The organism is Dyella sp., assembly GCF_036568765.1.
Lineage (GTDB): Bacteria > Pseudomonadota > Gammaproteobacteria > Xanthomonadales > Rhodanobacteraceae > GSA-30.
In genome coordinates this window covers 1-42,065 of the sequence record NZ_DATCRY010000049.1, presented here as the reverse complement: position 1 = coordinate 42,065, position 42,065 = coordinate 1, and the positions used below count along the sequence as shown (strand labels likewise).

The 42,065-nt window shown below is 62.7% G+C and carries 32 protein-coding genes and 1 pseudogene; 14 read left to right on the top strand and 19 right to left on the bottom strand.

What is annotated here, in order from left to right; all coding sequences use genetic code 11:
• From VIM98_RS04095 to VIM98_RS04065, 7 genes and pseudogenes are all read right to left on the bottom strand, one after another.
• Window positions 1-425: pseudogene (locus VIM98_RS04095) on the bottom strand (DNA ligase B); the annotation flags it as partial.
• Between the two features lie 82 nt (window positions 426-507).
• A complete protein-coding gene (locus tag VIM98_RS04090) occupies window positions 508-1,269 on the bottom strand; it encodes an NRDE family protein (protein WP_331991821.1) in 762 nt (253 codons plus the stop codon).
• Between the two features lie 4 nt (window positions 1,270-1,273).
• Window positions 1,274-2,149, bottom strand: coding sequence for a methylglyoxal synthase (locus tag VIM98_RS04085; protein ID WP_331991820.1), 876 nt, complete (start codon window positions 2,147-2,149; stop codon window positions 1,274-1,276).
• A gap of 198 nt (window positions 2,150-2,347) precedes the next feature.
• Window positions 2,348-3,760, bottom strand: a complete 1,413-nt coding sequence (locus tag VIM98_RS04080; protein ID WP_331991819.1) for an FAD-dependent oxidoreductase — start codon at window positions 3,758-3,760, stop codon at window positions 2,348-2,350.
• A 127-nt stretch (window positions 3,761-3,887) separates the two neighbouring features.
• A complete protein-coding gene (gene gltB, locus VIM98_RS04075; RefSeq protein ID WP_331991818.1) occupies window positions 3,888-8,330 on the bottom strand; it encodes a glutamate synthase large subunit in 4,443 nt (1,480 codons plus the stop codon).
• 345 nt (window positions 8,331-8,675) lie between these two features.
• Window positions 8,676-11,477 carry a TonB-dependent receptor gene (locus VIM98_RS04070; protein ID WP_331991817.1) on the bottom strand — a complete coding sequence of 934 codons (2,802 nt, stop codon included), beginning with the start codon at window positions 11,475-11,477 and terminating at the stop codon, window positions 8,676-8,678.
• A gap of 487 nt (window positions 11,478-11,964) precedes the next feature.
• On the bottom strand, window positions 11,965-14,103 hold the full coding sequence (locus VIM98_RS04065; RefSeq protein WP_331991816.1) for a TonB-dependent receptor: 2,139 nt from the start codon (window positions 14,101-14,103) through the stop codon (window positions 11,965-11,967).
• Window positions 14,104-14,199: 96 nt separating this feature from the next.
• Between VIM98_RS04065 and VIM98_RS04060 the strand changes: the two genes are divergently transcribed.
• Entirely contained in the window at window positions 14,200-15,393 is a 1,194-nt protein-coding gene (locus tag VIM98_RS04060) for a murein hydrolase activator EnvC family protein (protein WP_331991815.1), read from the top strand.
• 106 nt (window positions 15,394-15,499) lie between these two features.
• Entirely contained in the window at window positions 15,500-16,855 is a 1,356-nt protein-coding gene (locus VIM98_RS04055) for a S41 family peptidase (protein ID WP_331991814.1), read from the top strand.
• A gap of 168 nt (window positions 16,856-17,023) precedes the next feature.
• On the opposite strand, the gene tatC is transcribed toward VIM98_RS04055, so the two are convergent.
• The 4 genes from tatC to VIM98_RS04035 form a co-directional block, all read right to left on the bottom strand.
• Window positions 17,024-17,794, bottom strand: coding sequence for a twin-arginine translocase subunit TatC (gene tatC / locus VIM98_RS04050; protein ID WP_331991813.1), 771 nt, complete (start codon window positions 17,792-17,794; stop codon window positions 17,024-17,026).
• Window positions 17,781-18,152, bottom strand: coding sequence for a Sec-independent protein translocase protein TatB (gene tatB, locus VIM98_RS04045; RefSeq protein WP_331991812.1), 372 nt, complete (start codon window positions 18,150-18,152; stop codon window positions 17,781-17,783). Before tatB ends, tatC begins: the two co-directional genes overlap by 14 nt.
• A gap of 21 nt (window positions 18,153-18,173) precedes the next feature.
• Complete coding sequence (tatA, locus tag VIM98_RS04040; RefSeq protein ID WP_331991811.1) at window positions 18,174-18,407, bottom strand: Sec-independent protein translocase subunit TatA; 234 nt, start codon at window positions 18,405-18,407, stop codon at window positions 18,174-18,176.
• A gap of 88 nt (window positions 18,408-18,495) precedes the next feature.
• Window positions 18,496-19,182, bottom strand: coding sequence for a lipid-binding SYLF domain-containing protein (locus tag VIM98_RS04035; protein ID WP_331991810.1), 687 nt, complete (start codon window positions 19,180-19,182; stop codon window positions 18,496-18,498).
• A 130-nt stretch (window positions 19,183-19,312) separates the two neighbouring features.
• Here VIM98_RS04035 and hemH point away from each other — a divergent pair, with 130 nt between their 5' ends.
• Together hemH and VIM98_RS04025 are read left to right on the top strand one after the other, a co-directional pair.
• The gene (gene hemH, locus VIM98_RS04030; protein WP_331991809.1) at window positions 19,313-20,428 is read left to right on the top strand and encodes a ferrochelatase; all 1,116 of its coding nucleotides are present in this window, start codon (window positions 19,313-19,315) and stop codon (window positions 20,426-20,428) included.
• Window positions 20,412-21,284 carry an alpha/beta hydrolase gene (locus VIM98_RS04025; RefSeq protein ID WP_331991808.1) on the top strand — a complete coding sequence of 291 codons (873 nt, stop codon included), beginning with the start codon at window positions 20,412-20,414 and terminating at the stop codon, window positions 21,282-21,284. Before hemH ends, VIM98_RS04025 begins: the two co-directional genes overlap by 17 nt.
• Before the next feature lie 71 nt (window positions 21,285-21,355).
• On the opposite strand, the gene VIM98_RS04020 is transcribed toward VIM98_RS04025, so the two are convergent.
• From VIM98_RS04020 to VIM98_RS03995, 6 genes are all read right to left on the bottom strand, one after another.
• The gene (locus tag VIM98_RS04020; RefSeq protein WP_331991807.1) at window positions 21,356-23,062 is read right to left on the bottom strand and encodes a dipeptidyl-peptidase 3 family protein; all 1,707 of its coding nucleotides are present in this window, start codon (window positions 23,060-23,062) and stop codon (window positions 21,356-21,358) included.
• 292 nt (window positions 23,063-23,354) lie between these two features.
• Complete coding sequence (locus tag VIM98_RS04015) at window positions 23,355-24,560, bottom strand: ABC transporter permease (RefSeq protein ID WP_331991806.1); 1,206 nt, start codon at window positions 24,558-24,560, stop codon at window positions 23,355-23,357.
• Window positions 24,557-25,291: an ATP-binding cassette domain-containing protein gene (locus tag VIM98_RS04010; protein WP_331991805.1), complete on the bottom strand. Its 735-nt coding sequence runs from the start codon at window positions 25,289-25,291 to the stop codon at window positions 24,557-24,559. The genes VIM98_RS04015 and VIM98_RS04010 overlap by 4 nt, the downstream gene beginning before the upstream one ends.
• Window positions 25,288-26,874, bottom strand: coding sequence for an alpha/beta hydrolase (locus VIM98_RS04005; RefSeq protein WP_331991804.1), 1,587 nt, complete (start codon window positions 26,872-26,874; stop codon window positions 25,288-25,290). Before VIM98_RS04005 ends, VIM98_RS04010 begins: the two co-directional genes overlap by 4 nt.
• Window positions 26,875-26,881: 7 nt before the next feature.
• On the bottom strand, window positions 26,882-27,079 hold the full coding sequence (locus tag VIM98_RS04000; protein WP_331991803.1) for a helix-turn-helix transcriptional regulator: 198 nt from the start codon (window positions 27,077-27,079) through the stop codon (window positions 26,882-26,884).
• A gap of 10 nt (window positions 27,080-27,089) precedes the next feature.
• On the bottom strand, window positions 27,090-27,722 hold the full coding sequence (locus tag VIM98_RS03995; RefSeq protein WP_331991802.1) for a hypothetical protein: 633 nt from the start codon (window positions 27,720-27,722) through the stop codon (window positions 27,090-27,092).
• A gap of 323 nt (window positions 27,723-28,045) precedes the next feature.
• Between VIM98_RS03995 and VIM98_RS03990 the strand changes: the two genes are divergently transcribed.
• From VIM98_RS03990 to VIM98_RS03975, 4 genes are all read left to right on the top strand, one after another.
• Window positions 28,046-28,582, top strand: a complete 537-nt coding sequence (locus VIM98_RS03990) for a fimbrial protein (protein ID WP_331991801.1) — start codon at window positions 28,046-28,048, stop codon at window positions 28,580-28,582.
• A gap of 80 nt (window positions 28,583-28,662) precedes the next feature.
• Window positions 28,663-29,403 carry a molecular chaperone gene (locus VIM98_RS03985; protein ID WP_331991800.1) on the top strand — a complete coding sequence of 247 codons (741 nt, stop codon included), beginning with the start codon at window positions 28,663-28,665 and terminating at the stop codon, window positions 29,401-29,403.
• Window positions 29,400-32,159, top strand: coding sequence for a fimbria/pilus outer membrane usher protein (locus VIM98_RS03980; RefSeq protein ID WP_331991799.1), 2,760 nt, complete (start codon window positions 29,400-29,402; stop codon window positions 32,157-32,159). Before VIM98_RS03985 ends, VIM98_RS03980 begins: the two co-directional genes overlap by 4 nt.
• Window positions 32,156-33,103 carry a fimbrial protein gene (locus tag VIM98_RS03975; protein ID WP_331991798.1) on the top strand — a complete coding sequence of 316 codons (948 nt, stop codon included), beginning with the start codon at window positions 32,156-32,158 and terminating at the stop codon, window positions 33,101-33,103. Before VIM98_RS03980 ends, VIM98_RS03975 begins: the two co-directional genes overlap by 4 nt.
• Before the next feature lie 4 nt (window positions 33,104-33,107).
• On the opposite strand, the gene VIM98_RS03970 is transcribed toward VIM98_RS03975, so the two are convergent.
• Together VIM98_RS03970 and VIM98_RS03965 are read right to left on the bottom strand one after the other, a co-directional pair.
• Window positions 33,108-33,443, bottom strand: coding sequence for a hypothetical protein (locus VIM98_RS03970; RefSeq protein ID WP_331991797.1), 336 nt, complete (start codon window positions 33,441-33,443; stop codon window positions 33,108-33,110).
• 287 nt (window positions 33,444-33,730) lie between these two features.
• Entirely contained in the window at window positions 33,731-34,480 is a 750-nt protein-coding gene (locus tag VIM98_RS03965; protein ID WP_331991796.1) for an FAD-binding oxidoreductase, read from the bottom strand.
• 88 nt (window positions 34,481-34,568) lie between these two features.
• Between VIM98_RS03965 and VIM98_RS03960 the strand changes: the two genes are divergently transcribed.
• The 6 genes from VIM98_RS03960 to VIM98_RS03935 form a co-directional block, all read left to right on the top strand.
• On the top strand, window positions 34,569-35,522 hold the full coding sequence (locus tag VIM98_RS03960) for an ABC transporter ATP-binding protein (RefSeq protein WP_331991795.1): 954 nt from the start codon (window positions 34,569-34,571) through the stop codon (window positions 35,520-35,522).
• Window positions 35,519-36,292 carry an ABC transporter permease gene (locus VIM98_RS03955; protein ID WP_331991794.1) on the top strand — a complete coding sequence of 258 codons (774 nt, stop codon included), beginning with the start codon at window positions 35,519-35,521 and terminating at the stop codon, window positions 36,290-36,292. The genes VIM98_RS03960 and VIM98_RS03955 overlap by 4 nt, the downstream gene beginning before the upstream one ends.
• A 5-nt stretch (window positions 36,293-36,297) precedes the next feature.
• Entirely contained in the window at window positions 36,298-37,017 is a 720-nt protein-coding gene (rluF, locus tag VIM98_RS03950; protein ID WP_331991793.1) for a 23S rRNA pseudouridine(2604) synthase RluF, read from the top strand.
• Between the two features lie 76 nt (window positions 37,018-37,093).
• Entirely contained in the window at window positions 37,094-38,470 is a 1,377-nt protein-coding gene (gene dbpA / locus VIM98_RS03945) for an ATP-dependent RNA helicase DbpA (RefSeq protein ID WP_331991792.1), read from the top strand.
• Window positions 38,471-38,961: 491 nt separating this feature from the next.
• The gene (locus VIM98_RS03940; RefSeq protein ID WP_331991791.1) at window positions 38,962-40,272 is read left to right on the top strand and encodes a carbohydrate porin; all 1,311 of its coding nucleotides are present in this window, start codon (window positions 38,962-38,964) and stop codon (window positions 40,270-40,272) included.
• Window positions 40,273-40,694: 422 nt separating this feature from the next.
• On the top strand, window positions 40,695-42,065 hold a 1,371-nt coding region (locus VIM98_RS03935; protein WP_331991790.1), incomplete at its 3' end, for a M28 family metallopeptidase.

Genomic DNA, 42,065 nt, shown 5'->3' with positions numbered 1-42,065 from the left:
GCCGAATGCAGTACGCCATCGCGATAAAGCAAGGTCACCGCCACACCATCGGCCTTGGGCTGAACCCAGAGATCGTCGGCGTCGCGCGCGGCTATCCAGGTCGCCACCGCATCGCCATGGGGTAATTTGCCCAAGCCCGTTTGCACAGCGGGAGAACGCACCGGGCCGGCGCGTCCCGATTCGGTGGTTGTACCGTTGCCGGGGAAGCAGTCACGCCAGGACGCGTAGCGCTGCAGCGCGGCATCGTAGATGCCATCGTCCACTGGGGATACGCCGCGCTCGCGATAGGCTTCGTTCCAGGCGTCGAGTTGTTTGCGCCACCCGTCCAGTTGCGCGCGAGCCTGTGCCGAGGTCCAATCCGGACAGGCCGCATGCGTCATGCTCGCCGCAAGGCCGAACGTCATCGCCATCCCTATGCTGCGCATCCCCGCTCCCTCCATCATGCTTCGTAGAGCATGTGCAGGCGACGCTCGGGGGGAAAGCGGCAAAAATCTCGACGGGATGTCGTCAGGCACCGAAGCGCAAAGAAGTCTCGCCATCAAGACGCCCGTTCGGACCGAAGCGACGCTCGACGACGATGCCGGCCCCATCGTGCGCGACGGCCACAATCGTGCTGGCGCGTGTGCCATAGCGCTCGCCACGGATAAAGGCCGAAGAAAGCAAACGCTCTCGCTCCAGACCGATGCCTGTATCGGGCAGAGCGCCATCCGGCGCAACCCGCTCATCGGCCAATGCATCGAACAATGCGGCGAAGTTCTCCCCGTGGTCCGCTTGCAGCCAGTGCGTCAGGCGATCCATGAGGGCGCGCGTTTTAGGCCATGGCGTGTTGAAATCCGCATTGGATAAGCCATGAATACCGGGATCGACCGACTGCATGCGCGGCGATGGGCGATTGCCCAGATAGAAAGCATGCTGCCGATCGAACGTAAGCAGATTGAACGGACGATAGCCGGCGGCGGTGTCGAGCAGTTGCCGCGCATGCTCGGTGGCATCCGCTGTACCGGCCAGATAATCCAGCGCGAGAAAGCCGCGCGACCGGCCGAGCTGCGGATCGCGCGAGTCGCGTACATTCGTAACGACACTGCACCGTCCCGCGTCCGTAACGCCGAGCCATGTTCCGCCGGCTTCCAGGTCACGACCGCCGACGATGGCCGGATCGTCCCAGCGCGCCAATGCTGCGCTCGGACGGACATGGAATTCGTCGCGGTTGCCGGCGAGCAGCAAACGCCAGCGCGGATGGGCTTGCCAGGCGAAGGCGATCAGGCACATGGATTCAGCCCCTGGCGGCGCGCTTGCGCACCGCTTCGGCCCAGCGCACGGCCACGCGCGGCGAAGTCATGCAAACGGCATCGTCGGTCAGCGTGGTGACCGCGCGCTCGAGCAATTGGATATCCGCTTCGTGCTGACGCGCTACGTGCGGATCTTCGAAGAAGATCGCCCGCTGGCAACGACGCTCCAGCACCAGATCGGCGATCTGTGCATCGCCGCCCAACGGCCCGCTCTGGTAGCGCCGCACCCAAGGTGTGTCGCGCGGCCACCCCAGACTCCACGCCATCTCGTTGAGGCGATGGCCGGTGGTTCCGGTCGCGACCCTTTGTGCAAAGCGCGACAGCACATCGAAGTGAGCCGCGGCATAAGCCAGCATTTGCTCTTTCATCGCATCGTGCGCGATCAATGCCAGCGTGTGCCGTTCCAGGCCATGCAGGTCGTCGGCACCCGGGTCGGGCGGAAGGCTCGCATGGATGCGCTCGACCTCGACCCAGTCGCGTGCGGAGGCCACCGTGGAGATGAACGGCTTGTGGTTGATCACGCACTGCCGTTTCAGGGCTACGGCTTCGGGGAAAATCGACGACGGATCGACTGGATCGATCAGATAGATCGCGCCGTCGAGCAAACGTCCCTCGTCCGGCAAGCCGACGATTTCGGCGACCAGTTTCATCAGGCCGCCCTGGCGTCCGTAGGGATAGCGGATCAGCTTGTCATAGCCATCCAGCGCATGGTGCGCGGCGATGGCGGCGTGCGTACGGCCGACCGCGCACAATACGATGCCCAGTTCGCGGACGCCGCGCTCGCTGGCCTGCAACCAACGGAACAGCGCTGCATCGGCGTGGCTATGATGCAACTGGTTGGCGGCTAGACCGATGCGCATGACGACCCCTGAGTCATTGGAAGGGTCGAGTTTAACGCGAGGCCGGTGTTGTCATGACGATGTATGTGCAGCTCGGGGTATCGGGTGCGGTTTTCGCTTCGAGGGATTCCCTTTCCCTCTCTCCCGGCCAAGCCAGGGGAGAGAAGGCAGGAGGAGGCAACGCCTCGGTCTCACTTACGCTTCAAACATCAGGCCTGATTACGCCAGAACCATGCGCGCAATCGAAGCAGCCGCTTCGCGTCCGTCGTATACGGCACGCACTACCAGGTCGGCGCCACGCACATTGTCGCCGCCGGCGAAGATGCGCTCGTGACTTGTCTGGTGCGGCAACGCGCCGTTGATGCCGGTGGCGATGCGCCCCGAAGCTTCCAGCGCAACACCATGGGAGCGCAACCAATCGGGCGGACTCGGCAGAAAACCGAACGCCTGGATCACCACGTCTGCTTCAATCTCGTGTTCGCTGCCCTCGACGTTCTGCGGCCGCAAGCGGCCGTTGCCCGCATCGACCAGCGCGGTTTCCACGACGCGCACCGCGCGCACCCTGCCGTCGGCGTCGCCGAGAATCGCCAACGGCTGGCGCTGGAACAGGAATTCCACACCCTCTTCGCGGCTGTAGCCCACCTCGCGCGCCGAACCGGGCATATTGGCCTCATCGCGACGGTACACGCAGGTGACCGAGCGCGCACCGAGGCGAATCGCCGTGCGATTGCAGTCCATGCCGGTATCGCCGCCGCCGAGCACTACTACACGCTTGCCGTGGAAGTCGAATGCATGGGCTGGCGGGTCGTTGCGCAGCAGGCGCTCGGTGTTGCCGATCAGGAACGGCAAGGCATCGTGCACACCGTGCAGTTCACGGCCGGGCAATTGCGCATCGACGTAGGTGTAGGCGCCGGTGCCGACGAAGACCGCGTCGTAGTCGTCGAGCAACTGCCCGAACTCGATATCGCGGCCGACTTCATGGCCGAGCAGGAAGCGTACGCCCATCCCTTCGAGTACGTCGCGGCGCATGCGCACCACGCCCTTGTCCAGCTTGAAGGGCGGGATGCCGAAGGTCAGCAGGCCGCCGATATCGCTCTGGCGATCGTAGACGTCGGCGGCAATGCCGGCCCGACGCAGCCGATCGGCGCACGCCAATCCCGCCGGCCCTGCCCCGACGATCGCTACGCGTTTGCCGGTTTCGTGCACGCGCGATAGATCCGGCCGCCAGCCCTGACGCAAGGCTTCGTCGGTCACCCAACGCTCGATGCTGCCGATGGTGACCGAGCCAAACGCAGTCTGCTCAAGAGTGCAGGCGCCTTCGCAAAGACGATCCTGCGGGCAGACGCGACCGCAGATTTCCGGCAACGGGTTGGTCTCGTGCATCAATGCGGCAGCTTCCAGGATGCGGCCGTCCTGCACCAGCTTCAGCCAGTTCGGAATGTAGTTGTGTACCGGGCAGGCGTGTTCGCAATACGGATTGCCGCAATCGATGCAACGCCCGGCCTGGCCCGATGCATGAGGCATGGCGAAGTCGCCGGCGATCTCGCCATAACCGAGCACGCGGATCTGCACGGGAACCGTGCGTGGCGTCTGCCGGGGGAGATCGAGAAATTGAAATGTCTTATCGGTCATGGATGTCACAGGGACGAGGGACGAGTAGCGAGGGCGTAACCTCGGAAATTGCCGCAAACCAACGAAGAGCCCGGTTTTCGCGCCCTCGCTACTCGTCCCTCTCCACTCGTCCCCAGGCATGCATGCGTCATGCTGCGCTCCTCAATTCTTCCGCGAGCGCCGCCAAACTGGCCGCCTTCGGCTTGACCAGCCAGAATTTGTATTGCAAACCACGGAAGTCACGCAGGATCTGCTCGCCCCATTGGCTGCCAGTCAGTTCGACATGACGCGCAACCAGGCGCCGCAGGTGCTGCATGTAGTGCTCCATGCCCTCCGGCGAAATGCGCAGGATGTCGACCAGCTCATGGTTGTAGCAATCGACAAAATCGCGCTCCAGGTCGAGCACATAGGCGAAACCGCCGGTCATGCCCGCACCGAAGTTGAGACCGACCTTGCCCAGCACCGCAACGACGCCGCCGGTCATGTACTCGCAGCAATGATCGCCCGCGCCTTCGACGACCGCGAGCGCGCCCGAGTTGCGCACGGCGAAGCGTTCGCCTGCGCGGCCGGCTGCGAATAGCTCGCCGTCCGTCGCGCCGTAGAGGCAAGTGTTGCCGATGATGCTGGCATCCTGGCTGGCGAAGGGCGAATCGAGCGGCGGGCGTACCACGATACGGCCGCCAGCCATGCCCTTGCCGACGCCATCGTTGGCCTCGCCGGTCAGATCGATATGCAAGCCACCGGCGTTCCAAGCGCCCAGGCTCTGGCCTGCGGCACCGTTGAGCCTGAGCAGGATGGGCGATGCATCCATACCGTGGTCGCCATGTGCGCGGGCGATCGCTCCGGACAGGCGTGCACCGATAGCGCGGTCGGTATTGGCGATCTCGTACGCGAACTCGCCGCCCGTACCGGCGGCTACCGCAGCCTGCGCGTCGCGCTCGATCCGCGTGGCCAGCGCCGCTTCGTCGCGCATCGGATTGCGTGCCAGCGTGCAGGCGAAATCGACGCTGTTGCCAAGCGTAGCGCCGTCGATCAAGGGGCTCAGGTCCAATCGATGCTGCACGGGCGTAGCGCCCTCGACCTGTTCGAGCAGATCGGCGCGACCGATGATCTCATCCAGGCTGCGCACACCCAGCCGCGCCAGATGTGCGCGCACATCCTCGGCGATGAAGCGGAAATAGTTCATCACCATTTCCGGCAGGCCAATGAAATGCTCCTTGCGCAGCACCGCATGCTGGGTCGCCACGCCGGTGGCGCAGTTATTCAGATGGCAGATGCGCAGGTATTTGCAACCTAGCGCCACCATAGGCCCGGTGCCGAAACCGAAGCTTTCCGCACCGAGCATGGCCGCCTTGATCACGTCCAAACCGGTCTTGAGGCCGCCGTCGGTCTGCAGCCGCACGCGGCCGCGCAGGTCGTTACGGCGCAGGGTCTGCTGGGTTTCGGCCAGGCCCAGCTCCCATGGCGTGCCGGCGTACTTGATCGAGGTCAGCGGACTGGCGCCGGTGCCGCCATCGTGACCGCTCACGGTAATCAGATCGGCACCCGCCTTGACCACGCCTGCCGCAACGGTACCGACGCCGGCGTGACTGACGAGCTTGACCGAGACTAGCGCCTGCGGATTGACCTCCTTGAGATCGTGGATCAACTGGGCGAGGTCTTCGATGGAATAAATATCGTGATGCGGCGGCGGCGAGATCAGGCCGATGCCCGGCTTGGCATAACGCAGCCGCGCAATAGTCGCGTCCACCTTGTGGCCTGGCAGTTGCCCGCCCTCGCCAGGCTTGGCACCCTGCGCGATCTTGATTTGCAGTACTTCGGCATTGACCAGATATGCCGGCGTCACACCGAAGCGACCGGAGGCGACCTGTTTGATCTTGGACATTTTCTCGGTGCCGTAGCGCACCGGGTCTTCGCCGCCCTCGCCGGAGTTGCTGCGCGCGCCGAGTCGATTCATCGCAATCGCCAGCGCTTCGTGCGCCTCCGGCGATAGCGCGCCCAGCGACATGCCCGCCGAGTCGAAGCGCCGCAGAATGGCTGAAGCCGGCTCGACATCATCCAGCGGCAACGCGGCGGACGCGGCTCGCGGATGCAACAAGTCGCGCAGCGCCGATGGCGGCCGACGATCGACGACATCGGCATAGACGCGATAATCGGCAGCGAGCCCCGTACGCACGGCCTTTTGCAGGCTGGCGATCACGTCCGGGTTGTACATGTGGTACTCGCCGCCGTGCACGTATTTGTACAAGCCGCCGGCACGCAGCTGCAGGGCTTCGTTCCAGGCTTCGGCTGCGAGCAGGCGTTGGTCGTGCTCCAGTTCGGCAAAGCCGGCACCGCCGATGCGCGAGGGTGTACCGGGAAAACACAGATCGACCACCTCGCGGCTCAGGCCGACGATTTCAAACAGCTGTGCACCGCGATAACCGGCGACCGTAGAGATGCCCATCTTCGACAGGATCTTCAACAGGCCCTTGCGCACTCCGCGGCGATAGCTGCGGCCAATCTCCATGCGATCGTCGGCCAGATGGCCTTCGCGGCCCAGTTCGAACAAGCTCTGGTAGGCCAGCCAGGGATAGATCGCCGTGGCGCCGAAACCGATCAGGCAGGCGAACTGGTGCGGATCGCGCGGCGTCGCCGTTTCCACGATCAGGTTGCACTGGCAGCGCAATCCCTGGTCGATCAGATGCGCATGCACCGCGCCGACCGCCAGCAGGGAATGAATCGGCAGCAATCCGCGCTCGGGATAGCGATCGCTCAGGAAGACCAGGGCGCAACCGCTACGGACGGCCTCGGCAACGTCATCGCACAACTTGCGCAAGGCCGCTTCCAGACCGAGTTCGGGCGCATACATCAAATCGAAGCGTGGCGTGCCTTCGAACTGCGGCAGTGCCAGGAGCTGACGCAGCTTGCGCTGCGAGAGGATCGGAGAGTTGATCAGGATCTGCCGTGCGTTCTCCGCGCGAAGCTCGAAAACATTGCCTTCCGCGCCGATCTGCGTCACCAGCGACATCACCAGCTTTTCGCGCAGGGGGTCGATCGGCGGATTGGTGACTTGGGCGAACGCCTGACGGAAGCGATCGAACAGCGGGCGAACCTGGCGCGACATCGCCGCGACCGGCGTGTCATCGCCCATCGAGCCGGTCGCCTCCATTTCCAGTTCCACCATGGCCTTCAGGACCGTCTCGCGCTCTTCGCGCGATAGACCGTAAAGCTTCTGGTAGCAGCGCAATTGATCGGCCGGCAGCGGCTCGGCCGCCAGCGAAGGATCGATCAGGTCCGACTCGAGGTAGCTGACGCCTGCCCGCAGCCAGTCGCGGAAAGGTGCACGCGAACGATTGATCGCGTCGATATCGGCATCGCGCAGCAGGCGCTTGTTGGCGAAGTCCACGGCGATCATTTCGCCCGGGGCGAGACGGCCCTTGGCGACAATGCGCGAAGAAGGCACATCCCACAGGCCCGCCTCGGAAGCGACGATCAAATGGTTATCGTCGGATAAAGCCCAGCGCGCCGGACGCAGACCGTTGCGATCGAGGGTGCAGGCTGCGTAGCGGCCATCGCACATCACCAGCCCGGCCGGGCCGTCCCACGGCTCGCTATGCAGTGCGTAATACTCGTAGAAGCCGGCCAGATCCTCGTCGATGCCTTCGCGCGCGGCAAATGCCGGAGGCACCAGCATGCGCATGGCGCTCAACATGTCCATGCCGCCGGCCAGCAGCACCTCAAGCGCATTGTCCAGGCTTTCCGAATCGGATCCGGCCTGGCGCACAAGGGGCCCCAGATCGCTCAGATCGACCAGCGGCGAGCGCAGCACCGTCTCACGCGCCTGCATCCAGCGTCGATTCGCGCGAATCGTATTGATTTCACCGTTGTGCGCCAGCATGCGGAACGGCTGTGCCAGACGCCACTGCGGCATGGTGTTGGTGGAGAAACGCTGATGAAACACGACCGCATCGGCTTCCAGCGCCGGATGCGAAAGATCGGCGAATACGTCGCGCAAACGCCCCGGTGCCGCCATGGCTTTGTAGCCGATCACTTGCGCCGATAGCGTGACGACATAAAAGTGCGGATCGTCGTGTAGTGCAGTCTCGGCCCTGCGACGCGCGCGAAACAGGGCGCGTTCGAAAGCGGCATCGTCGCTACCTGGCGCTGCATGCACGAAGATCTGGCGTACACGTGGGCGAGCCGATGCGGCCAGGGGGCCGCATGCCGATGGGTCGACCGCAACATCGCGCCAGCCAGCGACGCGCAGACCTTCTTCGCGTATACGCGCTTCGAGCGTTTGCGCGGCCGCATCGCCACTGGCCGGGTCGAGGAATACCAATCCCGCTGCAAACACGTCTTCCAGCACGATGCCCGCATCGTGGGCCAGCGCGCTCAGCCAGCCTTGCGGACGATGAATCAGCACGCCGCAACCGTCGCCGCTGACGCCATCGGCATTCACACCGCCGCGGTGCGAAAGTTTGGCAAGTGCGACAAACGCTGTATCGACGAGGTTTTTGCTGGCACGCCCGTCGATCTGAGCGACCAAACCAAAACCGCAGCTATCGTGTTCGAAAGCTGCGTCGTACAACGTGTTGCCTGGCTTTGCCATCTACAGCCTCCCGGCCGGTGTGTCTGCTGGGCGCAAAAGAGCCCGGTGCGCGAAGCCCCGAGATCCCATGCGATATGGTCCGACTACACCACACTTGCTGCGTCGCGTCAAAGGCTGGGCGTCTAGGTCTCTGGACGTCTAAACGGAAAAAGAATGCCTTCGCACGTAAGCCTGCAGAAGGCATCGGCTCATTCGTACGTAAGACCCAAGAAAAAGAGCAGCTTGGCACAGCTAACCGTGCCACTAGGCAACCGTATGCGGCACAAAAAAAAGCGCGCCGGTTACCCGACGCGCCTTTAGTTTCACTTGAGACCATTGCCGGGCGAACCCGACATTGGGTAACGCTTACAGCTTGACCTTCACACCGACGTTGTAGAAACGGCCGATGACGCCAGCCAGATCGTAGGTCGGGTTGTAGTTGTTCGCCGCGTAGTTGGCCGGATCGATCGGGGCCTTGCGATCGAACAGGTTCTGCACCGAACCGGTGATCGAGATGTGGTCGTTGATGTCGTAGCTGCCGGTCAGATCCCAATAGGTGAACGAACCGATATGGCAGCTGGTCGGGACATCGCTCAGGCACTCGAAACCGCTCTGGTCCTGCGCGTAGTTGGCCAGGCCGCTGGTGTAGTACATGGTCGCAGTCATGGTCAGCTTGTCCCAGACCACCGTATTGGCGAAGGACAGGCGGGTACGCGGCGTGCCGGCGCCCGACGACAGAGCATAAGGGCCGTGGGTGCCGACGAACTGCTGGCGGGTACCATCCGGCAAGGTCAACGCCCAGTTGAAGATCTGGGTGCCGCTCAACTCACTCACGTAATGCCAGTTGTTGTTGAAGTCGAAATGCGCCTGGATATCGACGTCGATACCGGTGGTCTTCAGCGAGTTGGCGTTGATGTACTCGCCGATCACTTCCACCGGGCGGGCCAGCGCCGTCGGGTTCGTCGGATCCGGACGATCGGCGATCACCGTGACGCCCGGAACGGTCAGGCCTTCGTAGTAGGCTGCCAACGCCGCGCCCACGTCAGGCGAGGTGATGACATTCTTCTTCTCGATGTTGTAGTAGTCGACCGAGGCATTCAGCCAGCTGGTCGGCTGCAGCACGATACCGAGCGTGAAGTTGGTTGCCTTCTCCGGCTTGATGTTCGGGTTGGCATTGGTCTGCAGCGCCAGCGCGTAAGGCGTGGTGACGTAAGCGCTGCCGTTATGCGCATTCCTGAACGAATCCGGCAGAGCCGAGTCACCGTAAGTAGTGAAGCCCTGGCTGGAGCTCGAGCCGTTCTCAGCGAACGACGGTGCACGCAAGCCCTTCGAGTAGGTGCCGCGCAGTGCGAACCAATCCACGGGCTTCCACTTCAGGCCGACCTTCGGCGTGAAACCGTTGCCGATATCGGTGTAGTGGTCGTAGCGACCCGAGACGTCCACTTCCAGCGACTGGAACAGCGGAGCATCGAACTCGACATAGGCGCCAGTGACATTACGGCTACCCTGCGTACGCGCATTGCCCAGACCCAGGAACTCGAAGTTCGGGTTCAGCGTCGGGTCGTTCTGCGCTTCGTGGCGAGCCTGCAGACCTGCGGCGAAACCGATCGGACCGCCGTCGAGCTGACCGAAGGTACGGTTGGCCGAGATATCCAACGAGTCGAGGTCGGACGTCGAAGTCTTCTGGTAGCCCGGAGCGATCGATTGACGTACCGCTGCCGAATTGGACGACGGGTTGATGAAGTTGTAGCTGCCCGTGTTGATCGCGTTCAGCAGGCCCTGGTAGTTGATCAGGCCGAACTGGTCGGTATCCAACCACGTATGGTTGATCACCGTGGTGACGTCGTAACCCCAATCGCCCAGCGAACCATTGACGTTGCCGACGAGGCGGGCGTTGTGGTTGTCGTAGCTGTTACCGGCCGGAATATCGCCGAACGCATAGTTGATCAGCGCGTACTGACCAGCGGCCGCGAACGGGTTGTTCGGGTTGAGGGTGGTCACGCCGTTGTTGGTGATCGTCGGCGGCAATGCAATATTGTTGGTGTTGTTCGGCGTGCTGTTGTTGATCTGCGACGGCTGACCGAACGTGTTGGTCTTGGTCTCGAAGTAACTGGCCGAGAGGTAGGCACGAGTGGTGTCGTTGAGCTTGACGGTAAAGCGGCTGTAAATGCCGCCTTGTTCCATCGCGAACGTGGCCTGGCCGAACTGGTTGGCCTGGTCCTGCGCGCACCATGCGCCGATCGTCGGATCGCTTACCGGCGTGGTACCGCCAACGCAAGCGCCCAGCGGTTGCGCCAACGCACCCGGATTGGCCACGCCCGAGGTCAGATCGCCCGGTGTCCCGAGCGTGCCCGGCGTCACCGAGCCGACGGTCGAACCGGAGAAGTTGGCCGGATTGCCGTTGCGCGAATCCGCACCGCCAATGCGGCTCAGATCCGAGGTGTTGTACGGAAAACCGCGATCGCGCAGATAGATCGGGTTGTCCTTCTGGTACTGGATGGACACGTAAGCATTGTGGCCGTCCTTCTCCAGGTCGCCGCCACCGAACAGCAGCGTGGCCTTGCGGGTCAGACCGCCACCGTGCTGCGACGTACCGACGTCGAAGGTGCCTTCAGCGCCCTTGTAGCTGGGCTTGAGGATGACGTTCACCACACCGGCGATCGCATCGGCACCGTACAGCGACGAGGCGCCGTCCTTCAGCACTTCGATGCGCTCGACAGCGGCGAGCGGAATGGTGTTCAGGTCGACGAAGCTGCGCTGGCCATCGTCCGACGCCGCATAGCTGGCGTTACGGTGACCATCGATTAGCACCAGGGTCGAGTTCACGGTCAGGCCGCGCAGTGCGACGCCCGACGAACCGGCGGCAAAGCCGGCGCCGAACGCGTTCGGGATCGAGCCGCTGTTATCGGCGGAGATCGAGCGGACGACATCGGCCAGCGTGGTCAGGCCGCTACGTTCGATCTGCTGGGCAGTCAGCACGGTCACCGGCGAGGGCGTTTCCACGTCGATGCGCGGAACGGCAGAGCCGGTCACGGTGATGGTCTGCAGCTGTTTGGCACTCTGCTGGTCAGCGTCGTTGGAGCTCTGGGCGGACTGTGCAAATGCCGTGCTGGCCACCGGGGCCAGTAACAGGCCGGCCAGCGCCAAGGCAAGCTTGTTGCGCTTCATGGAAGTTTCCTCTCTCTTATTTGTAGAGCGATGTTGCTCGCCCCTGGGGGCTTGCCCGGCTCTTAATGGGGATTAAGAACAGCTAAACGCCGGACAAGTGCAGCCTGAGTCTTTCACTTTAATGCTCAGCTCACAAGTCCATTACTTCCAGCACAAACGGCGAATTGTCGTAATTGCATTCGAATTGCGGCGGGCTTGACGTAATATTTTCTGCATCGACTCGTGCAACCTTGCGCCATCCCGTGGCTTTCCGGCGGCGGATTGTAGAAATAATCACGTGGCAACAATCCACTGGATCGGTTCAACAAATACATCGTTATGTGACAAGCGACACGATCATCGCTCCCAACAGTTCGAAAATAATTACGAATAACATTCGAATGTTGCATTGCAACATGCTGAACAGTTCGTTAGGAGCGCAGCGGAACTTTGCAGAGCGACCCGCGGATAGGCCACTTTCGCTTAACAATTAGTCGGCATTTGCCGCTCAAAGCTCAAGCTGCGCGCCCAACATGAACCCACGACTCGGGCCCGGTTCATAGAACCGCCCGTTGCTCTCGTTGACGATTACCGAGCCGGCATATCGGCGATCGAGCAGGTTATCGATGCGCGCACTCAAGTGCAGCTTCGATGTTCCCACCGGCAATCCATAACCGACATCCGCGCCGAGCAGCATGTAGCCCGGCGCCCGGCCGCTGTTGATGTCATCGACCGTCACCGTACCTACGCCGGTTACCTCAGCGCCGTAGCGCCAGCCCAGTTCGCCACCGCGCTCGATGCGCAACGAGCCGTAGTTCGCGGGTACGCCAGGAATGCGCGCACCGGCACGCACTGGTGTATTGGGTATGGTGCAACCGCTCGTCACACAGGTAAGGAATGGCGTGCGGAACGTCGCCTGCACATGCGTGACCCCCAGCATCATCCGCCACCCCGCGCCCAGATCGCCATGCAGCGACAATTCTTCGCCCTGGCGTCGGCTGCGACCGATGTTCTGGTAACTGGAGCGACCTCCGACATTACGTACAACAGCCAGCTCGTTGCGCGAATCGGCGCGGAATACCGCAGCCTCCAGACCGAAGCGCTCCGCGGCCTGCCACTTGACCCCCAGTTCGCTGTTACGGCTCTTCGACGGCTGCAGATTGAACGCCAGGCCCGCGCCGCCGTCGGCGCGGTAACCCAGCTCATTGAATGTCGGCGTTTCGAAGCCCCGACCGAAGCTGGCATAGACGCGCCATTGCTCGGAAGGACGGTACTCCAGTCCGCCCACGGGCGTGGTGGCGGTATAGCGCGCACTACCGCTGTCATCCGGATTGCTGGCAGTGATGAAATTGTCGGCGGACGTGAAACGCACCACGCTGTGACGCAGCCCCAGCAGCAATGACCACTGCTCGGCGACATGCCAATAGATCTGGGCGTATTGATCGAGGTTCCAGACCTTGTCGTCCTCGTCGCGGCGCAAGGCACCGGTGACGCCAAGCGCATTGCCGACGTAATTGTTGAAGCCCTGGCGATGCTGATCCTGCGCGTCGTAGTTGAAACCGACGACGAACTCCAGAGGTCGGCCGGCCAGTTCGCCGCGATGCGTCCAACGCGCATCGACACCGCCGTAATGCCCGGCAAGGTCGACCACCCCGCCGGCGCTGAGCGGATTGATCTGGGCAGACACCGGAATCGACAGCACCTGCTGCACGTCGCGGCTGCCGTAATAGCCCATCAGGCGTAATTGATCGTTCTCGCCCAAAGGTTGTTCGTAAATCAGACCGCCCTGCATCTGATGCACGCTCTTGCGCGTATCGAATTGGTAGGCGGCAGGGATCGACTGGCGCGGATCGGTTTCGAATTGCGCCTTGGTCAAGCCCAGGGGATCCTGTGCGGTCGGCAACGACACCGTATTGATCACTGCCGTGAGCTTGCGCCCGTTGCCCAGGTCGAACCCGAGCTTGGCATTGCCCGATTCCCGCTCGGCTTTGCTGTGCTCGCGGTAGCCGTTGGTCTGGAAGTGCGACACGGCAATGTTGTAGTTCATCGCGCCTTCCACACCGCGGGTGGACGCACCGGCGCGATAAGTCGCATTGCTGCCGCCGAACAGTCCCAGCCGGGTCTGCGCCGGTTCGGTGCCGTCGGCGCTCCATAGCTGGATCACGCCACCGGACGAATTGCCGTATAAGGCGGAGAATGGCCCTCGCAGTACCTCGACCCGATCGGCCGCGTCCAGGCTGAAATGGGAAACCTGGCCTTGACCGTCAGGCATGGTGCCGGGAATACCATCCGAATAGACCCTGACACCGCGCACTCCGAAAGTCGAACGCGCGCCGAAGCCGCGAATCGAAATCTGTTCGTCCTGCGCGTAGTTCTGACGATCGCGAGCAAGTACGCCCGGTACGCCGACCAGCGTCTCGGACAAATTAACGCCCGGTTTGCCCGCGCTGCCAGGGGCGACATCGATCTCGCTGATCGAAGCCGGTACATCGAACGGCGGGACACCCAGGCGAATCGCGTTGACCTGGACCCCTGGCAAGGTGGTCGATGTGGACGGCGACTGATCGTCCGCCTGCACAGTGCCACACAGGGCAACCATGCCGGCGGCGACCCACCGTGACATCCGCAAACCGAAGCGTCGGTCCATCGGGCGACTTCCCCAGAGCAATCGGATCACGCGATGGTACGCTCCGCGCTCATCCGCGTCTCCCCGCAAGCGCACAGCTTTAGCGATAATCGCCACATGCACGCACTTGTCCGCACGAACCTTCGACATCTTCTGCTCAGCCTTGCCCTGGGGCTGACCTGCCTTGCACCTGTGGGCGTCGCTGCGCAGGAGAAAGCCAAGAACGAGCAGGCCGACGCGCAGAAAAAACTTGCGGACATCCGCGCCAAGATGGAGGCGCTGGCCAAGGACCAGGCCGATACGGCAGCCAAGCGCGATAGTGCCAACGCCGAATTGGCCAAACGCGCCAATGCAGTAGCCAGTGCGGCTAAATCCCTGCGCGAGGCCGATCAGGCTCTGGCCGAGAAACAAAAGCAGCTCGATGCGCTTCAGCAACAGCGCTCGGAGCTGAAAAAGAACCTGGATGGACAAAAGGCCGCGATCGCCGACCTTCTTCGCGCCGCCTACACATTGGGCCGTGGCTCGGATCTGCGCCTGCTGCTCGGCGACGAGGACATTGCGCGCATCGCCCAGGCACTCACTTACTCGCAATATTTCCAGCAGGATCGTGTCCGCCGCGTCGAGCAACTGATGGGCGACCTGGCGCGGCTACAGGATCTGGAAGCATCGATCCAGACCGAGCAGCAAGCGCTCAAGGACACCCGCGCCCAGCGCGAAGAACAATCCAGGCAGTTGCAGCGGCAACGCGCCGAACAGCAAAAGCTGGTGGCGCAAACCGACGCGCAATACAAGGATCAGGCGCAACGGCTGGCGGCACTCAAGCAAAACGAACAGTCGCTCAACGACCTGGTAGCCAAACTGCAAAAGGCCATCGAGGAAGCCGAACGCGAAGCCGAGCGGGCCGCGCGCGCCAACCCGGCCGGCCCCACCCCGTCACCCGGCAAGGGCCTGGCCAATATCCGCGGCAACCTGCCCTGGCCGGCCAACGGCACGGTCAATACCTATGGCAATGGCGTGCTGATCAAGGCTGCCGGGGGCAGCGACGTGCGCGCCGTAGCGCGCGGGCGCGTCGTCTACGCCGCCTTCCTGCGCGGATACGGCATGCTGGTGATCCTCAACCATGGCGGCGGCTTGCTCAGCATGTACGGCAACAACGAAACCCTGCTGCGCGGAGTCGGCGACCAGGTCGAGGCCGGCCAGCCGGTGGGTACCGCGGCGGCACCGACCGGGGTCAATACCGGCGTGTACTTCGAACTGCGTCAGAACAACAAGCCGGTCGATCCGCGCAACTGGCTCGCCAGGCAGCGCTGATACACTCGATCGGGCAGTGAATTTCGGCGCCCTGGCGCGGTCTTTCCTCCCAGTCGGGCGTATGCTCAGGTCCGGCACCCCACTTAAAAGGTATCTGGAGTTGTCCATGCGGTTCCCCTCCCATAGCCTGCTCGCCCTGCTCCTCGCGGCTCCCGTGCTGCAGGCGCAGACCGCCCCGGCCGACAACGTTCCGGCCGATAGCAGTGGCCCGGCCAAGGCAGCCAGCACCGCGAGCGCACCCGACCGTATCGACGTGGACGATGTGCGCATGTTCAGTCGCGTCTACGAGATCGTGCGACAGGCTTATGTGGAAAAGGTCGACAACAAGACCCTGATGAAGACCGCGATCAGCGGCATGCTGACCGGCCTGGATCCGCACAGCGAATACCTGGACAAGGATGGTCTGGCCGAGCTGAGCGAAGACACCACCGGCCAATACAGTGGCCTGGGTATCGAGGTACTGCAAGTCGACGGCACACTGCGCATCATCGCGCCGATCGACGATACGCCCGCGGCGCGCGCCGGTATCAAGCCCGGCGACATCATCGTCAAGATCGACGGCAAGGTGGTCGATTCGGAGAACATCGACGACATGTTCAAGCGGTTGCGCGGCGAACCTGGCAGCAAGATCGTGTTGACCGTCCTGCACGAGAAAACGGACAAGCCGATCGATGTTCCGCTGGTGCGCGAGAAGATCTCCGTCGCGAGCGTCAAAGTGCGCGAGCTGGAGCCCGGATATGCCTACGTGCGCATCAGCCAGTTCCAGGAAGACACCGCGCCAGACCTTGAAAAGAAGCTCGGCGAACTGATCAAGAAGAACGGCGCGCAGAAAGGTGCCGTACTCGACCTGCGTTCCAACCCAGGCGGCCTGCTGACCGCGGCGGTCGGCGTTAGCGACGACTTTCTCGACAGCGGCACCATCGTGACCACGCGCGGCCGCCTGCAAGATTCCAATCTCAACTTCACCGCACATCCGGGCGACCTGATCGGTGGCGCACCGATGGTGGTATTGGTCGACAACGGCACGGCCTCGGCCGCCGAGATTGTTTCCGGCGCGCTCAAGGACAACCATCGTGCGCTGATCGTCGGCCGGCGCACCTTCGGCAAGGGCGTGGTGCAGACGGTATTGCCGCTGGATGCCGAGCACGCGGTGAAGATCACCACGGCGCGCTACTACACGCCGAGCGGCACATCGATCCAGGCCGAGGGTATCAAACCGGATATCGCGCTGGCCGATCTGTCCGTCAACAAGGCCGACACGCCAGCGACGTTGATCGGTTCGGAGGCCGACCTGCACAACCACCTTGCCAACGAGAACGGCGACGCCAGCAAGGACATCGACAACGATGGCAGCGCGGAGAATGCCAAGCTGGCGACCGAGGACTATGCCTTGTCGCAGGCGTTGAACGTGCTCAAGGGATTGGCGCTGCACAATGGGCCGGGGGCGGCGACGAAGCACTGAAGCACCTGACTTCGAGAGACCTGCGCTAACGTTGCGTGTTGGGTTGCTCGCTTGCCCTGACCCTCCGACCCTCCGGCAAAAAAAGGGGGGTTGATTTGAGCGGAAACGCCATTCGAGCCGTCAAAGCCGGCATAGGTGACGCTGAATGCCTATCGAAGCTCTGCAGCTCTACCCCGTGGAAACGACCTCGCCTTTCTCCGGCACCAGCCAGCGCACCGCCAGAATCCCCAGCTCATAGAGCAGGCACATCGGCACCGCCAGCATGATCATCGAAGCGATGTCCGGCGGTGTGATGAAGGCAGCGATCGCAAACGCGCCGACAATCGCGTACCGACGCGACCCTTTGAGCTGACGGATATTTACCAGGCCGATTGCGGCAAGGATCACCACCGCCACCGGCACTTCGAAGCAAAGGCCGAAGGCAAAGAACATCAGCATGACGAAATCGAGGTAGTGGGTGATGTCCGTCATCATCTCCACGCCTGCCGGGGTCACCGCGGTCAAAAAGCGAAAAGCGGCCGGCAGCACCAGGAAATAAGCAAACGCACAGCCCAGGTAGAACAACACCAGCGCCGCCACCAGCAGTGGGCGTGCCAAGCGCTTCTCATGCTTGTACAACCCCGGGCTGACGAACGCCCAGAGCTGGTACAGAATCATCGGCATGCAGATAAACAGCGACGTATAGAAGGCCAGCTTGAGCGGCGTCACAAACGGACTGGCCACTTCGGTGGCAATCAGATGCGCGCCTTGCGGCAGGCGGGCGACCAACGGGGCGGCCAGTTCCGAATACAAATGATTGGCGAATGGCACCAGCGCCAGCAGCACCAGCAGCACAGTCACCACCGCCTTGAGCAGGCGCGAACGCAACTCGATCAGATGCGAGAACAGGCCTTCCTGCAGCAGGTCTTCGTGCTCGGACGGTTGTTCAGGCGGCGCCATGAGGAGGTTCCTTGTCCGGGCCCGGGATCTGCGCCGGCTCAGCAGATGTATGTGCAGCGGGCGCTTCCACGGGAGCCTTCGGCGGGATATCGGCGGCGACGTCTCGCACCTTCTTCAGCGCGGCATCGAGTTCGGCTTGCGCCGCTTCGGCCTTCGCCGCCGCCTCGCGCGCCTGACGCTTGATTTCCTCGACCTGCAACTCGCGCTCGACTTCGGCGCGCACACTTTCCCAACCGGCACGTACCCGGCGCAACAACGTGCCAGCGGTGCGCGCCGCATGCGGCAGTTTTTCCGGGCCGAGCACGATCAGCGCGACGAGCGCGAGCAGCACCAGCTTGCCGAAGCTGATCTCGATCATGGGCTTAGGGCGGACGACCGCTTACTTGGTTTCGGAAGTATCGCGTTCGCGCTGCACCTGACTCGCGTCGGCGGGCGGATCGGCCTTCAGCTTCTGTTCGTCGCCGCGGGGCTTGCTGGCATCGTCGCCGCCATCCAGTCCTTTCTTGAAATCGCGCACGGCGCCGCCGAGATCCGAACCGATGTTGCGCAGTTTGCTGGTGCCGAACAGCAGCACGACCACGACCAGAAGGATAATGAGATGCCAGATACTCATGAAAATAACCTTAGAAGCTCAAAGCAGCCTGGACAGAGGGTACCGTCCCCGTGCCGTAGCTGACGGGGACGATACATCATTTACCGGCTCAGCGCTGTGTGTATTCCTCGAGCCGATCGCGGAAATCGACCACCGGGCCAGGAACATTGCTGACACCGCCTTCGAAGATCCGGCGAGGGGTCACCCCCGAGCCGTAGATCGCCGCGTTGGCGTCATAGTCGATCCGGAGCGCCGAACCGTCCAGCGCCACGCCGGCGAACAGGCCGCGCGAGCGCGAATAGGAGTAAATCTCGGCCTTGAGCTGGCTGTCGGTCGCGGCGGTAGCGGTACGGCCGACCGGACCGGCCGCGGCCGACGCGTCCGCACCGAGCGTGAATTTTCCGTTGACGATCGAATCGACGCCCCGCTGGGTGCGGAACACCAGGATGACGTCGGTGGACGAAACACCGGCCTGGAAGCCAATGCTGCCGCCGGTCAGGGTGACGAAGCTGGGGTTGGACCAGGTGCCGTCCGGGCTCTTGACCGAAATCAGGCCTTCGCCGCGGCGGCCGCCGAAGATCAGACCTGCTTTCACCATATCCGGGATCACCGCGATGGCATGCGCTTCCTTGAGCAGATCCACCGGAATGGACTTGTCCGGCGCCTCCATGATCTCGCGCAGCACTCGCACCGAGTTCTCGGCGCGCTTCAGCGGCGGGTCCTCGGCGTGGACGGCGAGTGCGGGCAGCAACAGCAGCAAAGTAAACAAGCAACGACGCATCGACGTGAACGACATGGGGCACTCCTGTACATAAAAACGGGTAGGCAGCCGCAGCGCCGCGCACCAGTTGCTTACAAAACGGCGCGGCGGACCGGCTGGCTTGTGGCAGACTCTTCGCCTCGGAAGAACGCTTCGTCGGCGACGCATGCCAAACGTTAACCACTATACCGGCTTGGCCGGCTATTCCCATGACCGGCCGGTTAAGGCTGGCGTACTGCTCGTGAACCTTGGCACACCCGAGGCGCCGACCGCCCGCGCGGTGCGCCCCTACCTGGCCGAATTCCTTGGCGACCCGCGCGTGATCGAATATCCGCGCTGGCTGTGGCAGCTGATCCTGCACGGGGTAATCCTGCGTATCCGTCCGGCGCGCTCGGCACACGCCTATGGACGGATATGGACCCCGCAAGGCTCCCCGCTGCGAGTGGGCAGCGAAGCGGTTGCCAGGGCCTTGCAGCAGACCCTCGCCGGCCGGCGTCCCGGGCCGATCCAGGTCGCCCTGGCCATGCGCTACGGTCAGCCTTCGGTCACCGACCAAATCGAACAGATGCAACGCGACGGCGTGCGCCGTCTGCTTATCCTGCCGATGTACCCGCAATACTCCGCCACGTCGAGCGGATCGGTGCTCGATGCCGTCGCCGACAGCATCAAGCGACTGCGATGGCCGCCGGAATTGCGCTTCGTCAACGATTACCACGACGAGCCGAAGCACATCGAGGCTCTGGCGCAAAGCATCGAGCGATGGTGGGCGACACATGGCCGCGGCGACAAGTTGCTGCTGTCTTTTCACGGCATTCCCGAGCGCTATGTACACGCGGGGGATCCTTACTACTGTCAGTGTCAGACTACCGCGCGCTTGTTACGCGAACGCCTGAAGCTCGATGAGAGCCAGTTGCTGGTGAGCTTCCAGTCCCGTGTCGGTCGCGAGCGCTGGCTGCATCCCTATACGGATGCCACCGTGCGCGAATTGGCCGCACAGGGCATCAAACGACTCGACGTCGCTTGCCCCGGTTTCGCCGTCGACTGCCTGGAAACGCTGGAGGAGATCGCCATGCAGAATCGCGATTTCTTTATCGCTGCCGGCGGCGAGGCGCTGCGCTACATCCCATGCCTCAATGACAGCGCCGAGCAAATCGATAGCCTCGCCGACTTAGTACTGCGCCACACACAAGGATGGGAAGAGTTCGCGCCCGACTACGATGCTCGAGCCGCACAGGCACGCCAGCGGACCGCACGCGACCGCGCCCATGCACGCACCCGTTGAGCTGGATGTACCGCTCGCGCATTTAACGTTGCGCGCGCTGCGCTGGGGCCGTGCCAGCGCGCCGCCCTTGCTCGCCCTGCACGGCTGGCTGGATAACGCGGCAAGCTTCGCCGCACTGGCTCCCTTGCTCGCCGATCGCTGGCAAGTCATCGCACTGGATCTACCCGGGCATGGCCATGCCGATCATCTGCCCCTTGGCGTGTCCTATCACTTTGTCGACTACGTGCGTACGGCGCTGGCCGCTGTGGAAGCACTTGGGTTGTCACGCTTCACTCTGCTCGGCCATTCCATGGGCGCAGGCATCGCCTCGCTGGTGGCCGCCGCCGCACCCGCAGCGATCGAACGCCTCGCCCTGATCGAAGGCCTGGGCCCCGTCGCCGACGACGGCTCGCATACCTTGCAGCGTTTTCGCGATGCGCTGATCGAACCGTCGGGCAAGGCCAGCCGTGGGTTGCGTGTCTTCCGCGACATCGACCAGGCGGCCAGTGCGCGCGCCATCGCCAGCGGTTTGCGCGCCGATCTGGCAAGGCCGATCGTGGAGCGAGCATTGCTGGAAATTACCGACGGCTGGCACTGGCGCAGCGACCCGCGCCTCAATCGCGCCACACCGCTGCGCATGGCCGAGAGTCAGGTCCGCGCCTTGCTCGCTGGCATCCGTGCACCGACAGCGCTGCTACTGGCGACACCGCATGCTCCTTATCTGCCGCCGACGCTCATGGCGGAGCGCACGCGCTGCGTGGCCGACATCGCCGTGACCCACCTGCAGGGCGGGCATCACTTGCATGTGGAGCGGCCTGAAGCCGTCGCTGAGTGGCTGATGACCGCTTCACAAGACAGGAGCCATGCTCTCCCCTAAGCAATGCCAGGAGAGAGAGGCCAGGTTGCGCGAATATCGGTGCCGATGTTCGGTTTATCCGGCACTACGGCTCAGGGACTGGATAACCCCAGCACATCCAAGCCCTGCTCGAAACTCACGTCCACCGGGATTTTTGCGCTATCGAGCCGCTTCAGATCGCCCGCCAGTTCGGCGTCCACGTTGCCCATCGTGTCCGTCAACTGCTTGGCCGCGGCATAGTCTCCATCGCCCTGGATGGTCAGCAGCTTGGCCGACAGCGCGTTCATTGCCGCCGTCATCTTGTCGAAGTCGACACGATAGCGGCCGGTGGCAGCGTCACGACTGAAAGCGCCTTGCTGCTTGAAGAAATTGAAACGCACCATGTTTGCCTTGGCATGCGCATCGCTCGCTCCGAACCGCACCGAGCGCAGGATGCCGGCGAGGAAGGTGACGTAATTGTCCATCAGCTTGGATTTGTCCAGTTCGCCCTTGTCGGCCAGCTTGCTCACCATGTACAGACCCAGGATATCGGCCTTGCCTTCTTCGAAGCTGGATGCCTGATCTTTCAGCGCGGTGCGCACCAAACCGTTGCCATTGACGGTCTGCTTGATGCCCAGGCCGTGCGCGACTTCGTGGAACATGGTGTTCTCGAAGAAGGCCTCGAAGGTCAGATGCGACTGTTGGTCGTCGGCAATCAGTTCCTTGGCGATCGGCAGCATGATCGTGTCGAACTTCGCACGCATCACGTTTTCCAGCTGCAGGCGACGCGTCCCTTTTTTAAGCTGCACTTCCTCGTCATTGGGAAGATTGATGGCAATGGTCTTGGCGCCGACGTTGGCATCGCCGGCATAGTAAACGGCGAAGTACGCATTCAGGTCGGCATCGGTACCGGGCTTCTCCTGCTTGTACTTCGCATCGACCGGTAATTCGGTCTGCAATCCCGGCAGGTATTTGGCGAAACGGGCTAGCTTGGCGCTCCAGGCCTGGTCTTTGATCAAGACGTAGCTTTCGTAGCTGGCCTTGTAGCCGAACAGCTGATCCTCGTACGTTTCGATCGGACCGATAACGATGTCGACCGGATTGTTCTTCATCGACATCCAGGCGAAATCGCTGGGGCGGTAATCGTCACTGAGCAGGGCGTCGGCGCGAAGCTTGAGGTAGCGCGCGAAGTCCTTGTCGTCGGAAAGCTCCGCCGCCTTGCGCAAGAGGTCGGCGGCTTTCTGCAGATCGACCTGGTAAGCCTGGCGATAAGGTACCGACACCAGTTGGTGTTGCGTGTCGTAGCGCAGGATCGTGTAGAGCGAGGCCTTGTCTTTCAGCGGCGATTGTTCGAACGCCTCCTTGCTCATGTCGGCCGGATAAAATTGCGCGCCCGCGGGACGCGGACCGATACCGGCAACGAAAGGCTGGTCGTTATTCAGGCGATCCCACGGCCCGTAGTTGATTTCGGCATATTGCTTCACCACGGGATCGGCGATGCGCTGCATGAGTGCCTGCTTGTCGCCCCAACCCTGCTGCCAATAAATGTCATTGGTGACGTCGGCAGCCTGGATCAGCAACCCGATCATCTGCTTCTGCTTATCGTCGAAGCCGGAGAGGTCGGCGGTGAGCTTGACGCGGGCGTAGCCGGCCAAGCCCTTCTTCGCCAAGTCGGCGTCGGTGGACGCGTCCGGCGTGGCCGGTGCCGTGCTGGCTGGCGCAGGTGTCGTCGTCGCGGGCGCGGGTGCCTGGGCTTGTTCGTGCGAACTGCAGGCGGCAAGCGTAGCGAGCAGAGAAAGGGTCAGTAAGCGACGACGCATGGCAGGCATCCTTGGATGAATTCGAGGATGCGATGGTACAGGGACGCTCTACCGCTCGCTGACGCATCGCGAGCTTGCCCCCTCATCCCACCCCTCTCCCGGCGTGCAGGAGGAGGCTGGAGGGGTGAACTCTCGCGGGAGCCCTGAAAACTGAGGCAAGTACTTACCCACGCCGACCATCCCCTGTAAACCAGGGAGGGAGCAAGTTACGCAAGTGCGAAACACCGAGATTCGCCGCAATCGGCTCCCTCTCCCCCGGCTTGCCGGGGGAGAGGGTTAGGGTGGGGGGCTCTTAGCCCGAAATCGCCAACCGCTCCGACCGATACAACTGCGCCGTCGCCAGCACCGCGACCAACGCCGCCAGTGCGCTGCCGCCGAGGCAGAACAGCATCTGGTGCATGGTCACGCCATCGCCGCGCAGCACCTGCATCACGCCCAGATGCTGACCGAGCAGCGGCACGGCATACATCCAATCCTGCGGCTTGACCGGCATGGCCATCAGCAACACGCTGGGCAGGGCCGGGACCAACAAAAGCAGCGAGAGATACGTCTGTGCTTCACGATAACTCTTGGCGAAAGCCGCCACCATCGACTGCAGCGCAGCCAGCAGCACGATCAACGGTATCGCCATGACCAACACCGTCAACGCGAACCGCACGCCGAGTTCCAGTTCCATGCCCAGCTTCTCGATCGGCAGCATGCGGCCGACAATCGAGAACGCGATCAAACTGATCAGCAAGCTGGTGGCCGAGAACGTGCAGATTGCAGCAAGCTTGCCGGCGAAAATTTTCCAGCGCGCAACCGGATTGGCAAACAACGGCTCCAACGATTGCCGCTCGCGCTCTCCGGCGGTCAGGTCGATCGCCAGGTACATACCACCCATGAACATGGTGATGACGAAGAAATACGGCAGCAGCCCGAAGATCAGCACACCACGCGCCTGCGCCGTGGCCTGATCGCGCCGTGCTACGGTTACCGGCCATGCGGTGCTTGGCGACAAACCGCGCGACACCAGGCGCATTGCGCCCTGTTGACGTGCATAGGACTCGATCAGCCCATTGATGCGCTCGACGGTGGTATTGGCATCGCGCTGGGAAGAGTCGTAGATCACTTCGACCTGCACCGGCTCGCCCTTGCGCCACGCATTCGGATAATCCGGCGCGATGCGGATAACGGCATCGGCCTCCTGCTTACGCACCGCCTGCTCCGGATCGGCGATAGCCGGGCCAGCGAGCACACCGCCAGCGCGCAGCGATTCAAATAGATTGGGAGCGTACTCCTTGCCGATCACCGGCACCGTCAGCGTTTTCTCCGCCTTGTCCAGCTCACGGCTCAAGCCGATATTGAGCATCATGACGAAAAGCAACGGCGCCAACAGCGGACCGGTAATGAGAGCGGTCATGATGGTGCGGCGGTCGCGCAGGTTTTCCCGCACTTCCTTGAGGTAGACCGTGAAAAACGCACGAGTCTTGTTGGCCGAGGTGACGAGACTGTTCATGCGGCCAATCCTTCTTCGCTGCCAATGATCTTGACGAAAGCGTCCTCCAGGTTCGTCGCCCCGGTCTGCTCACGCAGCGCCTGCGGCGACTCGTCGGCCACCACTCGCCCATGCGCGATCACCACGATGCGATCGCACAGGGCTGCCACTTCCTGCATGATGTGACTGGAGAACAATACGCAGCGCCCCTCGTCCTTGAGCTGGCGCATGAACTGGCGCAAGGCGCGCGTCGCCATGACATCGAGGCCGTTAGTCGGTTCGTCGAGGATCACGTTGCGCGGGTCGTGTACCAAGGCTCGCGCGATCGCGGTCTTGACGCGCTGTCCCTGCGAAAAACCCTCGGTGCGTCGCTCGGCGATGTCCTGCATCTCCAGCGTGCGAATCAAATCATCGCGGCGCGAGGCCAGCACATCGGCGGATAAGCCATGCAGGCGGCCAAAATAGTCGATGTTCTCGCGCGCGGTCAGGCGCTTGTATAGACCCCGCGCATCGGGCAATACGCCCAATGCGCGACGCACCGCCAGCGGGTCGGCGGCCGCATCGGTGCCGTCGACGAGCACCTGGCCGCGGTCCGGTTTCATGAGCGTGTACAGCATGCGCAGCGTGGTGGTCTTGCCGGCGCCGTTGGGTCCGAGCAATCCGGTGATTTCGCCATCGCGCGCGGTGAAGCTGACACCATCGACCGCTTTCACGTCGCCGAACGCTTTATGCAGATCCTTGACCTCGATCATGGGGTGGCTCCGTTGAAGTCGATGAACATCGGCGTGGCTTGCAGTCGGTCCAGGCAGCGGACATCGAGCGCCTTGGGATTCAGATCTTCGATGAAACGCTTGAGCAACCGTGGCGCGCAGCCGACACCGATCACGTTGTGGCCTTGACCCTTCAGTACCAAGTGACGTGCGTTCGTCAGGCCGCCCAGTACATCCTCACCATAGCGGGGTGGCGTGACCGGGTCGTATTCGCCCGAGAGCAGCAATGTCGGCTTGTCGGATTTGAATGGCTGATGGAAACCGGCAGGCCGCGTGCCTTTGGGCCAGATCGAACAAACCGCCTGCAGGGCGTCGATCATGCGCGTGCCCAAAATGGTCTGCGCGTCTTGCGGGCGCGGTGTCAACAGATCGGCGTCTTCGCTGCAGATCACCGAGGATTGCATACCACCGTTCATCGTGTCGGCCAGGTCGCCCGAGAGTAACTTGGCCTGGCCCAGCAACGGTCCGACATCGCCATGCGCGGCCGCATCGATCGACAACGGCAACAGCGCAGCCGTCAGCGGCGTATAGGCGAACATGCGTACCACGCTGGCCAACGAGTATTCGTCCAGCGTGCGCTTGACCGTCTGGTACGACTGAGGATCGCGGAAGCTGACCTCATGCGGATTGGCGCGCAATGCGTCGCGCAATTGATAAAGCGTCTGATAGGGATCGCCAAAACGCTGCTTGCAAGCCGGCTCGGCGGCGCAACGCGCGAACTGTGCCTTCAGGGCGGCATCGAGGTTAGTGGCGAAATCTTCGCCGAGGACCAGGCCGTTGGGCACGACACCGTCGAGCACGATGCTGCGCACCGCCTGCGGATAGCGCGTCGCATATTGCTGCGCCATCCGGGTGCCATAAGAGACGCCGACAAGATCGAAGCTCGGTGTGCCCAACGCCACACGCACGTCTTCCAGGTCCTGTGCCGCAACGGTGGTGGTATAAAAGCGCGGATCGGCCTTGGCCTGGATCTGCTTCAGGCATTGCGCGACTTCCTCGCGCAATTTCGCCGGATCGAATCCATCATCCTGATGCTGCGTATCGCTCCCCGTCGGAGGCTTGCAGTCGAGCGGATTGGAACCGCCGGTGCCGCGTTGGTCCAGTAGCAGCACATTGCGTTGGGCCAGCAATGGCTGCAAAGAGCCGGCGACGCTGTTCCACGACTCGGTCGCCGCCTGCCCTGGGCCGCCCGCAAGCAGGACCACCATATCCTGCTGCGGGCGCTGCGCCGCAGCGCGCAACAGCGCCAGCTTCAAGTCGATCTTGCGGCTGGCAGGATCGTCTCGATTCTCCGGCACCTGAAACGGCGTACACCATGCAGCGGCAGAGAGCGCGCTGTTGGGCTGCTTCAATTCGCAAGGCTTGAAAGTGAGTCTGCCGACTTTCCAGGTCACCGCTTCGGCGACGGCCGGAGTGGCTACCGTTGATGCAGCCATCGGCGGCGGGCCCTCGTCGTCGTCCTGTCCGGCGGTGGCCTGGGCACGGTGAAAATGTCCCCAGGCCAATGCGGCCACGCCGATGATTACGACACCGATACGAAACGCGGTACGTCCCTTGATCGCCATGCGTGCCCTACTCCTCTCCCGGTTCGAAGATAGTTTCGATCGTGCGGCCGAACAGCCGTGCCAGCTTGAATGCCAAGGGCAGGCTCGGATCGTATTTGCCGGTTTCGATCGCGTTGATCGTCTGTCGCGATACATCCAGCCGCTGGGCCAGGTCGGCCTGAGACCAGCCCAGTTCGCTGCGTAATTGACGTACGTGGTTGTTCACGCTGCGAGCCTCAGTCGCCGTCTCGCTCGTTGGCGCTGCGGCGGGCACGTAACCGGCGCGCGACACCGATGATTCCCGCTCCGACCAAGAAGGATGCGCCCATGCCGGTCAACATACCGACCTGGTAATCCTTCATACGATCATTGCCGAACCAGGCCAGCAACAGCAGCACGGCACCGGCAAGCGCGAAGTACTTCTCGCGCATGCGCGACTCCTCCGCGCATAAATCGTCGACGCCATAGCGACGGTTGGCCCAGCTACGCCCGGCGGCATAAGCCACTATGAGTGCCGGAAATATAGACAGCAGGATGTCGCCATCTAACTGCACGACGTGGGCCGCGGCCAGGAAACCGCCAGCAAGACTGAGCACCGCCACCACAGCCGTTGCGACCGCCAGACCGACCAGGTGCGTACGCTGCTCGAGCTCGTCGCTGCCAAGCACCAGGCGCACCATCGCACGGATCACCAGAGCGATCGGCAGCACCGGCAGCAATGCCACAGCCCCCCTGAAGAGCGGATCGGCAATGTGACGCACATAAGGCCATACGAACAGCATGTACAGCACATAGGCCGCCACCGCCGGGAAAAATTCCCGGTAATAACGCCGGTAGATGCCACGCATCGGCAATACGGACTTGTCCATCGATGTGATTCCCCAGCCCATGTCAAGCTAACTTGACATCACCTTAGGCTGTCGGCGACCTCGCTGTCAAGGTTCCTTTACAGGGCAGCTTTACTCGACACCCCCTTCCAAAACTTGAGCGACCTCGCACAGAATGTGTGACGCAATTGGCACTTTATTGCCGTGTCCGGACTCAGGGGAGACGTCCGCGACACCGCCTTTCAGCCGTACTTCCCATGTCGAAAACCGCGCCACGAAGCCATTCGTGGCGTTTGGCACAGCTATTGCCTATGACCTCTCGCACCACTTCTCTGGCACCAACCCAACAAATCGGAGATTCACCCATGCTGCACAACAAAACGCTTCTGACTTCCGCACTGATCGCTGCCTTTGCTGTTGCAGCTTCCGCCGCCCAGGCCGCCGACGGCACGATCAACATCACCGGCACGATCAGCAGCTCCACCTGCAAGATCAACGGCGCCAACAGCCCGGCCACCGTCGCCGTGACCCTGCCGACCGTGTCGACCACGGCACTGAACGCCGCTGGCTCCGTTGCCGGCCGCACCGCCTTCAACCTCGCCCTGTCGGGTTGCGGTTCGCTGACCAAGGCCACGACCTTCTTCGAGCCGGGTCCGACCGTGCTGGCCGACGGCAACCTGAAGAACGCCTCGGGCACCGCCACCGGCGTGGAAGTCCAGCTGCTGAACAATGATTTCAGCGCGATCGCCCTCAACGGCGTGGCCGCGTCGCAGAACTCGCAGACGGTCAACCTGGCCGCTGGCGCCGGCACGCTGAACTACTACGCGCAGTACTTCGCCACCGCCGCCGCTGGCGCCGGCAGCGTATCGACGACCGTGCAGTTCTCGATGATCTATCAGTAAGCCGAACGCTTCCTGGCGCCGGTTCGCCGGCGCCAGGGCACCCGGTTGTACCGCCTCCCTATCCTGTCCAAGGGAATTCCATGAAGAAGTTCGTTGGCCTCCTGAGCGCTGGCCTGCTCGCTTTGTGTCTTGGCGCCCCCCAGGCGCAAGCCAATGTGTTGATCGGCGGCACCCGGATCGTCTTTCCCGCGAAGGACGGCGAAGTCACCGTACGCCTGACCAACGACAACGACCACCCCGTCCTGATCGAATCGTGGATCGACCGTGGCGATGTGCATTCGACCCCGGATACGGTCGATGCGCCGTTCCTGATCACCCCGCCGCTGTTCCGCATGGAACCCAACAAGGAACAGAGCCTGCGCATCGTTTCGACCAAGGAGCAGTTGCCCGCCGATCGCGAGTCGCTGTTCTGGCTCAATGTTCTGGAAGTGCCGCCCAAGCCCGCTGGCCCGCAAGCCGAGGGCCAGAATTTGCTGCAGCTCGCGCTGCGCTCGCGGCTCAAGCTTTTCTACCGTCCGGCCGGCCTGCAGGGCGACCCGCTGAAGGCGCCGGCACAAATTACCTGGAAGGTCGTGGCCGATGGCAAGGGCTATGCGCTCGAAGCGCACAACCCCACGCCGTTCCATATCACCATCACCGACCTGAAGCTTAGCGACGGCAGCAAGGACGTGATCGCCGATACCGGCATGATCGCGCCGCTGTCCGATCTCAAGCTGCCCCTGCACGACCTGTCGCGGAAGCTGTCTGGCGGCAGCGTGCATTTCACTGCGCTCAATGATTACGGCGCTGGCGCGGCCTTCACCGGGACCGTAGCCCCGTGAACGCTTCGCGCGCCCCTCATGACCGCATCGAGGGAGGCCACCTGGCCTGCCGGCGGGCATGTCTGGCGCTGATGATCGCTGCCGCGCTCGGTGGCCTGAGCAGCGGCGCGCATGCGGCCGCCGCTGCCGCGGCGCCGGCCATCGGTGCAGCTGCCAGCGGCGCCGAAGCCAGTTTCGATCGTGACCTGCTGCCCGGCGCCGGCCGCAACACCAGCGACCTTTCGCGCTTCGAGCGCGGCGCGGTGATCGTACCCGGCACGTATCGCACCGACATTTTCCTCAACGGCACCTGGGTGGGCCGCGGCGACGTGCGCTTCGCCAATCCCACACCCGATGCCAATGCCGTACCCTGCGTCACCCGCGCCTTTATCGACCAGCTTGGCTTGCCGCTCACGAAGTTCTCCGCCGAGCAGCAAGCCAAGCTAGCCGAACCGCAAGGCTGCCTCGATATCGGCAGCCTGATTCCGGCAGCGACCAGCACCTTCGACCAACCGAACCTGCGTCTGGATGTGAGCATCCCGCAAGCGTGGCTCGGTTCGCGCGCGCGCGGCTACGTCAGCCCGGAAAACTGGGATCGCGGCGTGAACGCAGGCCTGCTCAACTACAACTTCAATAGCTACCGCAATCGCAGCAACGGCGTCAGCCAGACCTCGTCGTTCCTGGGTCTCAACGCTGGCCTGAACCTCGGTGGCTGGCAATTGCGCCACGATTCCACCCTGCTGATGCAGTCCGGCGCGGCCGGCACGGACTCGAGCCGCCATTGGCAAAATGTGTCCAGCTATCTGCGCCGCGATCTACCTTCGCTGCGCGCACAGCTGACCATCGGCGACTCCTATACCAGCGGCGAATTGTTCGACAGCGTGAGCATCCGCGGCGTACAGATCGCCACCGACGACCGCATGCTGCCCGATTCGCTGCGTGGCTATGCGCCAACCGTGCGCGGCGTGGCCGAAACCAATGCCAAGGTCACGGTGCGCCAGAACGGCATTGTGCTCTATGAAACCACCGTATCGCCGGGCCCGTTCGTCATCAACGATCTCTATGCCACGGGCTACGGCGGCGACCTCAACGTCACCGTGACGGAGGCCGACGGCCGCGTGCGCAGCTTCGCCGTGCCGTATGCGTCGGTGCCGCAGCTGCTGCGTCCGGGCGTGACCCGTTTTGCGCTGGTCGCCGGTGAGCTGCACGACACCTCCGTGCATGCCAATCCGGCGATCGTGCAGGCAACGATCCAGCATGGCTTCACCAACCTGCTCACCGGTTATGCCGGACTGGTCGCCACCAACGGTTACGGCGCATTGCTCGCAGGCAGTGCGTTGAATACGCGTTACGGCGCGTTTGCGGTGGATCTCACTTCCGCGCACACCGAAATTCCCGGCCAGTCCAGCCGCGACGGTCAAAGCCTGCGCCTGAGCTATAGCAAGATCTTGCCGGACAGCGATACTTCGCTCACCGTGGCCACCTACCGCTATTCCACCAGTGGCTACCTGGGGCTGCGCGACGCGTTGACGATGCGCGATATCGCCAACGGTCACGGCTATGTCGATCCGACCACGCTCACCTCGATCGACGGCATTACGGTGCCGAACCTGCTCACGCCAGACCAGCGCCGCGCCTTGCAGGACGGCAACAACAGCTTTTCCGTCTACACCAGCCAGCTCGACCGCCAGCGCAGCCGTTTCGATATCAATCTGACCCAACGCCTGGGCCAGCGCGGCGGCTCGTTGTATGTGACCGGCTCCGCCGTGGATTACTGGAACCGTAAAGGTACCGACCTGCAGTTCCAGCTCGGCTACAACAATACCTTCCGTCGCTTGAGCTACACCCTGTCTGCTACGCGCGTGCGCGACGCCTATTCGCGTTACAGCAACGAACTGTTCGCCAGCTTCACGCTGCCGCTGGGCGACAGTCCTCGCGCGCCGATGTTCGGCATGAACGCCAGCCGCGACAGCTCAGGCCATATGCTCACACAGGCCACGCTGAGCGGCACCGCCGGTGAAGACAGTCAGTTCAGCTACGGCGCCACCGCATCGCACGACAATGGCGAAGGCCTGGGCGGCAGCGGTGGCAACGCCGGCACCGTCTACGCCGGTTACCGCAGCCCGTTCGCACAGCTCAATGCCAGCTACGGTTCGGGCAACGGCTATTCGCAGGCTTCGCTGAGCGTAGCCGGCTCCGTGGTGGCGCACCCGGGCGGCGTCACCTTCGGCCAGCCCACGGGCGACACCGTGGCTATCGTCGAAGCTCCCGGCGCCAAGGGCGCTCGCGTCGTCAACTCTTCCGGCGTGCGTGTCGGCTCGTCCGGCTATGCGCTGGTGCCGTACCTGACGCCGTACAACCTCAACAATGTGCAGATCGACCCCAAGGGCCTGCCGTTGACTGTGCAGTTGGATTCGACCAGCGCCCAGGTGGCACCGCATGCCGGTGCGGTAGTGATGCTTACGTTCAAGACACAGAACGGCCGTACATTGATCGCACGCATCCGCCAGAACGATGGCAAGCCCGTGCCGTTCGGCGCCGAGATCCTCGACGAGAAGAACCAGGTACTGGGCGTCGTCGGCCAGGCAGGCCGCAGCTTGTTGCGGGGCGCCGGCGACCAGGGTCATCTGAACGTGCAGTGGACCGCACAGGATGGCAGCGCGATGGTCTGCGGCTTCCCGTATCGTACGGCCAAGGATGCCGACCCGAACGCTTATCAGCAGATCGAAGTCACTTGCAGTCCGGCCGTCGCGGCCGCCCCCCGGAGCGACTCATGAGCCACCTACGTTATGCCGCCCTGCTGCTCCTGACCTTGGTGGCGATGCTGCCGGCCGGTGCGTACGCCGCGTGTTCGTTTACCAGCGGCAATACTTCCAACGTCAACATGTCGTTTTCGCAGTCGACGATCACGATCAGCCCCACCGCCCCCATCGGCACGGTGCTAGCCAGCACGGGGCAGTTCTCGCCGAGTACGATTTCGGAGATCAACTGCACCGGCAACAACACCAAGATCGGCGTCATGAATCTGGTCGGTAGCCAGCCGGCCACCAGCCAGACGATCTTCCCCACCGCCGTCGCCGGCGTGGGCTATCGCATCACCCACCCGGACACAAGCAGCTACCTGACCCCTTATGGTGGCGACACGATCGCCTCGGGTGCTTACGAAATGTCCGTGACGTCGGGCCTGGAGCTGGTCAAGACCGGGACGATCGCCAATGGGGCGGTCATCAACGCCGGCACACTGGGTTACTGGCGCTACGACAACAACCTGCGCACCGAGAACTTCATCCTTTCGCGCTCGGTCACGCTGACCTATCCGACCTGCTCGGTCACCGACACCACGATCGATGTGGTGCTGCCGACGGTGTCGAACACCGCATTCAATGGCATTGGCACCACGGCAGGCGCGACGGCGTTCAATATCGCGCTCAACTGCTCGAGCGGCGACACCCTGGCGATCGAGTTCAATACGTCCAACCAATCCAGCGCCGCCAATAGCGTGATTGCCAATGCGACCGGCACCGGCCGCGCGAAGAACATCGGCGTGCAATTGCTGAATCAAACTTTCGTACCGGTCACCTTCGGTACGGCGGCGGTGGTCGGTGTTACGCCAGACGGTCCGCTTAACCTGACCTACTATGCGCGCTACTACCAAACCGCCAACGCACCGACGGCGGGGACAGTGAGCACGACGGCAACCTTCACCCTGACCTATCCCTAGACGATTATTGATACGTCTGGGTCACGAGTTTCGGTGACGCACTCAAGTAATGCGCGAAGTAGACGATTAAGGGATCAGACGCCAATGCGGTGTCTGCCACGTCGGCCACCGACAAGGCATAGGATTGGGCGAGTTGGCCAGGTGTGGCGTTCGCCTGCTCCGAACAATGGTATTGCCGGGAGTTGCCCGTGCTCTCCGCCGCAGCAATGCGCTGGACGCCAACCGAGCACGTCGGCTCGACGATCGCGCCAGAGAACACAATCGTGCCGCCATCTGCATGCGCCAGTGGCGCACAGAGCACGAAGCCGAGCAGCAGAGTCTTACGAATCACGCCACGCATACCGCCTCCTGCGCCCGATACTGAAATGGGCGTCTTCAAGGCTTCTGTCGGCGTGTGTTACTGCGTCTTGAGTGAAGGTTTAGCGGAGACGTTCCGTTCTGTGATGCTCATCACAATTGAACGGGCTTTAGCCCGCCTCCCGAACAGGGTGGCGAGCCTGGGGACAAGCATTGAGTGCCCCCTTTAACGGCACAAATCGCCAGACTTGAGCCGTTTGCTTAAGCTTCGTTAAGCAAACGTCATCGCCTGCCTGCAAAACAACCTGCAAGCTATTGAAATACAACCATTCAGCGCGAAGAGATGTACTTCTCGCGGCGAATTTGCGGCACCGGCAGGCCGAATTCCTTGAGAGCGGCAAAGGCGGCATCGACCATGTTCGGGTTACCGCACAGGTAGGCGATATCGCGCTCGGCTTGCGGCTGCAGCTCCGCCAGCACGCTTTGCACATGGCCGCTACGGTCGTTGGGACGAGGTACGTCGCGTGGCTGGCGGCTAAGACAGCCATGGAAGGTGAAACCGGGTACGCGCTGGGCAAAAGCTTCGAACTCCTCGCCGTACAACAGCTCGGTTTCGTTACGCGCGCCATACAGCAGCACGACCTCGCGACCGTCCCCTTTGCCCAGCAGCCGCTCGAACAGAGGCAACATGGCGCGATACGGCGTTACGCCTGTGCCGGTCGCCAGCAACAGATAGCGGGGATGGGTATCGCCATCCTGCAGGCAGAACCGCCCGTAGGGGCCGCTCGCCTCGACGGTCTGGCCCGCCTGGAGCTCGCCCAGGAGCTTGGTGGCCGCGCCCCCGTCGACGTAACTGACCGCGATCTCGATGCGCTGGACCGGGCTGCTGCCGTCGCCTACCGTGCCGACCGAATAGCTGCGCTTGGTCGGCGTGCCGTCTTCGTAATGGAAATGCACCTGCAGGAACTGGCCCGGCACGAAGGCCAGCGGCTGGCCGTCGACCCGCTCGAAGATCAGGTGGCGCACGGTCGGCGCCAGCATGTAGCTGTCGACGAGGCGGAGGGTGAAATGATCTGCCATGGATTGTCTTCGCCAGGATAACGGTGCGTCCCATCGGGAGGACGGGCCAGCCGGCTATAATAAAGGGCTGACCCCCTCGGTGCAGCCCATGACGTCCACTTCATCTGCTCCTGCGCTCGTTGTCGAAAACCTGCGGAAAACTTACGGCAACGGCGTCCAGGCCCTCAAAGGCATCAATCTCACGGTGGAGCCCGGCGATTTCTTCGCCTTGCTCGGCCCGAACGGTGCTGGCAAATCCACCCTGATCGGCATCCTCTCCTCCCTGGTCAACGCCAGCGATGGCGATGCGCGCGTGTTCGGCGTTTCGGTGAACAAGCAGCGTAGCGCGGCGATGAAGCTGATCGGCCTGGTCCCCCAGGAAATCAACTTCAACCAGTTCGAAAAGCCGTTCGACATCTGCGTGAACCAAGCCGGCTTCTATGGCATCCCGCGGAAGATCGCCGCCGAGCGCGCGGAGAAGTACCTCAAGGAGCTGCGCCTGTGGGACAAGGCGCAGGACCAGGCTCGCATGCTCTCCGGCGGCATGAAGCGCCGCCTGATGATCGCCCGCGCGATGATGAACGAGCCCAAGCTGCTGATCCTCGACGAGCCGACCGCCGGCGTCGATATCGAGATCCGCCGCTCCATGTGGCAATTCGTCAGCGGTATCAACGCTGCCGGCACCACGGTGATCCTGACCACGCATTACCTGGAGGAAGCCGAGCAGCTCTGCCGCAACATCGCCATCATCGACCACGGCACGATCGTGGAAAACACCACGATGAAGCGCCTGCTCGCCACGATGGACGTAGAAACCTTCGTCTTCGATACCAGCACGTTGCCAACGGCATTGCCGAGCCTGCCCGGCGTCACGTTGCGCCGCGTCGACGATCACACCCTGGAAGCGGAAATGTCGCGCGCACACGATCTCAACTCGCTGTTCTCGGCGCTGTCCTCGCACGGCGTCACGGTCACCTCGATGCGCAACAAGACCAATCGCCTGGAAGAACTGTTCGTGCGACTGGTGGAGCAGGGCCGTAACGGCCAGGAGAAGGCCGCATGAATGCCTCGGCCAACTTCGTCGCTCTAGGCACCATCGTCCGCCGTGAAATCGTGCGCATCATGCGCATCTGGACCCAGACACTGATCCCGCCGGCGATCACGATGACGCTTTACTTCGTGATCTTCGGCAAGCTGGTCGGCAGCCGCATCGGCCAGATGCACGGCTTCACATACATGCAGTACATCGTGCCCGGCCTGGTCATGATGAGCATCATCACCAACTGCTACGGCAACATCTCCAGCTCGTTCTTCGGCGCCAAGTTCAGCCGCGCCGTGGAGGAGATGCTGGTCTCGCCAATGTCCAATTGGGTGATCCTGCTCGGCTATGTGACCGGCGCCGTGACACGCGGACTGATCGTCGGCGCGCTGGTACTGTTGATTGCCCTGTTCTTTACCGACCTGCATGTCACGCATATCTTCGTGACGTTCTTCGCGGTGCTGCTTGGCGCCACGGTGTTCTCGCTGGCCGGTTTCGTCAACGCGGTCTTTGCCAAGAAGTTCGACGATATCGCCCTGGTGCCGACCTTCGTGCTCACTCCCCTGACTTATCTCGGCGGCGTGTTCTACTCCATCGACCTGTTGGGCGAGCCCTGGCACACGATGTCGCTGGTCAACCCGATCCTCTACATGGTCAATGCCTTCCGCTTTGGCGTACTGGGCGTGAGCGACGTGAACATCGTGACCGCCTTCGCCGTGATGCTGGTGTTCGTGATCGGGCTGTCGGCGGTGGCGCTGTATCTGCTCAAGCGCGGCGTTGGCATGCGTTCGTAATACCCATGCGCGTCAACAAGTACATCAGCGAGTCGGGTCTGTGCTCCCGCCGCGAGGCGGATGAGTTGCTGCTGGCCGGGCGCGTAACGATCAATGGCGAGGTGGTGACCACAGGGGCCAAGGCCCTGGATGGCGACGAGGTACGCGTGGATGGCGACATCGTCAAGCCGCGCGTCCTCGCCGCCACGCCGGCGGCCAAGCGCGGCGTGTATATCGCCCTCAACAAACCGGTGGGCATCACGTGCACCACCGATCAGAGCGTCAAGGGCAATATCGTCGATTTCGTCGACCACCAGGAGCGCATCTTTCCGATCGGACGACTCGACAAGGATTCGGAAGGACTGATCCTGCTCACCAGCAACGGCGACATCGTCAACGAGATCCTGCGCGCGGAAAACAACCACGAGAAGGAATACCTCGTGGCGGTGAACAAGCCCGTCACCGACGAGTTCCTCGCCGGGATGGCCCGCGGCGTACGCATTCATGGGCAAATGACCAAGCCCTGCCGCACGCGCAGAATCGCCAAGTTCGGCTTCGGCATCGTGCTGACTCAAGGCCTGAACCGGCAGATCCGCCTGATGGCCGCGGAATTCGGCTACCGCGTGACCCAGCTGCGCCGCGTGCGCATCATCAACGTCAAGCTCGGCCACCTCAAGCCTGGCCAATGGCGCAATCTCACCGACACGGAACTGAAGGGGCTTCTGCCCCATCGCACGCAGTGGTGAACCGGCAGGTCGGTTCACCCGCAGTCCGACCCAGAGCCCATGCAGCATGCATCGCGCTTTGATGCGATCATGGCGCATGACCGACTTCCACACTCTGCCGCTCAAGCCTGCCCTGCTGGCCAGCATCGAAACGCTGGGCTTTGCCGAAATGACGCCCGTACAGGCGCAAAGCCTGCCACCCATCCTCGAGGGCCGCGACGTCATTGCGCAGGCACGCACGGGAAGCGGCAAGACAGCCGCCTTCGGCCTGGGGCTGCTGCAACAACTGGATCCCGAACTCATCCGCCTGCAAGCGCTGGTGCTGTGCCCGACACGCGAGCTGGCCGACCAGGTCAGCAAGGCAATTCGCAAGCTCGCCGCCACCATACCCAATGTGAAGCTGCTGACGCTGTGCGGCGGCATGCCGCTCGGACCGCAGCTGGCTTCGCTTAGCCACGACCCTCATATCGTCGTCGGCACGCCCGGCCGCGTTCAGGAGCACCTCAAACGCGGCAGCCTGCATGGCGGCGGCATCAAGGTACTCGTATTGGACGAAGCCGACCGCATGCTCGACTTGGGCTTCAGCGAAGCCATCGACGATATCGCCGGCCGCATTGCCAAGCATCACCAGACACTGCTGTTTTCGGCGACCTATCCGGACGAGATCCGCGATGCCAGCCGTCGCATGCAACGCGATCCTGTAGAAGTGACCGTGGAAGCGCCGCACGAAGAGATCACCATCGAACAGCGCTTTCATGAAGTCGACCCGGCACGCAAGATCGATGCCCTGGCGCAGCTCCTGGCAGGCGAGCATGCCGATCATGCATTGGTGTTCTGCAACATGCGTCGCGATGTCGATGCGGTTACCGCCGAACTCGACCGACGCGGTTTTTCCGCGCTGGCCCTGCACGGCGATATGGAGCAGCGCGATCGCGACGAGGTGCTGGTGCGGTTCGCCAATCGCAGTTGCTCGGTATTGGTGGCAACCGATGTCGCAGCACGCGGCTTGGACATTGCCGCGTTGCCCCTGGTCATCAGCTACGACATCGCACACGATCCGCAAACCCATATCCACCGTGTCGGTCGCACAGGCCGTGCGGGCCAGAGCGGGCACGCCATTACGCTCGTCACTCCGCGCGAGTTGCCCAAGGCGCAGAACATCGAGGACACCCAGGGACAAGTCGTTCCATGGCACCCTCTCAAGATCGTGCCCCCCAGGGGCAAGACGCTGCATCTGGCTCCCATGAAGACACTGGTCATCGATGCGGGGCGCCAGGACAAATTGCGGCCGGGGGACATCCTCGGCGCGCTCACCGGAGATGCCGGGCTCGACGCCAACGATGTCGGCAAGATCGATGTGTATGCGACCCGCGCCTACGTTGCGGTAAATCGCTCCCTCGCCGAGAAGGCGCTCGATCGCTTACGCCGGGGAAGGATCAAGGGACGCAATTTCCGCGTGCGCGCATTGCACTGATCAAAGCCAGTCCCAGCGGCGGTCGACGCGCCAGGCCGCAGGCATGGAGCCCGTCGCTCCGGTGCTATCTGCTGTTGCACCTTCATACTGGAAGGCTCTACCCGCTGAACGCTAGCTAGCTGCGCCACGATGCCGCGGCGCCCAGACGCACTGGGCAAGCGATGGTAAACTCCATACGACGAATTACCCAGGAAAGGTTTATTTACAAGGATGCATGACTCGCGACCGCGCCCGGCGCCGTCGCCCTCTCAATGCGCTTTCGCGGCGCGCCATGGCGAGCTTTGTCCGCTCGACCATGCGACTTCAATCGGTCAAAGAGCCCGCTTTTTTTGGCGCCTGCAGCCTTGTGCTCACGAAGCCGGAATTCGTGCGCATTTCCGGCGGCCCGCGACTAATCCAACACGTCGCTTCCCGCAGCGCGATGTCCGATGCCCTCATCCGCGTTGGCACTGACATCCGGAAGCAATTAAGTCCCCATGGAGTTGTTAAAGATGGACCTCGAACAATATAAAAGCCGGTTAGCCTCGTGCGCTTTGCTCACCATGATCGGCTTGGGCTTCGCTCCCGCCGGCCATGCAAGCGACAGTCCTTATCTATTCGGCGACTGGAACGGCAAGCGTACGCAACTGGCGCAGAAGGGCGTCAGATTCGATTTCGGCTATGGCTTCGAAGTGGCTCACAACTTCACCGGCGGCTCGCGCAGCTTGACGCGCTATACGGATCAGTGGAAGTTCGGCGCGAACCTCGATCTGGACAAGCTTTGGGGCTGGAGTGGCGCCGAGTTCGATATCTACGTCACCGATCGCAACGGTCGAAACCTTGGGGCCGACGCGAATATCGGCAATAACCAGCTGATCCAGGAAGTCTACGGTCGCGGGCAAACCTGGCATCTCACGATGTTTGCGCTGAAGCAGAAGTTCTTCGGCGGCAAGCTGGAGTGGCGCTTCGGTCGCCTGCCGGTAGGCAACGACATAGCCGGTTTCAGCTGCCAGTTCCAGAACCTTACTTTCTGCGGCGCGCCTCCCGGCAATATCGTCGGCGACTACTGGGTGAACTGGCCGACCAGCCAATGGGCTACCTGGCTCAAGCTCAACACGACCGATACCACCTATGTCCAGTTAGGTGCGTATCAAATCAATCCGAAATACATCGACGACATCTGGGCGCAACGCAACGGTTGGAAACTCAACCTCCCTGACGGCACCACAGGCACACTGATACCGCTGGAATTCGGCTGGACCCCAAGCTTCGGCAACCTGCCCGGCAGCTACAAGATCGGCGGCTGGTACAACAACGCCGGCGGCAAGGATCTCTACCTCAATACCGATCGCGAACCATTGGCCCTGGCCGGTGGAACGGCGCTGGAACGCGGTGCACGCTATGGCGCTTATCTTCAGATGATGCAGCAGGTCAATGGCGATGCCGACAGCACCGGTACGACGGTGTTCTTCAACATCACCCAGGCAGACAGGTACACCTCCGCGACTGATCGACAGATCGCAATGGGCTTCGAGCACAAAGGCATGTTCGGTCGTGAGCGCGATGCACTCGGCTTCGCCGTCGGCGCCACGCATGCCAATGGGCGCCTGGGCAATTACCAACGCCAGTTCAACATGTTCAACCCGGCCAACCCGGTGAAGGTGCTCGACGGTTACGAGTATGTCGGGGAGCTGTTCTATAACTGGTCCCCGAACGCGTCGATCGATCTTCGGCCGAACCTGCAGTACATCGTGCATCCTGGTGGGACGAACGAGAATCGCAATGCGTTTGTGCTCGGTTTGAAGACGAATATTTCGTTCTGATGGTGTTGACTGCTCGCTTACGCATCGCGAGCTCCCCTCTCCCCCAACCCTCTCCCCCGGCAAAGCCGGGGGAGAGGGAGCCTGACCGAGGTAAACCTCGACACTTCGCACTTGCGTAGTCTGTTCCCTTGTTTACACGGAAGGGTCAGGGTGGGGTAAGTACTTGCCTCAGTTTTCAAGGCCGACAAAGAACCCGTAGGTTCCCGCGAGAGTTCACCCCCGCCCCCCCTCCCCCAGCAAGCAGGAGGAGCGGCGGCTATGGCTGCTCAAATGCAGGAATACGCGATGCCTTACTCACTCATGCATAGTCACGACCATTGCCCCCGCTTCGCAGCGAGCCCGTCAAGGCAAAGTGACTCTACACACTTTGTCACCGCCGCCGACTCCGGTATGGTGAGCTGTCTACCAACGGGGAACCATCCATGCGCCGCATTGCCTTGTTTGTTCTTGCCCTGTCCGCCGCACCCGCTTTTGCCGCCGAGCAGGCACCGCAGGAACTGCGCGAGCAACCTGCCCTGCATGCGTTGGCCAGCGCTCCCAGCGAGACGGAATTGCGTGCCACCATCGAGAAACTGGTTGGCTTCGGTACGCGCCACACGCTCTCCGACACCACCTCGGACACGCGTGGCATCGGCGCTGCACGTCGCTGGGTCAAGGCACGTTTCGAAGCGATCTCCAAGGATTGCGGCGGTTGCCTGGAAATCGTCACGCCGTCGCAGAGTTTTACCGGTCAGCGCGCGCCTGCACCCGTGGAGGTGATGGACATCGTGGCGATCAAGCGCGGCAAGGGCGATCCCAAACGGGTCATTGCCATGACGGGCCACCTGGATTCGCGTGTCTCCGATGTCATGAACATCACCAGCGATGCCCCGGGCGCCAATGACGATGCTTCGGGTGTCGCGGCGCTGATCGAGGCCGCGCGCCTGCTATCCAAGAGCGACAACCAAGCCACGCTTGTGTTTGCGGCGCTGTCGGGCGAGGAACAAGGCCTGTATGGTGGCAAGGTGCTGGCCGACTATGCGATCGCGCAAGGCTGGCAGGTCGAAGCCGATCTGAATAACGATATCGTCGGCAATAGCCGCGGCCAGAATGGCGTGATCGACAACACCACGGTGCGTGTGTTCGCCGAAGGCACGAAGAGCAACGAAAGCGAGAAGCAGGCGAACTACCGCCGCTACCATGGCGGCGAAGTCGATTCGCCTTCGCGTAATGTTGCCCGCTACATGGCCGCACTGGCCGAAACTTACCTGCCCGATTTTCGCGTACACATGGTGTACCGCACCGATCGGTTCGGTCGCGGCGGCGATCAGGTGCCGTTCCTGGAAGCCGGCTTTCCGGCTGTACGCGTCACCGAGGCGCATGAGGATTACACGCACCAGCACCAGGACCTGCGCACCGAGAACGGCATCCGTTATGGCGACACGATCGAGGGCGTCGATTTCCGTTATCTGGCTCGCGTCACGGCTTTGAATACGCTGACCATGGCAGCCATGAGTCGCGCACCGGCGCCGCCGAGCGGCGTGCACATCGATGGCGCGCTTGCCAGCGATACGACGGTGCAATGGAAGAAGCAGGCCGATGCCGCCGGCTATGTCGTGCATTGGCGCGACACGACCGCACCGCAATGGCAGTTCCGTCGTGCTGTGGGCGACACCGATAAGGCCGTCCTGAAAGACGTGGTCATCGATGATTGGTTCTTCGGCGTTTCGGCGGTCTCCAAGGACGGCTATGCCAGCCCTGTCGTCTTCCCCGGCGAGGCAGGCAGCTTCGAGCGCTCGCCGCCGGCTGGTCCA

What these genes read in the sequence shown, in the direction of transcription:
- VIM98_RS04090 (WP_331991821.1), bottom strand. Translation starts at nt 1,269, where the DNA reads ATGTGCCTGATCGCCTTCGCCTGGCAAGCCCATCCGCGCTGGCGTTTG.
- VIM98_RS04085 (WP_331991820.1), bottom strand. Translation starts at nt 2,149, where the DNA reads ATGCGCATCGGTCTAGCCGCCAACCAGTTGCATCATAGCCACGCCGAT.
- VIM98_RS04080 (WP_331991819.1), bottom strand. Translation starts at nt 3,760, where the DNA reads ATGACCGATAAGACATTTCAATTTCTCGATCTCCCCCGGCAGACGCCA.
- gltB (WP_331991818.1), bottom strand. Translation starts at nt 8,330, where the DNA reads ATGGCAAAGCCAGGCAACACGTTGTACGACGCAGCTTTCGAACACGAT.
- VIM98_RS04070 (WP_331991817.1), bottom strand. Translation starts at nt 11,477, where the DNA reads ATGAAGCGCAACAAGCTTGCCTTGGCGCTGGCCGGCCTGTTACTGGCC.
- VIM98_RS04065 (WP_331991816.1), bottom strand. Translation starts at nt 14,103, where the DNA reads ATGGACCGACGCTTCGGTTTGCGGATGTCACGGTGGGTCGCCGCCGGC.
- VIM98_RS04060 (WP_331991815.1), top strand. Translation starts at nt 14,200, where the DNA reads ATGCACGCACTTGTCCGCACGAACCTTCGACATCTTCTGCTCAGCCTT.
- VIM98_RS04055 (WP_331991814.1), top strand. Translation starts at nt 15,500, where the DNA reads ATGCGGTTCCCCTCCCATAGCCTGCTCGCCCTGCTCCTCGCGGCTCCC.
- tatC (WP_331991813.1), bottom strand. Translation starts at nt 17,794, where the DNA reads ATGGCGCCGCCTGAACAACCGTCCGAGCACGAAGACCTGCTGCAGGAA.
- tatB (WP_331991812.1), bottom strand. Translation starts at nt 18,152, where the DNA reads ATGATCGAGATCAGCTTCGGCAAGCTGGTGCTGCTCGCGCTCGTCGCG.
- tatA (WP_331991811.1), bottom strand. Translation starts at nt 18,407, where the DNA reads ATGAGTATCTGGCATCTCATTATCCTTCTGGTCGTGGTCGTGCTGCTG.
- VIM98_RS04035 (WP_331991810.1), bottom strand. Translation starts at nt 19,182, where the DNA reads ATGTCGTTCACGTCGATGCGTCGTTGCTTGTTTACTTTGCTGCTGTTG.
- hemH (WP_331991809.1), top strand. Translation starts at nt 19,313, where the DNA reads ATGCCAAACGTTAACCACTATACCGGCTTGGCCGGCTATTCCCATGAC.
- VIM98_RS04025 (WP_331991808.1), top strand. Translation starts at nt 20,412, where the DNA reads ATGCACGCACCCGTTGAGCTGGATGTACCGCTCGCGCATTTAACGTTG.
- VIM98_RS04020 (WP_331991807.1), bottom strand. Translation starts at nt 23,062, where the DNA reads ATGCGTCGTCGCTTACTGACCCTTTCTCTGCTCGCTACGCTTGCCGCC.
- VIM98_RS04015 (WP_331991806.1), bottom strand. Translation starts at nt 24,560, where the DNA reads ATGAACAGTCTCGTCACCTCGGCCAACAAGACTCGTGCGTTTTTCACG.
- VIM98_RS04010 (WP_331991805.1), bottom strand. Translation starts at nt 25,291, where the DNA reads ATGATCGAGGTCAAGGATCTGCATAAAGCGTTCGGCGACGTGAAAGCG.
- VIM98_RS04005 (WP_331991804.1), bottom strand. Translation starts at nt 26,874, where the DNA reads ATGGCGATCAAGGGACGTACCGCGTTTCGTATCGGTGTCGTAATCATC.
- VIM98_RS03995 (WP_331991802.1), bottom strand. Translation starts at nt 27,722, where the DNA reads ATGGACAAGTCCGTATTGCCGATGCGTGGCATCTACCGGCGTTATTAC.
- VIM98_RS03990 (WP_331991801.1), top strand. Translation starts at nt 28,046, where the DNA reads ATGCTGCACAACAAAACGCTTCTGACTTCCGCACTGATCGCTGCCTTT.
- VIM98_RS03985 (WP_331991800.1), top strand. Translation starts at nt 28,663, where the DNA reads ATGAAGAAGTTCGTTGGCCTCCTGAGCGCTGGCCTGCTCGCTTTGTGT.
- VIM98_RS03975 (WP_331991798.1), top strand. Translation starts at nt 32,156, where the DNA reads ATGAGCCACCTACGTTATGCCGCCCTGCTGCTCCTGACCTTGGTGGCG.
- VIM98_RS03970 (WP_331991797.1), bottom strand. Translation starts at nt 33,443, where the DNA reads ATGCGTGGCGTGATTCGTAAGACTCTGCTGCTCGGCTTCGTGCTCTGT.
- VIM98_RS03965 (WP_331991796.1), bottom strand. Translation starts at nt 34,480, where the DNA reads ATGGCAGATCATTTCACCCTCCGCCTCGTCGACAGCTACATGCTGGCG.
- VIM98_RS03960 (WP_331991795.1), top strand. Translation starts at nt 34,569, where the DNA reads ATGACGTCCACTTCATCTGCTCCTGCGCTCGTTGTCGAAAACCTGCGG.
- VIM98_RS03955 (WP_331991794.1), top strand. Translation starts at nt 35,519, where the DNA reads ATGAATGCCTCGGCCAACTTCGTCGCTCTAGGCACCATCGTCCGCCGT.
- rluF (WP_331991793.1), top strand. Translation starts at nt 36,298, where the DNA reads ATGCGCGTCAACAAGTACATCAGCGAGTCGGGTCTGTGCTCCCGCCGC.
- dbpA (WP_331991792.1), top strand. Translation starts at nt 37,094, where the DNA reads ATGACCGACTTCCACACTCTGCCGCTCAAGCCTGCCCTGCTGGCCAGC.
- VIM98_RS03940 (WP_331991791.1), top strand. Translation starts at nt 38,962, where the DNA reads ATGGACCTCGAACAATATAAAAGCCGGTTAGCCTCGTGCGCTTTGCTC.